General features: G+C 72.1%; 51 protein-coding genes, 2 tRNA genes and 2 pseudogenes. 26 read left to right on the top strand and 29 right to left on the bottom strand.

Annotation, left to right across the window (positions count from 1 at the left end; genetic code table 11):
- Nucleotides 1-87 precede the first annotated feature (87 nt).
- On the bottom strand, nt 88-540 hold the full coding sequence (locus ACZ53N_RS21650) for a response regulator (RefSeq protein ID WP_469142457.1): 453 nt from the start codon (nt 538-540) through the stop codon (nt 88-90).
- Between the two features lie 201 nt (nt 541-741).
- Here ACZ53N_RS21650 and ACZ53N_RS21645 point away from each other — a divergent pair.
- Nucleotides 742-813 (top strand) — tRNA-Arg (locus ACZ53N_RS21645).
- A 209-nt stretch (nt 814-1,022) separates the two neighbouring features.
- Here ACZ53N_RS21645 and ACZ53N_RS21640 read toward each other — a convergent pair.
- Nucleotides 1,023-1,283: pseudogene (locus ACZ53N_RS21640) on the bottom strand (tyrosine-type recombinase/integrase); the annotation flags it as partial.
- Between ACZ53N_RS21640 and ACZ53N_RS21635 the strand changes: the two are divergent.
- On the top strand, nt 1,276-1,641 hold the full coding sequence (locus ACZ53N_RS21635; RefSeq protein ID WP_469142484.1) for an NUDIX domain-containing protein: 366 nt from the start codon (nt 1,276-1,278) through the stop codon (nt 1,639-1,641). The pseudogene ACZ53N_RS21640 and the gene ACZ53N_RS21635 overlap by 8 nt on opposite strands.
- A gap of 2 nt (nt 1,642-1,643) precedes the next feature.
- Here ACZ53N_RS21635 and ACZ53N_RS21630 read toward each other — a convergent pair whose 3' ends face one another.
- Nucleotides 1,644-2,495, bottom strand: coding sequence for a nuclease-related domain-containing protein (locus ACZ53N_RS21630; RefSeq protein WP_469142456.1), 852 nt, complete (start codon nt 2,493-2,495; stop codon nt 1,644-1,646).
- Nucleotides 2,496-3,494: 999 nt separating this feature from the next.
- Here ACZ53N_RS21630 and ACZ53N_RS21625 point away from each other — a divergent pair.
- Entirely contained in the window at nt 3,495-3,629 is a 135-nt protein-coding gene (locus ACZ53N_RS21625; RefSeq protein WP_469142455.1) for a hypothetical protein, read from the top strand.
- Nucleotides 3,630-3,732: 103 nt separating this feature from the next.
- Nucleotides 3,733-3,791 (top strand) — tRNA-Ser (locus ACZ53N_RS21620).
- A gap of 158 nt (nt 3,792-3,949) precedes the next feature.
- Here ACZ53N_RS21620 and ACZ53N_RS21615 read toward each other — a convergent pair.
- The 3 genes from ACZ53N_RS21615 to ACZ53N_RS21605 all read right to left on the bottom strand — a co-directional run bounded on the left by ACZ53N_RS21615 (nt 3,950) and on the right by ACZ53N_RS21605 (nt 5,002).
- A complete protein-coding gene (locus ACZ53N_RS21615) occupies nt 3,950-4,186 on the bottom strand; it encodes a hypothetical protein (RefSeq protein WP_469142454.1) in 237 nt (78 codons plus the stop codon).
- A 199-nt stretch (nt 4,187-4,385) separates the two neighbouring features.
- Nucleotides 4,386-4,595: a hypothetical protein gene (locus ACZ53N_RS21610; RefSeq protein WP_469142453.1), complete on the bottom strand. Its 210-nt coding sequence runs from the start codon at nt 4,593-4,595 to the stop codon at nt 4,386-4,388.
- A 155-nt stretch (nt 4,596-4,750) separates the two neighbouring features.
- The gene (locus ACZ53N_RS21605; protein ID WP_469142452.1) at nt 4,751-5,002 is read right to left on the bottom strand and encodes a response regulator transcription factor; all 252 of its coding nucleotides are present in this window, start codon (nt 5,000-5,002) and stop codon (nt 4,751-4,753) included.
- Between the two features lie 241 nt (nt 5,003-5,243).
- Here ACZ53N_RS21605 and ACZ53N_RS21600 point away from each other — a divergent pair, with 241 nt between their 5' ends.
- On the top strand, nt 5,244-6,302 hold the full coding sequence (locus ACZ53N_RS21600; RefSeq protein WP_469142451.1) for a helix-turn-helix transcriptional regulator: 1,059 nt from the start codon (nt 5,244-5,246) through the stop codon (nt 6,300-6,302).
- Between the two features lie 88 nt (nt 6,303-6,390).
- The gene (locus tag ACZ53N_RS21595; RefSeq protein ID WP_469142450.1) at nt 6,391-6,966 is read left to right on the top strand and encodes a hypothetical protein; all 576 of its coding nucleotides are present in this window, start codon (nt 6,391-6,393) and stop codon (nt 6,964-6,966) included.
- On the opposite strand, the gene ACZ53N_RS21590 is transcribed toward ACZ53N_RS21595, so the two are convergent.
- Nucleotides 6,873-7,988 carry a ferritin-like domain-containing protein gene (locus ACZ53N_RS21590; protein WP_469142449.1) on the bottom strand — a complete coding sequence of 372 codons (1,116 nt, stop codon included), beginning with the start codon at nt 7,986-7,988 and terminating at the stop codon, nt 6,873-6,875. The genes ACZ53N_RS21595 and ACZ53N_RS21590 overlap by 94 nt on opposite strands.
- 203 nt (nt 7,989-8,191) lie before the next feature.
- Between ACZ53N_RS21590 and ACZ53N_RS21585 the strand changes: the two genes are divergently transcribed.
- The 4 genes from ACZ53N_RS21585 (at nt 8,192) to ACZ53N_RS21570 (ending at nt 11,697) form a co-directional block, all read left to right on the top strand.
- Nucleotides 8,192-9,121: an AurF N-oxygenase family protein gene (locus ACZ53N_RS21585; protein ID WP_469142448.1), complete on the top strand. Its 930-nt coding sequence runs from the start codon at nt 8,192-8,194 to the stop codon at nt 9,119-9,121.
- 55 nt (nt 9,122-9,176) lie between these two features.
- Complete coding sequence (locus ACZ53N_RS21580; RefSeq protein ID WP_469142447.1) at nt 9,177-9,980, top strand: TetR/AcrR family transcriptional regulator; 804 nt, start codon at nt 9,177-9,179, stop codon at nt 9,978-9,980.
- Between the two features lie 147 nt (nt 9,981-10,127).
- Nucleotides 10,128-10,445, top strand: a complete 318-nt coding sequence (locus tag ACZ53N_RS21575; RefSeq protein WP_469142446.1) for a hypothetical protein — start codon at nt 10,128-10,130, stop codon at nt 10,443-10,445.
- A gap of 124 nt (nt 10,446-10,569) precedes the next feature.
- The gene (locus tag ACZ53N_RS21570) at nt 10,570-11,697 is read left to right on the top strand and encodes a C40 family peptidase (protein ID WP_469142445.1); all 1,128 of its coding nucleotides are present in this window, start codon (nt 10,570-10,572) and stop codon (nt 11,695-11,697) included.
- On the opposite strand, the gene ACZ53N_RS21565 is transcribed toward ACZ53N_RS21570, so the two are convergent.
- From ACZ53N_RS21565 to ACZ53N_RS21545, 5 genes are all read right to left on the bottom strand, one after another.
- Nucleotides 11,694-12,992 (bottom strand): styrene monooxygenase/indole monooxygenase family protein, encoded by a 1,299-nt coding sequence (locus ACZ53N_RS21565; RefSeq protein WP_469142444.1) that lies wholly within the window; start codon nt 12,990-12,992, stop codon nt 11,694-11,696. The two genes, ACZ53N_RS21570 and ACZ53N_RS21565, sit on opposite strands and share 4 nt — an antisense overlap.
- Before the next feature lie 93 nt (nt 12,993-13,085).
- Nucleotides 13,086-13,724, bottom strand: coding sequence for a GTP-binding protein (locus tag ACZ53N_RS21560; RefSeq protein ID WP_469142443.1), 639 nt, complete (start codon nt 13,722-13,724; stop codon nt 13,086-13,088).
- Nucleotides 13,705-14,121: a DUF742 domain-containing protein gene (locus tag ACZ53N_RS21555; RefSeq protein ID WP_469142442.1), complete on the bottom strand. Its 417-nt coding sequence runs from the start codon at nt 14,119-14,121 to the stop codon at nt 13,705-13,707. The genes ACZ53N_RS21560 and ACZ53N_RS21555 overlap by 20 nt, the downstream gene beginning before the upstream one ends.
- Nucleotides 14,118-14,630 carry a roadblock/LC7 domain-containing protein gene (locus ACZ53N_RS21550; RefSeq protein WP_469142441.1) on the bottom strand — a complete coding sequence of 171 codons (513 nt, stop codon included), beginning with the start codon at nt 14,628-14,630 and terminating at the stop codon, nt 14,118-14,120. Before ACZ53N_RS21550 ends, ACZ53N_RS21555 begins: the two co-directional genes overlap by 4 nt.
- Complete coding sequence (locus tag ACZ53N_RS21545; protein ID WP_469142440.1) at nt 14,627-17,221, bottom strand: sensor histidine kinase; 2,595 nt, start codon at nt 17,219-17,221, stop codon at nt 14,627-14,629. Before ACZ53N_RS21545 ends, ACZ53N_RS21550 begins: the two co-directional genes overlap by 4 nt.
- 223 nt (nt 17,222-17,444) lie before the next feature.
- Here ACZ53N_RS21545 and ACZ53N_RS21540 point away from each other — a divergent pair, with 223 nt between their 5' ends.
- On the top strand, nt 17,445-18,218 hold the full coding sequence (locus ACZ53N_RS21540) for a protein phosphatase 2C domain-containing protein (RefSeq protein WP_469142439.1): 774 nt from the start codon (nt 17,445-17,447) through the stop codon (nt 18,216-18,218).
- Between the two features lie 139 nt (nt 18,219-18,357).
- Here ACZ53N_RS21540 and ACZ53N_RS21535 read toward each other — a convergent pair whose 3' ends face one another.
- Nucleotides 18,358-18,852 (bottom strand): MarR family winged helix-turn-helix transcriptional regulator, encoded by a 495-nt coding sequence (locus tag ACZ53N_RS21535; protein ID WP_469142438.1) that lies wholly within the window; start codon nt 18,850-18,852, stop codon nt 18,358-18,360.
- Between the two features lie 271 nt (nt 18,853-19,123).
- On the opposite strand from ACZ53N_RS21535, the gene ACZ53N_RS21530 reads away from it, so the two are divergent.
- The gene (locus ACZ53N_RS21530; protein WP_469142437.1) at nt 19,124-19,327 is read left to right on the top strand and encodes a hypothetical protein; all 204 of its coding nucleotides are present in this window, start codon (nt 19,124-19,126) and stop codon (nt 19,325-19,327) included.
- Nucleotides 19,328-19,440: 113 nt separating this feature from the next.
- Here the strand turns inward: ACZ53N_RS21530 and ACZ53N_RS21525 are convergent, their stop codons facing one another.
- A complete protein-coding gene (locus ACZ53N_RS21525; RefSeq protein WP_469142436.1) occupies nt 19,441-22,272 on the bottom strand; it encodes a M4 family metallopeptidase in 2,832 nt (943 codons plus the stop codon).
- Nucleotides 22,273-22,423: 151 nt separating this feature from the next.
- Between ACZ53N_RS21525 and ACZ53N_RS21520 the strand changes: the two genes are divergently transcribed.
- Nucleotides 22,424-23,437 (top strand): TrmB family transcriptional regulator, encoded by a 1,014-nt coding sequence (locus ACZ53N_RS21520; protein ID WP_469142435.1) that lies wholly within the window; start codon nt 22,424-22,426, stop codon nt 23,435-23,437.
- A 14-nt stretch (nt 23,438-23,451) separates the two neighbouring features.
- Here the strand turns inward: ACZ53N_RS21520 and ACZ53N_RS21515 are convergent, their stop codons facing one another.
- The 4 genes from ACZ53N_RS21515 to ACZ53N_RS21500 form a co-directional block, all read right to left on the bottom strand.
- Nucleotides 23,452-23,910, bottom strand: coding sequence for a (2Fe-2S)-binding protein (locus ACZ53N_RS21515; protein WP_469142434.1), 459 nt, complete (start codon nt 23,908-23,910; stop codon nt 23,452-23,454).
- A 61-nt stretch (nt 23,911-23,971) separates the two neighbouring features.
- On the bottom strand, nt 23,972-25,417 hold the full coding sequence (locus ACZ53N_RS21510; protein WP_469142433.1) for a xanthine dehydrogenase family protein molybdopterin-binding subunit: 1,446 nt from the start codon (nt 25,415-25,417) through the stop codon (nt 23,972-23,974).
- 84 nt (nt 25,418-25,501) lie between these two features.
- On the bottom strand, nt 25,502-26,200 hold the full coding sequence (locus ACZ53N_RS21505; RefSeq protein WP_469142432.1) for a molybdopterin cofactor-binding domain-containing protein: 699 nt from the start codon (nt 26,198-26,200) through the stop codon (nt 25,502-25,504).
- Nucleotides 26,201-26,300: 100 nt separating this feature from the next.
- The gene (locus ACZ53N_RS21500; protein WP_469142431.1) at nt 26,301-26,870 is read right to left on the bottom strand and encodes a PadR family transcriptional regulator; all 570 of its coding nucleotides are present in this window, start codon (nt 26,868-26,870) and stop codon (nt 26,301-26,303) included.
- 92 nt (nt 26,871-26,962) lie between these two features.
- Between ACZ53N_RS21500 and ACZ53N_RS21495 the strand changes: the two genes are divergently transcribed.
- Together ACZ53N_RS21495 and ACZ53N_RS21490 are read left to right on the top strand one after the other, a co-directional pair.
- Nucleotides 26,963-27,406, top strand: a complete 444-nt coding sequence (locus ACZ53N_RS21495) for a nuclear transport factor 2 family protein (protein ID WP_469142430.1) — start codon at nt 26,963-26,965, stop codon at nt 27,404-27,406.
- A gap of 79 nt (nt 27,407-27,485) precedes the next feature.
- Nucleotides 27,486-28,316 carry a pentapeptide repeat-containing protein gene (locus tag ACZ53N_RS21490; protein ID WP_469142429.1) on the top strand — a complete coding sequence of 277 codons (831 nt, stop codon included), beginning with the start codon at nt 27,486-27,488 and terminating at the stop codon, nt 28,314-28,316.
- Between the two features lie 13 nt (nt 28,317-28,329).
- On the opposite strand, the gene ACZ53N_RS21485 is transcribed toward ACZ53N_RS21490, so the two are convergent.
- From ACZ53N_RS21485 to ACZ53N_RS21475, 3 genes and pseudogenes are all read right to left on the bottom strand, one after another.
- Entirely contained in the window at nt 28,330-28,674 is a 345-nt protein-coding gene (locus tag ACZ53N_RS21485) for a deoxyxylulose-5-phosphate synthase (protein WP_469142428.1), read from the bottom strand.
- A gap of 97 nt (nt 28,675-28,771) precedes the next feature.
- Nucleotides 28,772-31,192: an endopeptidase La gene (gene lon, locus ACZ53N_RS21480; protein ID WP_469142427.1), complete on the bottom strand. Its 2,421-nt coding sequence runs from the start codon at nt 31,190-31,192 to the stop codon at nt 28,772-28,774.
- A gap of 128 nt (nt 31,193-31,320) precedes the next feature.
- Nucleotides 31,321-32,311: pseudogene (locus ACZ53N_RS21475) on the bottom strand (GlxA family transcriptional regulator).
- A gap of 121 nt (nt 32,312-32,432) precedes the next feature.
- Here ACZ53N_RS21475 and ACZ53N_RS21470 point away from each other — a divergent pair.
- Complete coding sequence (locus tag ACZ53N_RS21470) at nt 32,433-33,299, top strand: NAD(P)-dependent oxidoreductase (protein WP_469142426.1); 867 nt, start codon at nt 32,433-32,435, stop codon at nt 33,297-33,299.
- 245 nt (nt 33,300-33,544) lie between these two features.
- On the opposite strand, the gene ACZ53N_RS21465 is transcribed toward ACZ53N_RS21470, so the two are convergent.
- The gene (locus ACZ53N_RS21465) at nt 33,545-34,618 is read right to left on the bottom strand and encodes a rhomboid-like protein (RefSeq protein ID WP_469142425.1); all 1,074 of its coding nucleotides are present in this window, start codon (nt 34,616-34,618) and stop codon (nt 33,545-33,547) included.
- A gap of 211 nt (nt 34,619-34,829) precedes the next feature.
- Between ACZ53N_RS21465 and ACZ53N_RS21460 the strand changes: the two genes are divergently transcribed.
- From ACZ53N_RS21460 to ACZ53N_RS21440, 5 genes are all read left to right on the top strand, one after another.
- Nucleotides 34,830-35,588, top strand: a complete 759-nt coding sequence (locus tag ACZ53N_RS21460) for a spermidine synthase family protein (RefSeq protein ID WP_469142424.1) — start codon at nt 34,830-34,832, stop codon at nt 35,586-35,588.
- A 78-nt stretch (nt 35,589-35,666) separates the two neighbouring features.
- On the top strand, nt 35,667-36,404 hold the full coding sequence (locus ACZ53N_RS21455) for a response regulator transcription factor (RefSeq protein WP_469142423.1): 738 nt from the start codon (nt 35,667-35,669) through the stop codon (nt 36,402-36,404).
- Entirely contained in the window at nt 36,401-37,498 is a 1,098-nt protein-coding gene (locus tag ACZ53N_RS21450; protein WP_469142422.1) for a sensor histidine kinase, read from the top strand. Before ACZ53N_RS21455 ends, ACZ53N_RS21450 begins: the two co-directional genes overlap by 4 nt.
- A gap of 251 nt (nt 37,499-37,749) precedes the next feature.
- Entirely contained in the window at nt 37,750-41,559 is a 3,810-nt protein-coding gene (locus ACZ53N_RS21445; RefSeq protein WP_469142421.1) for a multifunctional oxoglutarate decarboxylase/oxoglutarate dehydrogenase thiamine pyrophosphate-binding subunit/dihydrolipoyllysine-residue succinyltransferase subunit, read from the top strand.
- A 170-nt stretch (nt 41,560-41,729) separates the two neighbouring features.
- Nucleotides 41,730-42,317: a Uma2 family endonuclease gene (locus tag ACZ53N_RS21440; protein ID WP_469142420.1), complete on the top strand. Its 588-nt coding sequence runs from the start codon at nt 41,730-41,732 to the stop codon at nt 42,315-42,317.
- A 55-nt stretch (nt 42,318-42,372) separates the two neighbouring features.
- Here ACZ53N_RS21440 and ACZ53N_RS21435 read toward each other — a convergent pair whose 3' ends face one another.
- The 3 genes from ACZ53N_RS21435 to ACZ53N_RS21425 form a co-directional block, all read right to left on the bottom strand.
- Nucleotides 42,373-42,708: a DUF6255 family natural product biosynthesis protein gene (locus ACZ53N_RS21435; RefSeq protein ID WP_469142419.1), complete on the bottom strand. Its 336-nt coding sequence runs from the start codon at nt 42,706-42,708 to the stop codon at nt 42,373-42,375.
- The gene (locus ACZ53N_RS21430) at nt 42,662-42,982 is read right to left on the bottom strand and encodes a hypothetical protein (RefSeq protein WP_469142418.1); all 321 of its coding nucleotides are present in this window, start codon (nt 42,980-42,982) and stop codon (nt 42,662-42,664) included. The genes ACZ53N_RS21435 and ACZ53N_RS21430 overlap by 47 nt, the downstream gene beginning before the upstream one ends.
- A gap of 122 nt (nt 42,983-43,104) precedes the next feature.
- Nucleotides 43,105-44,340, bottom strand: a complete 1,236-nt coding sequence (locus ACZ53N_RS21425) for a helix-turn-helix domain-containing protein (RefSeq protein ID WP_469142417.1) — start codon at nt 44,338-44,340, stop codon at nt 43,105-43,107.
- Between the two features lie 202 nt (nt 44,341-44,542).
- Here ACZ53N_RS21425 and ACZ53N_RS21420 point away from each other — a divergent pair, with 202 nt between their 5' ends.
- Entirely contained in the window at nt 44,543-44,725 is a 183-nt protein-coding gene (locus ACZ53N_RS21420) for a DUF6104 family protein (protein WP_365375319.1), read from the top strand.
- Between the two features lie 241 nt (nt 44,726-44,966).
- Here the strand turns inward: ACZ53N_RS21420 and ACZ53N_RS21415 are convergent, their stop codons facing one another.
- Nucleotides 44,967-45,788, bottom strand: coding sequence for a hypothetical protein (locus tag ACZ53N_RS21415; protein WP_469142416.1), 822 nt, complete (start codon nt 45,786-45,788; stop codon nt 44,967-44,969).
- 96 nt (nt 45,789-45,884) lie between these two features.
- Between ACZ53N_RS21415 and ACZ53N_RS21410 the strand changes: the two genes are divergently transcribed.
- Entirely contained in the window at nt 45,885-46,772 is an 888-nt protein-coding gene (locus tag ACZ53N_RS21410) for a DUF4097 family beta strand repeat-containing protein (protein ID WP_469142415.1), read from the top strand.
- A complete protein-coding gene (locus ACZ53N_RS21405; RefSeq protein WP_469142414.1) occupies nt 46,772-47,764 on the top strand; it encodes a PadR family transcriptional regulator in 993 nt (330 codons plus the stop codon). Before ACZ53N_RS21410 ends, ACZ53N_RS21405 begins: the two co-directional genes overlap by 1 nt.
- 42 nt (nt 47,765-47,806) lie before the next feature.
- Here the strand turns inward: ACZ53N_RS21405 and ACZ53N_RS21400 are convergent, their stop codons facing one another.
- From ACZ53N_RS21400 to ACZ53N_RS21390, 3 genes are all read right to left on the bottom strand, one after another.
- Entirely contained in the window at nt 47,807-50,455 is a 2,649-nt protein-coding gene (locus ACZ53N_RS21400) for a type 1 periplasmic-binding domain-containing protein (protein WP_469142413.1), read from the bottom strand.
- Nucleotides 50,456-50,604: 149 nt separating this feature from the next.
- Complete coding sequence (locus ACZ53N_RS21395; protein WP_469142412.1) at nt 50,605-52,017, bottom strand: cellulase family glycosylhydrolase; 1,413 nt, start codon at nt 52,015-52,017, stop codon at nt 50,605-50,607.
- Nucleotides 52,018-52,052: 35 nt separating this feature from the next.
- Nucleotides 52,053-53,015, bottom strand: coding sequence for a zinc-binding dehydrogenase (locus ACZ53N_RS21390; protein WP_469142411.1), 963 nt, complete (start codon nt 53,013-53,015; stop codon nt 52,053-52,055).
- Nucleotides 53,016-53,223: 208 nt separating this feature from the next.
- Here ACZ53N_RS21390 and ACZ53N_RS21385 point away from each other — a divergent pair, with 208 nt between their 5' ends.
- Entirely contained in the window at nt 53,224-54,570 is a 1,347-nt protein-coding gene (locus ACZ53N_RS21385) for a TolB family protein (RefSeq protein ID WP_469142410.1), read from the top strand.
- 32 nt (nt 54,571-54,602) lie between these two features.
- Nucleotides 54,603-55,943: a TolB family protein gene (locus ACZ53N_RS21380; protein ID WP_469142409.1), complete on the top strand. Its 1,341-nt coding sequence runs from the start codon at nt 54,603-54,605 to the stop codon at nt 55,941-55,943.
- The last annotated feature ends 134 nt before the right edge of the window (nt 55,944-56,077 follow it).

Genomic DNA, 56,077 nt, shown 5'->3' with positions numbered 1-56,077 from the left:
GGGTCAAGCCTAGGGGAGGTGGGGGGCCACTCCGCGAACAGGTTTCACCAGACGGGACGGAATGAGGGACCACCGCGGGCGCTGCGGCTACCCGGCGGGCCGCGCGACCGGCTCCACCTCCCCGGGGGTGCGGACCCCCGGCAGCCCGTCCTCGCCCTCGACTTGACCGCACCCCATGAGCCGCCGGACGAGCCGCACCATCTCCGTCGGCTCGAACGGCTTCGCCAAAAAGGCGTCCACTCCGGCGGCCCGGCCGCCGTCGACCTCCAGCTGTGTGCAGGCGCTGATGATCGCGATCGGTATGTCCCGCGTGCGGACATCGGCTCGTAGCCGAGCGGCGGCCTGCAGTCCGTCGAGCCGCGGCATGACGACGTCGAGCGTCACGACATCGGGACGCACGCGATGCACGATCTCCAGGCACTCGGCACCATCGGCCGCGGTCACGACCTCGAAGCCTTCGAGCTCGAGGTTGACCCTGATCAACTGCCGGATGACCTTGTTGTCGTCGACAACGAGGACCCGGCCGGACAAGCCAGGCACACCCCGAGGGTAGGCGCGCCCGCCGCGCCGCGTCCGGGTTTTCCCCACTTCCGCCCCGTGCGAGCGAGCCGCCCCCGACCGCGCCACCCCCCACCGCCCCACGCGCTGATCCCCCGCCCCGACCACCCCCGACCACCTGTTACTTCCCACCCGACAAGAGCTGGTAGGGTTCTACCCGTCGCCGCGAAACGCGGAAGACACGCCCCCGTAGCTCAGGGGATAGAGCAACGGCCTCCGGAGCCGTGTGCGCAGGTTCGAATCCTGCCGGGGGCACTTCACTTGAAGTGCCAAAAGACCCCGCCATCAGCAGAGATGCCGATGCCGGGGTCTTCGCGTATGCGCAGCCGGATGCAGCCGTGAGCCACCGCATGTCGGGGTCTGTGGACTATTCGTGGACAGAGGCCGGACCACTCCCCCGCAGGTCACCCCCAGGAACGACGAAGGCCCCCGGACGAATCCAGGGGCCTCGAACCTTGCCGGGCTCACTCGTACTCGCGCAAGAGTCCCTCGATACGGGCGTTGGCGATCTCGAACCGCCCTGCGATGCACTTCGCGTAGCGGGTCAGGAGAACCTCGACGCTGTTGCCCGCCCGCACGGCCACCTCGGTCGGGTCGGTGCCCGAGTTGAGCCAGGTCGAGAGCGCCGAGTGCCGGGCGGCGTACGGACAGTCCGCCAGTAACGAACTCTGCTCGGTCGGCGGGAGGGCCAACTGTCGAGCTTCCTCCCAGACGCGGCTGTACGTCCGCGCCGACAACGGAGCGTGGGAGCCTCCTGGCGGAATCCTGGAACTCGACGAGGCACCCGAGGAGGGCGTCCGTCGCGAGGCCTACGAGGAAGCCGGGATAAAGGTCGAGGTCGGGGAACTCACGGTTATCTACAAGAACATGGCCCGAGGCATCGTCGCCCTGGTCTTCCGGTGCCGCCCTGAGGGGGGTTACGAGCAGCTGTCTGACGAGTCCGTTGCCATGGAGTGGCTGACGCGCGCCGAGGTGTCCGACAGGATGGGCGAGGTCTTCGCTGTGCGGGTGCTTGATGCCCTACGTGATCACGGTCCGTACGTACGAGTGCACGACGGCCGTCGCCTCAGCGACAGGAACTGACTTCAGGCAGCCAGCCACACCTGACGATGGCGAGCGATCTCGTAGAGCTGGTCGACCTGCCGGGCATCCAAGACGCCAGTTACGGGTCCGAGTGCGGCGATCTCCCTATCGCGGTAGACCTTGACGTCAAGCAATGTGGGCGCCTGCTTCAGTTCGGTTATGCCGACGAAGACAAGGACTGGCACCACGGCGACCGCGTAACCGCTGTGGCTCTCCAGTACTCGCTGAACACGCTTGGCCTCGTAGCGACTCTTCCGGGTGTACGGGTGGGGCGTGCCGTAGTTGACCTTGACCGAGTCGTTGCCGACCCACACGGCCTTACCGGGGTGGGTCTTGGTGTTGATGCTGAATACCCCGCCCGGCCCGATCAGTAAGTGGTCGATGTCCACTTGCCTCGGAAGCGCCACGGAGTGCAGCACACGCCAGCCACTTCCCGACAAACGCTGTAACTCCTTGCCCACACGCCGCTCCCCGGCCAACCCTGTGCGCCACGAGTCCCATTTGTTGCTCCGCCGCAGCAGCAGGTCGATGGCACGTTCCACGGGGCCAGGTCCCTCGGTTTTGATCTTCTCCCGTATCGCTGTACCGGGGCGGTTCGACGCGAGGTCGTCATGGGCTGTCAGTGGCGGAAGTACCGGCAGCTTAGGGAGCCGCGGCAGCCGAGGGGCGGGAGGCGTGGGCAGCGGAAGGTACTTAGCAAGGATCTTCATGGCGGCGGAGCGGTATTCCTCGCGAAGAATCGTGACCTTTCCTGTGGCGGTGTCCAGCCAAGCCACCGCCACGCCACTCGGCAGGGTCACATAGAGCCGATCAGGCCCATGATGCTCCGAAATCGTGATCTTCAGTTCGCTCACGCCATCCCCCCGGATTCCGTGTCATCCCCGTAGGTATGGCAGCAGTCCAGGCGCATAGCCGCAAGACGACCTGCCCGGTCAAAGTTTCTCTACTTCATCAAGGCTCGCTCCGCTCGCTGCGCGGCCGTCCGCGCATGCGGGTCACACTCCTCGCCCACTGATGAGCCTGAGAGGCCCCGCGGTCGTTCCCGCCTCGATCCCCGTCCCGGGTACGTGGGCGTGGCCAGGCCCACGACGTGGGTCCGCACCAGTCCCCCTCCACCCACGCCGCAAGCATCCGGATCCTTTAGAGATCCATGCCGCTCAACGCGGCGGCGCCGGCCGACGCCGCCGCCCTGCCCCCTCCTCGTCTCCGCCGCCGGGGGCCGGTCGCCGTCGCCGCCCGCGCCCACAAGTGGGCCAAAAGCCGGGGCGGTGGGGGGTCCGGTCGGCTCCACGGCTTTACCCACCTCCCCGGTTCGGGTCCCGCGTCGAGCAAGACCAGGGGGCCACTCGGACACATTGCGGGCAGGGGTGAAGCCTGCCCGAGTAGCTGGCAAGCGTACGGCCCCCTGATCATGCCCGACCCCAAACCGGGCAGGCCACCGGCCAAAGCCGCTCCGCCGACCTCGCGCAGTCGCTACCTCACCGCAGAGGAGGGGCAATAACAAGCCATTGCGACAGTGACGCACAGTAGAGACAAGCGTGAGAAATGTTAGGCCGCGATGACATTTACCGGCCTAATATGTCGCCAGGATCATATTGGCGATTACACGCTGCAACAGTGTCGAGTGACTCGACATCCGAGAGTTATCGCAGGGCCCTCAGCCCAGCTCCATCGATGGCCGACTTGTTGCTACGTTCGCCCCACGAATTGGAAGGCCCACCCGACCGCACAGGCTTCCCGGCGAGAGCGGCAGGGTGGGCACACCGAACCTTGGAGGCTCAGCCATGAGTTTGTCCCTTGACCTAAGGGGTCTGTCAAACCCGAGGTGGCGACCGTGGGTAATCACCGTGATCGTGCTTGTAGTACTCACGTCGTCCACGCACGCCGAGGTTGTGGGCGCCTACGCCGACGCGGCTGCTCTCTTGGCGCTGCTGCTTGCCAGCCGGGGCGCCGCGGAGAAGAAGTGCAGCGACGGCAGCACTCACTGATGATCCCTAGCCGGACACTGACAGTCCCTGGATCAACGCCGTGGACTATTTGCGGACAGGCGACCACAGTCATACTCGCCGCAAAGCCTTGACCTGCGGCCACGCCTAGGATCAAAACGGCCTCCGGAGCCGTGTGCGCAGGTTCGAATCCTGCCGGGGGCACTCACCGGACATCAGTCGAATCGCTTCGCTGATCTCGGTAAGTGCCAAGTCGAAGGGCCGGACTCAGTTCACTGAGTCCGGCCCTTCTTCGTTGCCCTGCTCCGGTCGCACGGCTCAAGCGCCTGCCCCGCCCCGGCGGTTGCCGATGTGGCGGCGCGTCACGCGCCGCGGAGGAAGCCGTCCCCGTGGGCGGTGATGTGGGCCTCCAGCTCGGACAGGGCGCGTTGCGTCGCCTCGGGGGTGCCCGCGCCGCGCTTTTCCGCGTAGTAGGCGGCGCCGAGTTTCTTCAGCAGGTCTCCCCCGGCGCGCTGGGCCTGGACCTCCTCCAGTTTTTCCTTGCCCTGCGCCATGCTGCGCTGCGCCTGCTCCTTGGCCCGGTCGAGAAAACCTGCCATGTGCGCCTCCTGTGAAGTCGGGATGTGCGGTCGATTCGGACGACGTCGCGATTCGTGGCGAAACAACGAAGCGCGTGATCGGGAGACACGGAGTTGGGGCCGACAGAGGGACCGGCGTGGAACGCGCCCGAGCCCCGCCGTCGGCATGGGTGGTGCCGGACGCGGGGCTCGGGTGCGGGGCAGCCGGGGGGCGCGGGGGTCAGCCGCCCCAGCTGCTGTCGGTGGGCTTGTGGCCGCCGCCGGGGCGGGTGGCGACCGGGGGGAGGACGATCACGCGGGGGGTCTCGCCTGCCGTCGCCCGCGGGGTGGTGGGGGTGGTGTCCGCCTGCGCGGTGTCCGCCTGGGCGGGGGATGCCAGGGCGAAGAGGGCCGCGACGACGGGGGCGGCAACCAGGGCGATGCGCTTCATGAGGTCCTCTTGGAGTCGGGGCGAGCCGGCGTCGGCCGGTGGGATCAATATGCCGAGTCGTCCGGTCCGGCCTCCAGTAGTCACCCATGTCACCAAACTGCCGCGCACCAAAGGGAATGGGGGATAAGACCGGACAGAATTGGCTATAGCCGTTCTTAAGCGGCCTGCGCCCGCGACATCCCCGCCACCCCGGGCCGGTGGAACGAGACCGCCAACACCGCTAGCTGCGTGCGGTTGTTGACGCCCGTCTTGCCGCGGATCCGGCGCAGATAGGTGTCGACCGTGTGGGCGCTGACGCCCATGCGGCGGGCGATGGCCGCGTAGGTGTGGCCGTCGGCGAGGTGGCCGAGCACCTCCCGCTCGCGCTCGGAGAGTACGGCGAGGGCTTGGGGGATCGCCTGGTTCACGCTGACTTCACTGCCTTCCTGGGTGGGGACGACGCGTCACACAACAGCAACGGTATGTACCCCGAAACCGCGGACATTCGTCTTAAAATCCCCACGGTGGCCCGGGGTTCGAACAAACGCGGTGGGGGCTCGACCGGCTTCGACTGACCTTGACCGGCATGGACAAGCCTGGTGGACAACCGGCGCCATCACCACACACGGGACAGATCACCAAGCTGCCTGGCAGCAAGGCGAGCAGGGGATGAGTATGGACATATGCGACGACCGCGCCTCTGATGCCTCGTGCACCGCCCTGAGCGCGGACGAGATGGCCGCGTACGGCTGGGTGCTCGACCATCGGTGCACCGATCCCGCGCGGGCAGCCGCGGAACTGGGGCTGGCGCGGGAGCAGATCGACGCGGCCTTCGCGAAGCTGGCCGCCCTGCGGTTGGTGGTCCCGGACGCGGAAGCCGGACCCGAGGCCCCGGGTCGGGTGCGGGCGGTCGATCCGGACGCCGTCCTCGGCGGGCTGACGGAGTCGCTGCGGGAGTCGATCCAGCAGCGGCAGTCGCAGTTGCAGCGGGTCCAGGAGGACTTCGACCGGCTGCGGGAGAGATTTCTGCGCGGCCGCGGCGAGTCGTCCCCGGCCGGGCTGGAGGTCATCCCGAGCCTGGAGGAGGTCCGGGCCGCGCTCAACCGCGCCTCCGCCGAGTGCCGCACCGAGCTGATGACCAGCCAGCCGGGCGGCAACCGGGTGCCGGCGGCGATGGAGGAGGCCCTCGCCCGGGACACGGCCCTGCTCAACCGCGGGATCCGGATCCGTACGCTCTACCACCACACTGCCCGGTTCAACGGGCCCAGCCAGGCCTATGTGGCCGCTGCCTCGGCGCTCGGGGCCGAGTACCGCACCGCGCACGAGCTGTTCGGGCGGATCATCGTCTTCGACCGCGAGCTGGCGTTCATCCCCGACCACATGGGCACCTGGGGCGCGGTGGCCATCCGCGAGCCCTCGGTCGTCGCCTACCTCTGCGAGATCTTCGAGCAGGCCTGGACCCATGCCACCGTGTTCTCCGAGGCCGGTCAGGACGGGCTGGAGCGGGTGGCCAAGGAGCTCGACCACACCATCGTGCGGCTGCTGGCCGCCGGACTGAAGGACGAGTCGATCGCCCGGCGGCTGGGCATGTCCCTGCGCACGGCCCGGCGGCACATCGCGGACATCATGGAGACCCTCGGCGCCGAGAGCCGCTTCCAGGCGGGCATGCTCGCCGCCCGGGCCGGGATGACCGACGCCGACGCCCCAGCGGGAGCCACGGGACCGTGAATACGTGACTGGCCCTCCGCCCCGCGGCGGGTCAGGATTTCCGGGACAGCAGGCGCGGGCACACGCCGCGCCGTACGCCGGAGGGGCCATGCACAGCGAACCAGCCGACCCCGACGCCTGCGCCCCGCCGGCTCTCGCCGCCTTCGTCGCGGACATCGCCCTGTCCCTCGCCGTCCACCGCGGTCGCGGCGCCGCCGTCGTCTGGCCGGAGCACGAGCCCACCGGCCTGCTCGACACGCTGGCCGCCGCGGCGGAGGAGACCACGGGCACGACCCCAGCCGGCCCCGAGGCGGACGAGCTGGCCGGGCTTCTGCGCACCGCGCTGGGCGGCACCGACCCCGTGCGCGCCTGCTACGCCACCTCGTCCACGGCGACCCCCGGGGAGCTGCTCCTTCTCCCGCTCGCCCGGGGCTGCGACTGCCGCGTCACCTCCCCGGCCCGGCCGCCGCTCCGGCTGCGGCTGCGCAAGGGCGAAGTGCTCTACGTGCCGGAGTCCGCGGTCCTCGACGTCGTCTCCGGGCCGGCCGCCCCCTGTCCCCTTCTCGTCCTCGCCCTCCCGCGCCGGGCAGGTCAGGCCTGCGCCGCCCCCTCGCCCTCCGCGATCGTCCGCGCCACCTCCGCCGTGCGCGCGGCCTCCTCCGCCGCGAACCGCTCGGCGTCGTAGGCCTCGGCGATCTCCTCGTCCTGCGCCATGAGGAGGTCCAGGCTCGTGTCGCCCATCTCGAAGACGCCCATGTCGACGTAGGCGCGCTGGAGCCGCTCGCCCCACAGGCCGATGTCCTTCACACACGGAACGATGCGGCTGAAGAGCAGCTTCCGGAAGAGCCGGAGATATTCGGCCTGTTCGCTCAGTTCCCGGGCGTCCTTCTCCGGAATGCCGAAGTCGACCAGGACCTCGTCGCCGCGCAGCCGGTCACGCATCAGGTAGCAGCCCTCGATGACGAATTCCTCGCGCTCGCGCAGCTCGGCGTCGGTGAGCTCCTTGTAGTAGTCGCGCAGCGCCATCCGGCCGAACGCGACGTGCCGGGCCTCGTCCTGCATGACGTAGGTGAGGATCTGGCGGGGCAGCGGCTTGTCGGTGGTGTCGCGCAGCATGCCGAAGGCGGCGAGGGCGAGGCCCTCGATGAGGACCTGCATGCCGAGGTAGGGCATGTCCCAGCGGGAGTCCCGCAGGGTGTCGCCCAGCAGCGACTGGAGGTTGTCGTTGATCGGGTAGAGCATGCCGATCTTCTCGCGCAGGAACCGGCTGTAGATCTCGGCGTGCCGGGCCTCGTCCATGGTCTGGGTGGCGGAGTAGAACTTCGCGTCCAGGTCGGGCACGGACTCCACGATGCGCGCGGCGCACACCATCGCCCCCTGCTCGCCGTGCAGGAACTGGCTGAACTGCCAGGAGGCGAAGTGGCGGCGCATGTCGCGCCGGTCGGCCTCGCCCATCCTGTCCCAGTAGGGGGAGCCGTAGATGGTCATGTTCTCGTCGGGCACGCCGAGCGGGTCGTACGGGTCGACCTCGAGGTCCCAGTCGATGCGCTTGACGGAGTCCCACTGCTTGTCCTTGCCCTTCTGGTACAGGGCGAGAAGCCGGTCGCGGCCACGGTCGTAGTCCCAGCCGAACCGGGCGGCGCCGCTCGCCGGAACCTCCCAGGCGTCGGCACCGGGGTCGTGTGCGTAGAGCTTTCGCGTCGTCATCGACGCCTCCTGTCCCTCGCGCGCATGGCTGATTGGCAGGCTCACACGCCGCTCACCGCCGGGTCAATGAGGGGGTGTCAGCTCGTTGGGCCCGTCGTGCGACTTGTCGCACCGGAGGGATTGACGTCCTTGCTGACAAGCAGTCTCATAAGGACGGACCGAAGTGGTACCACGGGTAACTCATAGACGAGGTGTCCTCAGCCATGACCACGGTGACCGAAAAGGCCGCGCTCCGGGACGCGCTGGGGCTGCTCAAGGACCGCGAGCAGGTCGCCGAGCGACTCCTGGAGTCCTCCGCCAAGCACTCCTTCGATCCGGACGCCGAGCTGGACTGGACCGCACCGCTCGAAGAGGGCAAGTGGTTCTGGCCACCGGAGCTGGTCTCGCTCTACGACACCCCGCTGTGGCGGCGGATGGCGGAGGAACAGCGGATGGAGCTGGCCCGGCACGAGGCCGCGGCACTCGCGTCCCTCGGCATCTGGTTCGAGATCATCCTGATGCAGCTGCTGGTCCGGCACATCTACGACAGGCCCGTGACCAGCGCACACGTCCGCTACGCGCTGACGGAGATCGCGGACGAGTGCAGACACTCCAAGATGTTCGCCCGCATGATCGAGAGGACGGGGTCACCGGCCTACCCCGTCCGCCGGCTGCACCACAACCTCGGCCGCGTCCTCAAGACCATCTCCACCACGCCCGGTTCGTTCGCCGCCACGCTGCTCGGCGAGGAGATCCTCGACTACATGCAGCGCCTGACCTTCCCCGACGAGCGCGTGCAGACCCTCGTCCGCGGCGTCACCCGCATCCACGTCGTCGAGGAGGCGCGGCATGTGCGGTACGCGCGGGAGGAGCTGCGCCGCCAGATGGTCTCCTGCCCGCGCTGGGAGGCGGAGCTGACCCGGGTCAGCTGCGGAGAGGCGGCCCGCGTCTTCTCCATCGCCTTCGTCAATCCGGCCGTCTACACGAACGTCGGCCTCGACCGCCGCGAGGCCGTCGCCCAGGTGCGGGCGAGCGGCCACCGCCGCGAGGTCATGCAGGCCGGGGCGAAGCGGCTCACCGACTTCCTGGACGACGTCGGGGTCCTGCGGGGCGTCGGCCGGCGGCTGTGGCGGAGCTCCGGACTGCTCGCCTGAGCCCCGCTGTCGAAGGCCGCCGCGCGCACCCACCAGGACCGTTACGCTGCGCACCATGAACGGCAGCGGAACCGCCTCGGCAGCACCGACCCCGGCCGTACCGACTCCCGCGGCGCCCCCGTCCCCCGCCCCCGCTCCCGGGTCGGCCCCCGCTCCCGCCTACCGCAGGCTCAGCGTCGCGGAGCGCCGCGCGCAGCTCATCACGGCCGCGCTCACTCTGTTCGGGCACCGCGCCCCCGAGGACGTCTCGCTCGACGACGTCGCGGCGGCCGCGAAGGTGTCGAGGCCGCTGGTGTACCGCTACTTCCCCGGCGGCAAGCCCCAGCTCTACGAGGCCGCCCTGCGCAGCGCCGCCGACGACCTCGAACAGTGCTTCGCCGAGCCGCAGACGGGCCCCGTGACCGGTCGTCTGGCGGCTGCGCTCGACCGCTATCTGGCCTTCGTCGACGGGCACGCCGCGGGTTTCAGCGCGCTGCTCCAGGGCGGCAGCGTCGTCGAGACCTCCCGTACGGGCGCGATCGTGGACGAGGTGCGGCGCGCGGCCGCCGAGCAGGTGCTGGCGCATCTGGAGGTGGCGGAGCCGGGGCCGCGGCTGCGGATGATGGTCCGCACCTGGATATCGGCCGTCGAGGCCGCGTCGCTGATCTGGCTGGACGAGGACAAGCAACCCCCCGTGGAGGAGCTGCGCGACTGGCTGGTCGACCACTTCATGGCCCTGCTCACCGTGACCGCGGCGAGCGACCCGCAGGCCGCGACGGCCACCCGCGCCGCGCTCGCCCTGGAGCGGGCGGACGGCCCGGTGGGGCAGCTGGGACGCCGGGTGCTGGAGGTCGTCGCGGACGCGGAGCATCTGCTCTGACCGCGCCTGTCCCGCCGCCCGGAGTCGTTGTCGCACCCCACCGGACAGGCCCCGGGCTCGCGAACCGCGCCCCGTCCTCGCGTCGATGCCGGGGCCCGACGCGCGCCGGGTGCGGCTGACGCGCCCGCGACGGCGGAGACTGGAGGGGTGAGAAGCGAAGAGACGCCCTTCGTGGGCGGGCCGCTGGACGGCCGCGTTCTGCCGGTGCTCCTGGGGCCCACCGGTCATCCGCCGAAGAGGTACGAGATCCCCGTGCCGGACGCGGCGGGCGGGGAGCCGACCGTGCTCGTGTACCTCAGGGTCCAGGCGGGCACGACGCGGCGGCTCGGGCTGCACAAGGGCTGGAAGTACGAGTACGACCCCGAGGGCCGACGGAGCACCGGCCCCAAGTGGCCGTGGCGTTCGGGGCGCGGGGAGCGCCAGATGCCACGCCGGGCAGATGACGAACACCCAACCAAGGAGTGACCGGCTTAGGCGGATTCGCCCACCGGACTGCCATTAGTACTACTGACATGGCACGATCCTCCTGGGGCTGCCGACACGCCCCCTTACCGGAGGTGAAGCTGTGTCAGGACGGCCAGGACGCTTCGTGCAAGCGGTCTGCACGGCGGCGCTCGTCGCGAGCGCCACGCTCGTACTGCCCGCGCCGATGGCGGCCGCCGCGCCCGCCGACCCGCCCGACCAGTCGGTCAGCGCCCTGCTCAGCCAGCTTCAGACGCTCTATCAGAAGACCGAAGAGGCCACGGAGACGTACAACGCGACCGAGGAGAAGCTGAAGAAGCAACGCGCCAAGGTCAAAAAGCTCAACGACGACCTGGCCGACGCCCGCGTCGCGCTCGACGGCAGCCGTAACGACGCGGGGCGGCTCGCCCGGGAGCAGTACCGCGGCGTCGACAACCCCCTCTCCCCGTACATGCGGTTCCTGCTCAGCGGCAACGCCCGGCAGGCCCTCGACCAGGGGCACGAGCTGAAGCGGGCCGCGGGCCGCCGCGCCGCCACGATCGAACGCCTCACCGGCGGTGAGAAGCGGGCGGCCGTCCTCGCGACGCAGGCGCGCGACGCGCTCAATGTGCAGGAGGCCCTCGCCGCGAAGCAGAAGCAGCAGCGCGACACCGTGCAGAAGCGGCTGGCCGCCGTCGAGCGGCTGCTGGCCTCGATGACCGGCGAGCAGTTGGAGCGGCTGCGGAAGCTGGAGCAGCAGGGCATCACCGAGGCACAGCGCAAGCTCGTCGACTCGGGCAGGCTCGGCGGCTCGGTCAACCCGTCCGAGGTCGGCGGGAAGGCGGTGGAGTACGCCTTCCAGCAGGTCGGCAAGCCGTATGTGTGGGGTGCGTCGGGGCCGGACTCCTTCGACTGCTCGGGCCTGACCTCCCAGGCGTGGGCGCACGCGGGCGGCGCCATCCCCCGGACCAGCCAGGAGCAGTGGAAGTCGCTGCCGAAGGTGCCGCTGAACGAGCTGCGCCCCGGGGACCTGGTGCTCTACTTCGGCGGTGCGACGCACGTCGCGCTCTACATCGGCAACGGCCAGGTCATACAGGCACCCCGGCCCGGGGCGTATGTGAAGGTCTCCCCGATCGCGGCGAACCCGCTGCTCGGCGCGGTGCGCCCGGACGCGGGCAAGGCCCCGCTGCGCGACTACGCCCCGCCGAAGATGCCCGAGGGCGCCGGAGCCGGTTCGGACGCCGGTTACGGCTCGGCGGGCGCGCCGGGTCGCTAGCCCGCCCCCTCCGCCTCAGCCCCCACGGCTTCCTCAAGCTCCCCCTCCGCCTCGCCCGTGTCGCGCACAAACGCGTCGGCCTTCGCGGAGTCGAAGAAGAAGTGCTCGAAGTCCGCGGGGTCGTCGAAGCCGTTCGCGATGCGGTCGGCGACCGGCTGGAGGCGGCCCGCCGCGCCGATCAGGTTCAGCACGTGCGGGGGCGGGGGCGCCAGCATCGCGTTGGTCCATTTTGTCGCGGGCCGGGCGGTGGCCCAGAAGCGCTCGAACGTGGCCCGCATCCACACCGCGTCGAAGGGCGCCCCGCCGCGCGCGACGATCGCCTCGAGGTAGGAGGCCGCGCACTTGGCGGCCAGGTTCGCCCCCTGGCCGGTGACCGGGTCGTTGGCCACGACGACGTCACCGGCGCCGAGGACCACCCCGCCCGACGGCAGCCGTCCGACGGGGTGCCGGACGGTCGGGGCGTAACGGCCGACCAGGGTGGCGTTGGCGTCGGTCAGCTCGACCTTCGTGGCGCGCGCGTACTCCCAGGGGGTGAAGCGCTCCAGCAGTTCCAGGGTGCGCACCAGATGCTCGCCCGGGTCCCTGACGTCCTGGAAGACATCGATCGGGCCGCCCGGTATGCCCTCCCAGAAGAGGATGTCGGCGTGGCCGGAGGTGGTGAGCGTGGGCATCACGAACAACTCGCCCGCGCCGGGCACGAGGTTGCACCGCATCGCGTCGTACTCCGGGTGCTCGTGACGCGGGCCGAGGCCGTGGACGTAGGCGACGGCCAGCGACCGCTGGGGGGTGGCGTAGGGCGAGCGGGCGGCGTCCCGGCCGAACATCGACGCCAGCTCGCCCTTGCCCGCCGCGACCACCACCAGCTCGTAGCGGCGGGAGAGGAAGTCCAGGTCGGAGACGGCCGCGCCGTGGATGACGAGCCGGCCGCCGCGCTCGGCGAAGATGTCCATCCAGCCGGCCATCTTCACGCGCTGGTCGACGGACTGGGCGTAGCCGTCGAGGGTGCCGGCCCAGTCGACGGTCCGCCGGCAGCCGCCGGGCTCGCGGACGGGCCCGGCCACGGACACACCGAGGCCCTCGATGCGCGGGGCCCGGTTCTCCCAGAAGTTGAGCTTGAGGTCGCGCTCGTGGTCGAGCGCGGTGGCGAACATGACCTGGGTGGACATGACCCGGCCGGAGCGCGTCTCGTCGGCCGTGCGGTGGGACATCAGGGTCACGTCGTACCCCTTGGACTGGAGCCCGAGGGCCAGCTGGAGGCCGCACTGGCCGGCTCCGACGATGAGGATCCGTCGCATGCTCTGTCTCGCTCCCGCTCTGGCTCGGTACGAAAGTCCTTGCCCGGTGGTGCCTCCCTCGGGTCGGGGCCGGCCGGTCCCGCGGGCCCGCGGCTACGCGGGGGCGGCGTCGAGGGCCTGCCGGACCAGGGTCAGCAGCGCGTCGACGACGTTCTCCCGCCGCCGGGCGTCGATGTCGACGACCGCCACGTACGACGGCAGTGACAGCGCCTCCCGCACGTCCTGTGGCGCGTACCGGGCGGTGCCCTCGAAGTGGTTGACCGCGACGATGTACGGCAGCCCGCAGCTCTCGAAGTAGTCGAGCGCGGGGAAGCACTCCGTCAGCCGCCGGGTGTCGGCCATCACCACCGCGCCGATCGCCCCGCGCACCAGGTCGTCCCACATGAACCAGAAGCGCTTCTGGCCCGGTGTACCGAAGAGGAACAGCACCAGGTCGGCGTCGAGGGTGACGCGGCCGAAGTCCATGGCGACCGTGGTCGTGGCCTTCTCCGGGATGGCGACGAGGTCGTCGAGTCCCTCGCTGGCGACCGTCATCACCGCCTCGGTGCGCAACGGGGTGATCTCGGAGACGGACCCGACGAAGGTCGTCTTGCCGACGCCGAAGCCGCCCGCCACGACGATCTTCGTGGCGGCGGGGGCCCGCGACCGGTCGGTCTGCCAGCTCTGCGGCTCCCCTTCGCCACCGGGGGCCGCGGCCTTCGCGGCTATCGTGTCAGAGTCCGGAAAGTCCACTCAGCACCCTTTCGAGCAGCGCGCGGTCGGGGCGGCAGCCGCCGTACCCGATGCCGTACACGCGGATCCTTCCCTGGTCGGCCAGATCGTCGAGGAGTACGCGCACGACGCCCAGCGGCATCTTCAGCAGCGCGGACACCTCCGCGACCGACCGCAGTCGGCGGCAGAGCCCGATGACGGCACGCACCTCGGGCATGAGCAGGGCGGCCAGCCCACCGGTGACCGGCTCGGTCCACTCGCCGGGGTCGTCGAGCGCCGCCACGAACGTCTCCACGCGCAGGACGTGGCCGTAGCGGTGCCGCCCACCGGTGAGCGAGTACGGACGCACCCGCGCCGGTCTCCTGCCCACCGCGGCCCGCTCGGGGACGCGCAGGGGCAGGGGGTGGGTCAGGGTCACGTAACCGCCTCCACCGACCGGCGGAGCTCCCTGCGCAGTTCGGGGGTGAGTACGTGGCCGGCCCGGCCGACGAAGAGGGCCATGTGGTAGGCGACGACGCTCATGTCGCAGTCCGGGGAGGTGTGGACGCCGAGCAGTGAGCCGTCGCTGATGGTCATGACGAAGAGGCTGCCGCCGTCCATGGCGACCATCGTCTGTTTGACGAAGCCGCCGTCCATCAGGGCCGCCGCGCCCGTCGTCAGGCTGCCGAGGCCGGCCACGATGGTGGCGAGGTCGGCGGTGGACCCCCGGGGGCTCTCCGGCAGTTCGGCGCCGGCGGCGGGGGCCGGCGGGTCGGAGGAGAGCAGCATCAGACCGTCGGAGGAGACGACGGCGACGGACTCGACGCCGGGCACCTCCTCGACGAGGTCGGTCAGCAGCCAATGCAGATTGCGGGCCTCGTTGCTCAGCCCGTAGGCCGTGGGACCGGCGGGGGGAACGGGGGTCGCCCCCCGGGAAAATGCAGTCAACCGCGTGCCTCCTCGACAGTGCCACCCTCGTCCCGCGCCCCCGCTTGGTGTTGATCAGTATCCTGGTCCACCAGCTCGGCTTCCACATCGCGCCGCCCCTCGCGCGCGCCCTGTTGGAACCCGGCGAGCTTGCGCCGCAGTGCCTCCGCGTCCACGCCTTGGCGCACTCGCGGTGCGGGGGGCTTGCGCGGCACGGTCTTCGGTGTGCGCTTGGGCAGGCCCGTGCCGGTGAGGTCCGCCGCAGGTCCGGGCGCCGGGGTCACGGGCGGGGCGGGGGCGGCCGGTGAGGGGGGCGGCACAGGCGGCGGGGCCGCGTGGCGGGCGTGCCGGCCGGTGGCCGTGGGCTGACCGGGGATGGTCGGCTGACCGGGGATCACCGTGGGTTGTTGGCCGGGGATCGCGTTGAGCCGGATGGCCCGCTCGGCGGCCTCGATCAGCGGGTCGGTCCACCGAGGGCCGACCGCGTGCGGCGAACGCGGGGGAAGCTCATGGGAGTTGGCCTCGGCGATGGAACCGGGCAGGTGCACCGGCGGCGGCGCCGCGGCGCCCGGCACCGGCGGTGCGGCCGCGAAGTCGGTGACGACCGGCGGGCCGTCCGGCAGGAGCGTCCTGGGCAGCACCACGACCGCCGCGACACCGCCCGGCCGCTGGTCGCGCAGCTGGACGCGCACCCCGTGCCGGGCGGCGAGCCGCGCGACCACGTACAGCCCGAGGCCCAGGGCCGGGCGGTCGTGCTGATCGCCGCCGCCGGGCCGGGGCCCGCGCGGATCCGGGTCGGCCAGCAGGGTGTTGAGCTCTTCGAGGCGCTCGGGGGCCATGCCGATGCCCTCGTCCTGGACGGAGAGCATCAGCTCGCCGTTCTCCAGCAGCCAGCCGGAGACCTGCACCGGGACGTCGGGCGGTGAGAACGCCGTGCCGTTCTCCAGGAGTTCGGCGACCAGGTGGCTCACGTCGTCCGCGGCGAATCCGGCGAGCTGGGCGCCCGGTGGCAGGGAGTGAATACGGACCCGTTCGTACCGCTCGATCTCGCTGATGGACGCCCGCAGGACGTCGAGCAGCGGTACGGGCCCGTGGTGGCCGGAGCTGTGCTCGGCGCCGGCGAGGACGAGCAGGTTCTCGCTGTGGCGGCGCATCCGGGTGGCGAGGTGGTCGAGCTTGAAGAGGACTTCCAGGCGGTCGGGGTCCGCCTCGTTGGCCTCCATGGACTCGATGACGCTCAGCTGGCGCTCGACCAGGCCGAGGGTGCGCAGCGACAGGCTGACGAACGTGCCGTGCACCCGGCCGGAGAGTCCGGCGAGCCGCTCGGTCAGATCCTGGGCCTGGGCGCGCAGCGCGTCCCGTTCCTCGGCGAGGGAGCGGCGGGCGCCGATGAGGCGGGTGCGCTCGGCCTCCAGGGCCGTGATCCGCTCCCGGTCGTCGCCGACGGTCTCGCGGAGCGTGTCGAGGGACCGGGCGATGTCCGCGAATTCGTCGGCGCGGCGGCGGCCGGTGGCGACCGGCTCCTTGGCCGCCGGGTCGGCGGACACCCGCCGGGCGCCCTCCCGCAGCGCGGTGAGCGGCCGGGTCACGGAGCGGACGGAGCCGATGCCGAGGCAGAGGGCCAGCAGCAGGCACCCGGCGGCGACGCCACCGCGCAGCTCCAGGGCCCTGAGGTCGTCGTCGCGCACCTGCCGCGCGGCCGGGACCTGGTCGGCGGCGAGGGAGGTCTCGACGTCGCGCATCCGGTCGAGGCGGGTGGTCAGGGCCGTGCGGACGGCGTCCTTGGGCAGGGCCAGGTCCGCGGCGGTGAGCTGCGGGTGGGCGGCGAGCCGGGCGAGGTAGTCCTCGGCGGTGGTGATCTGCGGGCCGGTGACCGTGTCGCGGAAGGCTTCGCGGACGTCGGCGGGGGCGCGGTCGGTGAAGTCGGCGCGCGCGGCCCGCTCGCGGAGTTCGGCCCGCTGGGCGGCGGCGCCGAGCGCGGGCGGTTTGCCGCCCGTGGCGAGCGCGGCGAGCAGCAGGCCGCGCGTGGCGGCTGCCTCGTCGACGGCGCGGCCGAGCGGTGCCAGGGCCGTAGAGGGTGCCGCCGCCCCGCCCGTGCCGGGCAGCCGCTCGGCGAGGCTGCCCGGGACGGCGTGCAGGGCCCGGATGGCGTCGCTGTAGGCGGTGAAGGCGGCCTCGGCGTCACCGGGGCCGGACAGCGCCCGGCGGCGCACCTCGGGGAGCGCGTCGAGCCGGTCGCGCACGGCGGCGGGGACGGCGGCGCGGACGGCGGGGAGCTGCCGGTCCACGCGGTCGCGCAGCTCGTCGGTGAGGCCGGACCCGGTGGTGTCGGAGCGGCCGCCCGCCACGTAGAGCACCATGGCGTCGCGCTCGTCCGCGAGGGAGTGCGCGAGGGCCACCGCGTCGCCGCCCGCCTCCGCGAGGCCGACGAGCCGCCGGGAGTCGATGAGGTCGCGGGTGGCGTCGACGATCCCCAAGGCGCTCGCCCCGAGGACCGTGAGGGCCACGGCCGCGAGGGAGGCGACCAGCCGGTTACGTACGTGAGCGGTGCCGTCCGGCACCGCCGTGGTCTGCCGTTCGCGCTTCCCGCCCCGAAGCCGCTTCTTCCGCACCGGTGCTCACAATCTTCTCTCGCCGGTCCCACCCCTGGTACTCATTTGACCTTTTCAGCACCTCTGTAGGGCAGGTGCGCTTCGCCTGCCCGGCCACTCGAAGGAGTGAATGTCGGTGGGAAGTTGAACCTCCCGAAAGGCGGCACGCTTGAAGAACGGCCGGACCGGTGGGGAGGATGCGCGCCCACGGCCACCGATTTCGCCCGTCCGGCACACTGGCCGCATGCGCATCGAACTCGCCACCGAGCCGGGCGACCCCCGGCGCCCCAACGAGGACTTCGCGTCCGTGGCCCTGCCCGCCTCCGGCCGGGGCGGCGCGCTGGTGCTGCTGGACGGGGTGACGCCGCCGCCGGCCGGCGGGGACGGCTGCGCGCACGGCGTGCCGTGGTTCACGTCCCGTCTGGGCACGGCCCTGCTGGAACTGGCCGCCGTCCGCCGGGATCTGACGCTCGGTCGGTGTCTGTCGGAGGCGATCGCCCGTACCGCCGACGCCCATCGCGGGACCTGCGACCTGGCCCATCCCCGCACCCCGCAGGCGACCGTCGTCGCGGCCCGCTGGGACGACGAGAGGGTGGAGCATCTGGTGCTGTCGGACTCGGTCCTGCTCATCGAGGACCCGGCCGGGGAGGTGACGGCCGTGCTGGACGACCGCATCGACCGGCTGTGCGCCCTGGGGCCGGTGACGGACGACCTGCGCAACACCGAGGGCGGCTTCTTCACTGCCGCCGCCGACCCGGACGTCGTCGCCCGCGCGGTCACCGGAGTCACCGCGCGGGCGGACGTGCGGGCGCTGGCGGCGCTCAGCGACGGCGCGACGCGCTGGGTGGAGGTCTTCCGGGAGGGCGACTGGGCCGACTGCTTCGCCGTTCTGCGCAAGGAGGGCCCGCAGGGCCTGATCGACCGGGTGCGGCTGGCGGAGCGGGCCGACCCCGAGGGCGTGGCCTTCCGGCGCGGGAAGCGGCACGACGACGCGGCGGTGCTTTACGCGGAGTTGTAACCGGTCCCGCGCGTCGTCGGCTGACGGCCCGTCTTGCCGCCGGCGCCTGGCCGGCGGACCTTCGGCTGACGGCCCGCCTGCGGCGGCGGGCGCCCTGCGGGCGCGTCCTCAATCGCCGGACGGGCTGGATGTCGCGGCCCTACGACTCCGCGCTCACGTTGAGCTGATGGAGCAGCCGGGCCAGCTCCGCGATCTCGGTGCGGTCCCAGTCGGCGAGCTTGTGCACGTACTGGGCGCGCCGGGCGTTGCGCACGCGGGTGAAGCGGGCCCGGCCCTCGTCGGTGAGCTGGACGAGGGAGGCGCGGCCGTCGGCGGGGTCCGGGGTGCGGGTGACGAGGCCGAGGTCGGCGAGGGCGCGCAGCTGGCGGCTCATGGTGGCCTTGCCGACGCCGAAATAGGCGGCGAGGTCCGTGGCGCGCTGGGTACCGGCGTCCTCCAGGCGGACGAGCAGGCCGTAGGCCGCCGCCTCCAGGTCGGGGTGGACCGCGCGGGCCATCTCACCGGAGGAGGCGCGGGCGCGGCGCAGGAAGACGGCCAGCTCACGCTCCAGGGCGAGGTACGCCTGGTCCACACCACTGCCGCCGAGTGTGTTCGAGCCGGCGTCCTCGGGGGGTGGAGTACTGATCTGGTGCACGTCAGTGGCCCTCTCCAGCTTTTCAGCCGCTGAAATTTTCGTGGATCCGCGGTCATCGCCGCAGCTCCGACAGTATTTCGCAGGAATAGACCAACGGAAGCACTCCGGGGGCCTATCCGGAGCGTGGCCGCGGCCGTACTTTTGTTGATGAGTGACCTAATGACATGACCACACCAATGGCACTCCGGCCCCTCTTCTCGCTTCTTCTCGATGTGCCCGCCCCTTCTCTCGCCCCCTCCCTCCCCCCACTGAGCATTCACGGAGGCACGCCGTGCCCACCCCCATGCCCCGCATCCCGAGATCCGGCGGCCATCCCTCCGCCTCCTCGCCGGTCTCCGCCCTGCTCTACGCCCTCTCGCTGCTCTCCGCGCTCGTGCTCCTCGCCGCCTTCCCCGGCACCTCCCTCGCGTCCGCCGGCGACCACGACCGCTCCCCCTGCTCGTGCGCCCGGCTCCACGCGCTCGCGGACGGCTGACGCGGCGCACGGAAGAACGCGGCACGGCGCCTCGCGCCACGCCGCGTCCACGCACGCCGGGCCCCCGGCACATCGGCACCGGGGGCCCGGCTCAATCCGCTGTCGGATCCCCGTCAGCCGCAGGCGCCCGCCGGGCGGGTGCGGGTCACCAGGTCGGAGGTGCCGGTGGTGCCGTCGATCCACACCACCTGCTTGCCCGCCACGGCCGCCGCCGAGGACTGCTCACCGCGGTTGCAGGAGACGCGGCCCTTGCCCGAGCCGTCCGCCTGGAACTGCCACAGCTTGGGCATCGTCTCGTTGCGGTAGGTCGAGTCGGGCTGCTGCGCCGTGACGGTCACCGCCTCCTGGGAGACCGTGAGGTCGTAGGGGAAGAGCGCGTCGGCGCCCTTCTCCTTGCTGAGGTCCACGGCGCCCGTGCCGTCGAGGTTCGCGCGGCGCACCGCCATCTGCCCGGCGTCGTCGCCCACCTCGTCCGCGAGCCAGAAGACGTGGCTGCCGTTGACACCGGTCTGGCCGATGGACTCCGGGCTGCCGATCTGGGCCATCAGGGTCCGGGTGCCGCTCCCCAGGTCCAGCACCTCGGTACCGGCCTTGTACGCGTCACCCTCGGCGTACACCTTGGCGTAGGCGATCCGGCCGCCGGAGAGTGACGGAAGACCCGTCGCCAGCTCGGCCCGGCCGCCGTCCACCCAGGTCGGCTCCTTGTCGCCGGCGCGCAGATAGCCGACGTGGCGGCCCGCGAAGAACTCCATCTTCTCGAAGACGACCACGCCGCCCTCGACCCGCACTCCGGCGAGGTCGGACTGGCTGGAGTACAGCTTCTTGATCGGGCCGCCCGCGAGCGGCCGCGACAGGATGTCCACGCCGGTGGAGCCGTACGCCGTCCAGACCACCGACTTGCCGTCCGTCGCCGGGTTCACGTGGTAGCGCCCGTCGTTGGGGCTGATCAGTTTCGGGCTGCCCTTGCCGTCCGCGCGGCCCGCGTAGACCGAGTACGGCTCGGAGCCGTCGTCGTTGGACTTGGCCGCCGTCCACCAGCCGCCGCCCGCGCCCACGCCCGAGCCCGAGGTGTTGAGCTTGCCCAGCAGCCGGTCGGTGTCGACGCCGAGGGCCAGCTCCCAGTTCGGGACGACGCCGTGGGCGTTGAAGGAGCGCTTGACGACGTTCAGTTCCTTGGTGGAGACCTTGAGCGCCTTGGCGGCGGCGAGCACCGCGTTACGGCCCTCGGTGAAGCCGTCCAGCGGGGTCATGAACTCCGTCAGCGCCTTGTAGACGATCTTGTCGGCGAGGGTCCGGCCGATGTCCTCGCGGATGTCCCACAGGGCGCCCGAGAAGATGGTGGAGTTCAGGTGCACCCCGCCGCTGTCGGTGCCGAAGCCGACGCCGAGGAAGTTCTTCGAGGTCGTGGCGCCGTCGTTGAGGTCGCGGATGGCGCAGTCGCGCGGCGACTTCGTGCGGCACAGGTTCTCGCCGAGCAGCCCGGCGGCCGGGTCGTCCATGGCCATGCCGGAGGCGTCCACGTCGAGGGCGTTGCCGAAGTAGTCGGCGACCGCCTCGTTGAGGGCGCCGGACTGGCCCGCGTAGACGAGGTTGGCGGAGTTCTCGACGACGCCGTGCGTCATCTCGTGGCCGACGACGTCCAGGTCGGCGGAGAGGGTCTTGTATTCGTCGTCGCCCCCGCCGTACACCATCTTGGTGCCGTCCCAGAAGGCGTTGACGTACGCGTCGCCGAAGTAGGTGACGCCGACCAGCGAGTTGATCGTCATGCCGCGGCCGTCGAGGCTGTCGCGGCCGTGCACCTTCTTGTAATAGTCGTAGACCTTGCCCGCCGCCCAGTGCGCGTCGACCGCGCCGGCCTGGGTGGCCTCCTTGCCGAACGTCGGGGTCTCGGAGCCGAACTCCTTGATGCCCGAGGGCCAGCGGCCGGACACCTCACCGACGTCCTTGCCGCGCGCGTCCCAGGTGGAGAGGGTGTTCTTGCTGCCACCCGCCATCCGGAAGGGGTCACGCATGATGTATTGGTTGCGCGCCTTGTCCTGGGTCAGGCCGAGCTCGACGGCCGTGCCGTCGTAGCGGATGCCCGACCCCGTCACCCCCGGCTCGGCGGCGCCGTCGCCGGGACCGGCCTCGGCGCCGGCCGCCCGGCCCGAGGCGCCGCTGCCGCCCGCCGACTTGGGGGCACCGAACGTCTTGATGCCGCTGTAGTCCAGGACCGGGAAGCCGGCCTTGGCGTCGATGTAGACCTCGCGCAGCACCGGTTCGCCCGTGCCGGGATGCGTGCCGCGCACGGTGATGTGGTGGGTGAGCACACCGGGGCCCTTGGGCAGGACAACCAGCCCGCGCGCGGTGCCGGTCAGCGGTGCGGCCGCCGCGGCGCCCTTCTTCGGGGCGTCCTTCGTGGCCAGCTTCTTCCCGCCGAGCCGGGCGGCGGTCGCGGAGACCGCCCGCCGGACGGCCAGCTCCTCGCCGACCTCGGCCTCCGTGGCGACCTTCAGACCGGTGAAGTACTTGCCGGACGTGCCGGTGACGACCCGCTTGCCGTCCTTCTTCTCCATCCGCACGACGTACTGGCCGCCCAGGACGTCGACACCGCGGTGCTTCTGCTGCAGCCGTACGGTCTCCCCCGCGCCGCTGTTCAGCGTCTGTACGGGCTTGAGATCGCGGCGCGGGTCGGCGATGCGGTAGCGGCTCTCCTTGTCGGCGAGGTGTCCGCGCGCGGCGTCCGCGGCGCTGCCCGTCGACTTCACCGCCTCCCGGATACCGTCCACCAGTGCCGGGGTCGCGGTGTCCGTCCCCGGGATCACATCCGCCGGGCTCTGGCCGGGTGCCGCCGCGTGGGCGGGCACCGCGGTGGCGACGAGCGCGGCAGCACCGAGCAGCGCCGCCGCGCCCGATATTCCGCTTTTGATGCTCGATCTTCCTGAACGTGCTCTGGGCTTACGCAAGGATTTCCCTCCGTACGTGCCTGACCGCCGGGACATCTCCGGGCAGCGCCATGCAACTGGGTGGGGCGCGAACTCATCAATGGGGTGTGGGGGTTCAGTAGTGAACATGCACACTTGTGTGTGTTCCAGACCACGGGTAACAATCACTCACATGATCGAGGGGGCGGAACTGCACGCCCTTGGCCTGGGGGAGGCCGAGGAGCGGGTCTATGAGGCGCTGTTGAGCGACCGGGCGCCCGACATGGCGGCACTGGCGGACCAACTCGGCATGGAGTATGGGGAGTTGGAGGCGGCGCTGGTCCTCTTACGGGACCACGGCTTCACCCTGCCCGGTCCGCCGCCCGGCCCGGGGGGCGGGCGGCCGCTGCCCCAGCCGGTGGCGCCGGCCGCCGCCATCCGCACGCTGATCCACCGAAGGCAGGCGGAGCTGCATCTGAAGTCGGCCGAGCTGGAGCGATTACGCCTGTCGGCCGACCACATCGCGGGGCGGCTCAGCGCCGGTGGCACGGCCGTCGGAGGCGGCGTGGAAGCCGTCAGCGGCGCGGAGGCCATCGCCGAGCGCACCGCGTATCTGCTGGCCTCCGCCGAGCGCGAGGTCGTCGTCCTGGACCGCCCGCCCTGCCCGGGCGGCATGGCGACGGACCCACTGTTCGAGACCCTCGTCGAGGCGCTGCCCGCCCGCGGGGTCGGGGTCCGCATGGCCGTCCGGCGCGACGGCCTCGGCCCCGACCGGCTGCGCACCCTCACGGCCCTGGCCGGGCGCGGGGTGCGGGTACGGACCGCCACCGAGGTCCCCACCCGGCTGATCGCCGTCGACGGCCGGGTGACCCTGCTGCCGCCCGCCGACACCGCCGACCCGGCGGCCTCGGCCCTGGTCATCGGGGAGACCCTGCTGCGCGACGCACTGCTGCCCCTCTTCGAGACGGTCTGGGACCGCGCGGTCCCCCTGGGCACCACCGGCGGGGACGGCCGGGTCTCCGAGCACCGCAGGGAGCTCCTCGGGCTCCTCGCCGCGGGCTTGAAGGACGAAGCCATCGCCCGTCGGCTGGGCGTCCACGTCCACACCGCCCGGCGCCGTATCAGCGGGCTGCTGGAGGCGCTGGGCGCGGACACCCGCTTCCAGGCGGGCGCGCAGGCGACCTTGCGGGGGTGGCTGGAGCGCTGACCGCCGCGCGCGGGTCAGCGCATCTTCGCCGCCGCGCTGTGGATGGCCTCGCGGATGCGGAAGTAGGTGCCGCAGCGGCAGACGTTGGCGATCGCGTCGATGTCGGCGTCCGTCGGGTTCTTCGTCCGCTTCAGCAGGGCGACGGCGGCCATGATCTGGCCCGGCTGGCAGTAGCCGCACTGGGCGACGTCCTGCTCCAGCCAGGCCTCCTGGACGGGGTGCAGGGTGTCGCCGTCGGCGAGTCCCTCGATGGTGGTGACGTCACGGCCCGCGGCCTCGGCGACCGGGACGACGCACGGTCTGACGGCCTCGCCGTCCAGATGACTGGTGCAGGCCTTGCAGACGTCGATCCCGCAGCCGTACTTGGGCCCGCGGATGCCCAGCAGGTCGCGCAGCGCCCACAGCAGGGGCAGATCGTCGGGGGCGTCGACGGTGACGGACCGCCCGTTGACGGTGAAGGTGTGGGAGGGCATGGAGGCTCCTGGGTTCTGGCTTTCGGCCCGCGCCGGGCCCGGTGGTCGCTCGTCCCGTGAACTAGCGGGGGAACGGGGTGAAGTCGACGTCGAAGTTGACCGGAAAGCGCCGGGGGCCGGTGCCCGTGGCCCGGGCGTAGGCGTTGGCGATCGCGCCGACGGCGGCCGGCACGCCGAGCTCCCCCGCGCCGCCCGGTTCCCCGGTGGCGGGCATGATGAAGATCCGGACGTCCGGTGGGGAGTCCTGCTGGCGCGCGTAGTGGAACTGCGAGTAACTGCCCTCCAGCGGCAGCCCCTCGTCGATGTGCAGCCCCGCCCGCAGCGTGGTCGAGATGGCGTCCGTCAGTCCGCCGAGCAGTTGGGCCTCCAGCCCGCGCGGGTTGATCGGCCGCCCCACGTCGGCCGCGATCACGGCCTTGGTGACGCGCGGCTTCTTCGGGTCACGCGCGTCGATCTCGACCAGGCAGGCCGTACGGGACTTGTACTCCTCGTGGTAGCCGACCCCCTGCGCGTGCCCGGCCGGCATCGGCCGCCCCCACTCGCCCTCCCGCGCGACCTTGTCGAGCACGGCGCGCTGCGCCGGGTTCTTCAGGCACGCGCGGCGGAAGTCGACGGGGTCCTTCCCCAGCTTCGCGGCCAGTTCGTCGACGAGGATCTCCTCGGCCCCGCGGGTGTTCGCCGAGTACACCGACCGCCAGGAGGCGGTGGGCATCTTCAGCGGCACTTCGGTCAGGTGCTGGGTGGTGACGCCGAAGTGGTACGGGCACTTGACGGTCGTGTGGAAGAGGGTCTGCGCGAAGGCGGCGTTGCCGAGGCCGCCGGGCAGTTTCGTGGCGGTCGCGCTGAGGATCTCGCCGAGGCCATGCCGGAAGTCGGTCTCGACGGCGGCCACCCGGTGGTCGAAACTCAGCACCTTGCCGAGCGCGTAGGTGGCCCGTATCCGGTGGTGGGTGGCGGGCCGCATCCGGCCGTGCCGCATGTCGTCGACGCGGGACCACATCAGCCGCACCGGGCGCCCGCTGCGCCGGGACACCCGGGCGGCCTCCAGTGCCGCGTCGAAGAACAGCCGCCGCCCGAAGGAGCCGCCCGCCTGCACCACATGGACGGTGACCTTGTCGACGGGCAGCCCGAGTTCCTTCGCGATGGTCTGCTGGGCGACGATCGGCCCCTTGAGCCCGGACCAGATCGTCGCCCGGTCGGCCCTGACGTCCGCGACCGCGGAGTTGGTCTCCAGCGGCGCGTGACTGGCGAACGCGAAGTCGAACTCTGCGTCGATGTGCCGGGTCAGCGGCGGCAGGTCCACCAGGGGCGCGGCCGCGGCCTTCAGCCGGGCACGGATGTCGTCGTCGGAGAGGCCGTCGACGGTGCCCGGGCCCCAGGCGACGTCGAGCTTGTTCTTCGCGTCGAGTGCCTGGCCGAAAGTCTCGGCGACGACGGCCACACCGGTGGGGAGGGTGACGACGTCGAGGACCCCGGGCATGGCCCGGACGGCGGCCTCGTTCCGCACGGACCGCACGGTGCCACCCAGGGTCGGCGGTCTGCGCACCATGCAGGGCTTGGCGCCGGGGACGTCGAGGTCCAGGGTGTACCGCTACTTGCCGGTGACCATGGCCCGGGCGTCGATACGGGAGGTGGGGGTGCCGACGAGGGTGTGCGCGGACTCCGGTTTGGGTGCGGCGGTGACCGCGCCGAGGTCACGCGCGGCGGCCTCGACCGCGAGGGACCCGTACGGGGCGCTGCGCCCGTCCGGCGCCACGACGGCGCCGCCCTGGGTGCGCAGCCCGCTCTCCGCGGTCCCCCACCGCTTGGCGGCGGCCCGCACCAGGCGTGCCCGGGCCGCGGCGGCGGTGTGCCGGACCGGGCCGTACAGCGAGCGGATGGAGTTGGAACTCCCGGTGAACTGGCCGAAGAGCAACTCCGGCCGCGCGTCCTCCAGTCGGATGTCGATCCGGTCGACGGCGATGTCCATTTCCTCGGCCACCAGCATCGCCACGGCCGTCGTCAGCCCCTGCCCGACCTCTTCGCGCGGCAGCCGGAAGGAGACGCGGCCGTCCTCGCCGACGGTCAGCACCAGCATGTGGGCGGTGGGGGCACCGGCGAGGATCAGGATGTCCCCGAGGTCGACGAGGTCGGCGGGCGCGGGGAGGCTGGGCACGGGGGCACGGACCGCGGCGTCGGCGACGGCCGGGGCGGCGGCGGCCGCTCCCGCCGTGCCGAGGCCGGTGGCCACGGCGAGGGTGGGCGCCGCGACGAGGTAGGTGAGAAAGCCGCGCCTGCTGGGTTCCGCCATGAGAGCTCCGTCCCGCCCCGGCCCGCCGCCGGTGCCGGACCCTCCGAAGATCATTACTGGCGGGTAGGCCGAGGGCAAGAGGCGTCCCGGCCAGACCTCGCTACCGCTCGGCGGCCACCGTCCGCCGCTGCCGCAGGACGCCCGCGACCCGCAGACACCAGTCGCGGTTCTCCCGCTCGAAGGCGAGGCCGCGCAGGCAGGTCAGATACGGGCCGATCCGCTCGCCGCGGAGGAGGAATTCCGCCTCGTCCGCCGCGCCGCGCATCGTCCGCAGCAGCTCGCCGAACAGCTCGGCCTTGGCGGCGGCGACGGCTGCCCGCTCCTCCAGTTGTTCGATCACCGGCCCGCTGTCGACGTGGTCGGCTGCCCGGACCTTCACCAGCAGGTCGTCGCGGATGAACGAGGGCTTCGAAGCGGCGGCGGCGAACCGCTCCAGCTCGGCGGCGCCGGCGTCGGTGACACGGAACAGCCGCTTGTTGGGCCGGCCTTCCTGGACCACCTCCCGGCCCGTGATCAGCCCTTCCTGCTCCAGCTTCGTCAGCTCGGCGTAGAGCTGCTGGGGCAGGGCGTGCCAGAAGTTCGCGACGCCGACGTCGAACGCCTTGGCCAGCTGGTATCCGCTGTGCTCGCCGTCCAGCAGCGCCGCGAGCACGGCATGTCGCAAAGCCATCGACTCGCCCTCTTCCCCTTCGTGGTCCGGGACCGCAGGATAACTACTCAACAAAGCGACTAGTCAGATTCTTGAGTATCGGAGGAGCCGTCATGCCGATCGCCGAACGTTTCCGTACCGCCGTGGAGAAGCGGGACCTCGCCGGGATGGAGGGCCTGTTCACCGAGGACGTCCGCTTCTACAGCCCGGTGAAGTTCGCCCCCTTCGAGGGCCGGCCCATGGTGCTGGGCCTGCTCGGCGTCCTGCTGCGCACGTTCGAGGACTTCCGCTACGTCGGGCGGTTCGAGGGCACGGCCGAGACCAGCACGGACGGCGCCGACGCCGCGTCGGAGATCCTGCTCTTCCGGGCCACGGTGGACGGCAAGCAGATCCACGGCATCGACATGCTGCAGTTCGACGAGGAGGGCCGGATCAAGGAGTTCACCGTCATGGTCCGCCCGCAGTCCGCGGTGCAGACGCTGGGGCGGGCGGTGTTCGCGGGCCTGGTGGCGGACGGCCTGGTCCCGGCCCCGGCGTCCGCTTCGGCGGAAGGCTAGTCCTGGGGGAGAATGGGGGCCGTACCCAGAGCACAGCGGAGAGTCGCCGTGCTCGTGTCGCCAGTGGAGAACAGAGACCTTGCCGAAGCAGGACGCCCCCTCCCCCGCCCCGGACCGCGCCGACCTGCAGGCGGACTGCGGAAGCTGCTTCGGGCTGTGCTGCGTCGCGCTGCCCTTCGCGGCCTCCGCGGACTTCGCGGTGAACAAGGACGCGGGCAAGCCGTGCTCGAACCTCAAGAAGGACTTCACCTGCGGCATCCACACGCGGCTCCGCGAGCGGGGCTTCTCCGGCTGCACCGTCTTCGACTGCTTCGGCGCGGGGCAGAAGGTCTCCCAGGTCACCTTCCTCGGCCGGAACTGGCGGGAGGCCCCTGACTCGGCCCGGCAGATGTTCGATGTGTTCCCCGTCATGCGGCAGCTCCACGAGCTGCTGTGGTACTTGACGGAGGCCCTGTCGATGCCGGCCGCCCGCTCCCTGCACGGCGACCTCCGCCGCGCCCTGAACGACACCGACCGCCTCACACGCGGCAGCGCGGAGGAGCTCGCGACGGTGGACGTGGCGGAGGTCCGGCACGGCGTGAACACGCTGCTGCTGCGCACCAGCGAACTCGTACGGGCCGACGTCCCCGGCCGCAAGAAGAACCACCGGGGAGCCGACCTCATCGGCGCCAGGCTGGGCGGCGCGAACCTTCGGGGTGCCAATCTCCGGGGCGCCTACCTCATCGCCGCCGACCTCAAGAAGGCCGACCTGCGGTCGGCGGACCTGATCGGCGCGGACTTCCGCGACGCCGACCTGTCCGGCGCGGACCTGACCGGCAGCCTCTTCCTCACCCAGGCCCAGCTCAACGCGGCGAAGGGCTCCGCCGAGACGAAGCTGCCGCCGACGCTGAACCGTCCGGCGCACTGGTAGACACCCGGCCGGATCAGGGAAGCTCGGGTCGCAGAAGCGCTTGCGCGAACGGTTCTCCCGTCGCCCGCGCGTACGCCATCCGCTCCCGCACCTCGGCGAGCGTGCGCGGACGGTAGCCCGGTCCGCCGCCGCAGCAGTTCTTGTGGAAGCGGATGCCCGCGTGCAACAGCACCGCGAGCACCCGCCAGCCCTCGGCGTCCCGCCTCGGCGGCGGCGCGAAGGCCGAGCCGACGTGGACCAGCGGCCGGGCGCAGCGGGGGCAGGGCCGGACGCGGTCGCGGTCGCGCGGGGCAGGGTACTGCTGCTTGTACGAGGCCCGGCAGGGCAGGCAGACGTACGAGGTCTTCGCTGGCGGCATACGGCCACGGTAGGCGCCTCGAAGACCCCGCATCGACGGGTTTTCGCCGCGTGGCCCGGCTCCCGTGAGCGGGAGCCGGGCCATACCCTCACTACCCCTACGCCGCGGCCACGACCTCCGGCGCCGGCTTCGACGCGGCCGTCCCCGTCGCCGGCTCGAGGGCCAGTTCCAGGACCTGGCGGACGTCCGAGACCGGGTGGACGTCGAGCTTCGCGAGCACCTCCGCCGGGACGTCGTCCAGGTCGGCTTCGTTCCGCTTCGGGATGATCACCGTGGTCACCCCGGCCCGGTGCGCGGCCAGCAGCTTCTGCTTGACGCCGCCGATGGGCAGGACGCGGCCCGTCAGCGAGACCTCGCCCGTCATGGCGACATCCGGGCGGACCCGGCGGCCGGAGAGCAGGGAGGCCAGGGCCGTCGTCATCGTGATGCCCGCGCTCGGGCCGTCCTTGGGGACCGCGCCCGCGGGGACGTGGAGGTGGACGCCGCGCTCCTTGAAGTCACCGACGGGGAGTTCCAGTTCGGCGCCGTGGGAGCGGAGGAAGGACAGGGCGATCTGGGCGGACTCCTTCATCACGTCGCCCAGCTGGCCGGTCAGGGTCAGTCCCGCCGCGCCCGTCTCGGGATCGGCCAGGGACGCCTCCACGAACAGCACGTCGCCGCCCGCGCCGGTCACCGCGAGGCCCGTCGCCACGCCGGGTACGGACGTGCGCCGTTCGGCCGGGTCCTGGGCGGACTCGGGCGTGTGGTGCGGCCGGCCGATCAGGGCGCGCAGGTCGTCCGCGCCCAGGGTCAGCGGCAGTTCCCGCTCGCCCAGTTCGTGCTGGGCCGCGATCTTGCGCAGCAGCCGGGCGACCGAGCGCTCCAGGGTGCGCACGCCCGCCTCACGGGTGTACTCGCCCGCGAGCTTGCGCAGGGCGTCGTCCGCCAGCACGACCTCGCCGGGCTCCAGGCCCGCGCGCTCCAGCTGCCTGGGCAGCAGGTGGTCCCGGGCGATGGTGACCTTCTCGTCCTCGGTGTAGCCGTCGAGGCGGACCAGTTCCATGCGGTCGAGCAGCGCCTCGGGGATCGCCTCCAGGACGTTCGCCGTCGCCAGGAACACCACGTCCGACAGGTCCAGCTCGACCTCCAGGTAGTGGTCCCGGAAGGTGTGGTTCTGTGCCGGGTCCAGGACCTCCAGGAGGGCCGCCGCCGGGTCGCCGCGGTAGTCGGAGCCGACCTTGTCGATCTCGTCGAGCAGCACGACCGGGTTCATCGAACCGGCCTCCTTGACCGCCCGCACGATCCGGCCGGGCAGCGCGCCCACGTAGGTGCGGCGGTGGCCGCGGATCTCCGCCTCGTCGCGTACGCCGCCGAGCGCGACGCGCACGAACTTGCGGCCCATGGCCCGGGCGACCGATTCTCCGAGTGAGGTCTTTCCGACCCCCGGCGGGCCTACGAGCGCCAGCACCGCGCCCCCGCGCCGCCCGCCGACCACGCCCAGCCCCCGGTCGGCGCGCCGCTTGCGCACCGCCAGGTATTCGGTGATCCGCTCCTTCACGTCCGCGAGGCCCGCGTGGTCGGCGTCGAGCACGGCCTTGGCGCCGGCGATGTCGTAGGCGTCCTCCGTGCGCTCGTTCCACGGCAGTTCGAGCACCGTGTCGAGCCAGGTGCGGATCCAGCTGCCCTCGGGGCTCTGGTCGGAGGAGCGCTCCAGCTTGTCGACCTCCTTGAGGGCCGCCTCGCGGACCTTGTCCGGCAGGTCGGCGGCCTCGACGCGGTCGCGGTAGTCGTCGGACTCGTTCTCCGGGTCGCCGTTGAGCTCGGCCAGCTCCTTGCGGACGGCTTCCAGCTGGCGGCGGAGCAGGAACTCGCGCTGCTGCTTGTCGACGCCTTCCTGGACGTCCTTGGCGATGGACTCGGCGACGTCCTGCTCGGCGAGGTGGTCGCCGAGCCACTTCACGGCGAGCTTGAGCCGGGCCACCGGGTCGGCGGTCTCCAGCAGCTCGACGCGCTGGGCGACGGTGAGGAAGGGGGAGTAGCCGGAGTTGTCGGCGAGCTGGGCGACGTCGTCGATCTGCTGGACGCGGTCCACTACCTGCCAGGCGCCGCGCTTGCGGAGCCAGCTCGTGGCCAGCGCCTTGTACTCCTTCATCAGCTCGGTGACCGCGCCGGGCAGCGGGTCGGGGGTGATCTCCTCGATCTGGGTGCCCTCGATCCACAGCGCGGCCCCGGGCCCGGTCGTACCGGCCCCGACGCGGACGCGGCGGACACCGCGGATGAGCGCGCCGGGGTCGCCGTCGGAGAGCCGGCCGACCTGCTCGACGGTGCCGAGCGTGCCGACGCCCGCGTACGTCCCCTCGACGCGGGGCACAAGCAGCACCCTCGGCTTGTTGTCGCCGGTGGCGGCGGCCTGGGCGGCCTCCACCGCGGCCCGTACCTCGGTATCGGTCAGATCGAGCGGCACCACCATGCCGGGCAGCACCACCTCGTCGTCGAGCGGCAGCACGGGCAGGGTGAGCGGTGTGGACGTCGAAGCCATGATCTCCCCTTCGGCAGGCAAGTTGAGTTATACCGACTCAATGCTTCTGATGCCGTTGGTGTTCCCCGGGCGTGGCCGGATTCTGTTCGCTCTCAGCGATCACGCGAAGGGCAGGGCGCGGCAGCGGCTCACGCCGCCGTCGGGAAGGCCCGTCGGTAGTCCGTCGGCGTGATGCCGAAGTGCAGGGTGAAGTGGCGGCGCAGATTGGCCCCGGTGCCCAGCCCGCTGAGCTCGCTGATCTTCTCGACCGACAGTCCGGTCGACTCCAGCAGCGACTGGGCCCGGGCGAGCCGCTGGGTGAGCAGCCACTGGAGCGGGGTGGTGCCGGTGGCGGCCTGGAGGCGGCGGAAGAAGGTCCGGGGGCTCATCCCGGCACGCCGGGCCAGGTCGTCGACGGTCAGCGGCCGGTCCAGGTGCCCGGTGGCCCACGTGGAGTACGGGCGCGAGCCCCTCGTCGTCGGCGGCGGGGACGGACGCCTCGACGTACTGCGCCTGGCCGCCGGGCCGGTGCGCGGGGACGACCAGGCGGCGGGCCAACTGGTTGGCGACGTGCGCGCCGAGGTCGCGGCGGACCAGGTGCAGGCACAGGTCGAGCCCGGCGGTGACCCCGGCGCTGGTGAGGACGTCGCCGTCGTCCACGTAGAGGACCGAGTCGTCGACGTCGACCTTGGGGTACCGCCGCCCCAGTTCCTCGGTGTGCATCCAGTGGGCGGTGGCGCGGCGGCCGTCGAGGATCCCGGCGGCGGCGAGCGCGAAGGCGCCGGCGCACAGGGACACCATGCGGGCACCGCCGTCGGCGGCCCGGCGCAGCGCGGTGAGGAGTTCCGGGGGGAGCTCCCGGCCGCCGTCGACGCAGGCTTCCGGCACCGAGGGGACGATCACGGTGTCCGCGCCGGCCAGCGCGTCCAGCCCGTAGGGGGTGCGCAGCGCGAAGCCGCCCGCGCCGGACGCGGCCTGCGCCGAGTTCCCTCCGGCCGAGCAGAGCCGCAGGTCGTACCAGGGGTCGGCCAGGTCGTGGTGCGGGATGCCGAAGACCGTACAGACGACCCCCAGCTCGTACAGGTCCCAGAAGGGGACGTCGTCGTCGATCACTGCCACGGCCACGGAACCAGCGCTCATGCCCGGCAGCCTATGGCAGGAATTTTTCGACAGCCGTCAGTTCTGCCACTGTCCGGGCGCATCGGACGGTGCGAGCGTGGTCCCACTTGATCGACTTCTGCGATACGCGGGGAGAAACACCATGAGTGTGACCGTTCTCGGCCTGGGTTCGATGGGCACGGCGCTGGCCGACGCCTTCCTGAAGGCCGGTCACCCGACCACCGTCTGGAACCGCTCGGCCGCCCGGGCCGACGCGCTCGTCGGGCGAGGGGCCGTCCGCGCGGAGTCGGTGCGCGACGCGGTCACCGCGAGCGGGCTCGTCGTGATCTGCGTGACGACCTACGACGACGTCCACGCCGTCCTCGACCCCGTCGTGGGCGAGCTCGCCGGCCGCACCCTCGTCAACCTCACCTCCGGCACGCCCGAGCAGGCCCGGGCCGGTGCCGCGTGGGCGGCGGAGCACGGCGCCGACTACCTCGACGGGGCCGTCATGACGACCCCGCCGGGCATCGGGAGCGCGGAGTTCATGCTGCTCTACAGCGGCTCGCCGACCGCGTTCGCCGCGCACCGGACGACGCTGGCGAGCCTGGGCGACCCCCTGGACCTCGGCGCGGACCCGGGCCTCGCCTCGCTCTACGACACGGCCCTGCTCGGCCTGATGTGGTCGACGCTCAGCGGCTGGCTGCACGGCGCCGCGCTGACCGGCTCCGAGGGGGTGCCCGCGGGGGACTTCACGCCGGTGGCGATCCGCTGGCTGACGGCCGTCTCCGGGTTCATGGCCACGTACGCGCCCCAGATCGACGCCGGTCACTACCCGGGCGACGACGCCACCCTCGACATCCACCTCGCGTCGATGGACCACCTCGTCCACGCGAGTGAGGCGGGCGGCCTGGACGTCGGGCTGCCGCTGCTGCTCAAGGCGTCCGTCACCCGGGCCGTCGCCGCGGGCCACGGCGGCGACAGCTACGCGCGCCTGATCGAGGTCGTCCGCGACGGGGGCCGGGCATGAGCGCGCCCGAGACCACCGCGGCCTGGGCCTCTCTCGTCGTCGCGGCGGCCGAGGAGTGCACCGCCGCCCTGGAGACGGAGGCGGCGAAGGACTGGTCCGTGCCCGCCGGGGGCCTCGACTGGTCCTGTCACACGACGCTCGACCACCTGGCGCTCGGCCTCGTCGGCTACGCGGGGCTGCTCACCGCCAAGCCGACCGACCGCTACATCACGCTCTTCGCCTCGCTGGACCCCGGGGCGCCGGTCTCAGCCCGCCTGGAGGGCATCCGCATCGCGGCGTCGCTGCTCGCCGGCACCGTCCGGGGTGCGGGGGCGGGGGACCGCGCCTGGCACCCGTGGGGCCACTCCGACGGGCCCGGCTTCGCCGCCATGGGCGTGGTGGAGACCGTCGTGCACACCCATGACGTCGCGCGGGGCCTCGGGCTCGACTGGAGCCCGCCCGACGGGCTCTGCGCGCCCGCCGTCGAGCGGCTCTTCCCCGGCGCCCCGGAAGGCCATGCCCCCGGCCGCACCCTCCTGTGGTGCACCGGTCGGGGCGTACTGCCGGGGCAGCCACGGCGGGAGCAGTGGCAGTGGGACGGCACGGTCCGCTGAGACGGTGGCGGCCCGACCGGCGACGGCGCTCTTGCGCCCGGCCGCGTCGCGGACCAACGGCACACAGGCCAGACCGGTCAGCAGCGCGATGGGGTGGCCCCAACTGGCGAGGGGGTCGACGAGTTCGATCAGGTCCTGGGCGCACATCGCGCCCGCCACACCGAGCAGGGGCCACTTCCCACGGGGCGGCAGCAGCCCGGACAGCGCGCCGATGCACGCCATCAGCCCGAAACTGATGCCGTAGTCGAGGCGGTGCATGGACTCCGCGGGCAGCCGGCCCACGGCGACGGCGCCCGCCACCGGAAGCTCGGTCGCGAGCGTGGCCAGCACATGGCCGAGCAGGAAGACCCCGGCGGCCCGCGCCCCGCCGACCCGCCGCTCCAGCGCGGTGACGACGAGCAGGAAGGCCACGCCGTAGAGCGAATGGATCCCGCCCGCGATCCACAGGGCGCTGGTCACGAGGACGAACAGCGGCTGCTCGGCGAGGTGCGCCGCGTCGGTGCTGGACTCGCGGAGCAGCCGGTCGACCGTCGCCTGGTCGCCGAAGTCCGTGTAGAGGGCGGTGGCGAGCAGGATCAGCCCGTAGCCGAACGTGAACGGCGTGCCGGTGGGGGTGGGCAGGAGACGCCCGGGACGGCGGAGGCGGGACGGCTGCCGGGGTGACGCGCCGCCGCTCGCGGTCCGCGCACCGGTGGCCGAATCATCGGCGGGATCCACCACGGTCACTCGGCCAAGCCCCTTTCCACCGGGCTCTCCTGGGTATGCGCGGCGGCCGTGCGGCGGACCCCTCGGAAAAGGCCGCGCATCGGTCGCCCTATGAACACTAAGGTGCGCCGTGACCCGCCGGATCACGTCCGGCAGTGACCCCTGTCACCCCTGTCAACTGCATACCCGCGCCCTGCGTCCGCCGAGCATCACCGCCCTCCCGGAGGCCCGCATGACCGTCCCGTACGTCCGGTTTGACCACGACACCGAGGCCGCGCCCGTCACCGTCGAGCGCCGCGAGGGACCGTACGGCGAGGTGGTGCTCAGACGGCGCGGAGGCGGAGACGGGGTGACCGGCGCGGTCTACGAGATCATCGCCAACGGCTGCTTCCTGATGGACACCTCCGACGGCCGTTCCGAACGGCTGCTGGTCGACGCCGCGCTCGCCGCCCTGCCCCCCGAGCGCCCGGACCCGGCGGTCCTGATCGGCGGGCTCGGCGTGGGCTTCTCGCTCGCGCACGCGGCCGCCGAGCCGCGCTGGGGGCGCGTCACGGTCGTCGAGCGGGAGGGCGCGGTCATCGACTGGCACCGCACCGGCCCGCTCGCCGCGATCTCCGCCGACGCCCTCGCCGACCCGCGCACGGAGCTCCTCCACACCGACCTCGTCGCCCACCTCCGCACCTCCGGGGATGGGGGCACCTCCCACGCCCTCAAGGCTGTGGGGGACTATGACGCGCTGTGTCTCGACATCGACAACGGCCCCGGCTGGACCGTCACGGAGGACAACGACGGTCTCTACTCCCCCACCGGTCTCGCGGCCTGCCGGGCGCGGCTGACACCCGGCGGGGTGCTCGCCGTCTGGTCCGCCCAGCCCTCCGCGGAGTTCGAGGAGGCCCTCCGGAATGCCGGGTTCGACGGGGTAAGAACCGAAGAGATCACCGTTGCCCGGGGCGTCCCCGACGTGGTTCACCTCGCGGTCAAGGCCGCGTAGCCGTCCGCCGTCACCTGCCCGTACCCTGCTTGCCACAGTGGCACGACGAGGCACGGGAAGACGCTAGGGGCGGGGCGCATGGAGCACACACACATCGGCCCGAGCGGCACCACAGCCTCCGCCGGGGCTCAGCGACGGGTCCTGGTCGTCGAGGACGACCGGACGATCGTCGACGCGATCGCGGCCCGGCTGCGGGCCGAGGGATTTCACGTACGGACCGCCGGCGACGGGCCGGCGGCGGTCGACGCCGCCGAGGCCTGGCAGCCGGATCTGCTGGTGCTGGACGTGATGCTGCCGGGCTTCGACGGCCTGGAGGTCTGCCGCCGGGTGCAGGCACAGCGGCCGGTACCGGTGCTGATGCTCACGGCCCGTGACGACGAGACCGACATGCTGGTCGGGCTGGGCGTGGGCGCCGACGACTACATGACCAAGCCGTTCTCGATGCGCGAGCTGGCGGCGCGGGTGCACGTGCTGCTGCGGCGGGTGGAGCGGGCCGCGCTCGCCGCGCACACCCCGCGCAGCGGCATCCTGCGCCTGGGCGAGCTGGAGATCGACCACGCGCAGCGAAGAGTGCGCGTACGCGGCACGGACGTGCATCTGACGCCCACGGAGTTCGACCTGCTGGTCTGCCTGGCCAACACCCCGCGCGCCGTCCTCTCCCGCGAGCAGTTGCTCGCCGAGGTGTGGGACTGGGCCGACGCCTCCGGCACCCGGACCGTGGACAGTCACATCAAGGCGCTGCGCCGGAAGATCGGGGCGGAGCGGATCCGCACCGTCCACGGCGTCGGGTACGCGCTGGAGACCCCGGCGGCATGACCGGCCCGCGAGTCGGCGACGGCCGTCGGCCGGGCCTGTGGAGCCGCGTCTGGGCGGCGCTGCGCCCGCTGGACCCCTACCGGTCGGTGAAGGCGGCGCTGGGCGCGCTCGTCATCGGCTCGGTGGTCATCACGACCTTCCTGGTCTTCGTCGCGATCCACTCGGCCACCGAGCTGCGGGTCATCACGATCTTCTCGATCATCGCCTCGCTGCTGATAACCCAGTTCGTGGCGCACGGGCTGACCGCGCCGCTGGACGAGATGACCGAGGTCACCCGGTCGATGGCGCACGGTGACTACAGCCGACGGGTCGGCGGCGGGCGGCGGGACGAGTTCGGCGACCTGGCCAAGGCCTTCAACCGGATGGCGGCCGACCTGGAGGCGGTCGACACCCACCGCAAGGAGCTGGTCGCCAACGTCTCGCACGAGCTGCGCACCCCGATCGCGGGGCTGCGGGCGGTGCTGGAGAACGTGGTGGACGGGGTCTCGGCCGCCGATCCGGAGACGATGCGCACCGCGCTGCGCCAGACGGAGCGGCTGGGGCGGCTGGTGGAGCAGTTGCTGGACCTGTCCCGGCTGGACAACGGCGTGGTGCCGCTGCACGCCCGGCGCTTCGAGGTCTGGCCGTATCTGGCGGGGGTGCTGAAGGAGGCCAGCATGGCGGCCGGCTCCGGTGCCTCGCCGCGCGCCCGCAAGGACGTGCATCTGCACCTGGACGTCCAGCCGCCGGAGCTGACCGCGCACGCGGACGCCGAGCGGCTGCACCAGGTGGTGGCCAATCTGGTCGACAACGCCGTCAAGCACAGCCCCCGGCACGGCCGGGTCACGGTCCGCGCCCGCCGGGGCGAGGGGCCGCAGTCGCTGGACCTGGAGGTCGTGGACGAGGGCCCGGGCATCCCCGAGTCCGAGCGGCACCGCGTCTTCGAGCGCTTCAACCGGGGCAGCTCCGGCCAGCAGGGTCCGGACAGCGACGGGGGCACGGGTCTGGGCCTGGCCATCGCCCGCTGGGCGGTCGATCTGCACGGCGGCAGCATCGGCGTGGCCGAATCACCACGCGGTTGCCGCATCCGGGTCACTCTTCCGGGCGGACCTTGAGAAGCGACTTGACGTAGGGTCGGTGGTGGAAGCACACATTCAGCGGGATGTGAGCGGGAATCGGCGAACCCGGAAGCCAGCGGGAGAAGCGGAACCCCGTCTGCTTCCCGCCACGTCATGCCTCGAAACCCGTCGATGAATGTGACTTAGGCGACGACTGGCCGGGGTGGCCTGCATAGAGTGCCCCGACAGGCGTAGCCTTTATTCCCGCTGTCCATCACCTTGTGAAGCGGAAGAGGGCGGTTGCCGCCGTGTCGCCACAGTCCCCCAACACCTCGAGCGTCTCGACCGACCAAGACGGGCAGGGCAAGAGCCCTGCCGACGTCTTCGGTTCCAATGAGTGGCTCGTCGACGAGATCTACCAGCAGTACCTCCAGGACCCGAACTCGGTCGACCGAGCCTGGTGGGACTTCTTCGCCGACTACAAGCCCGGGAAGGACACGGGGTCGGCAGCCGCCGCCCCGCCCGCCCCCCCGGGTGCCGCGCCCGCCACGCCGGCTGCCCAGCAGCCCGCCGCCGCAGCCCCGGCCGCGCCTGCCGCGCCTGCTCCGCAGGCCGCCAAGCCCGCCCAGGCCGCTCCGGCGCCGGCTGCCGCGGCGAAGCCCGCCGCGCAGGCCCCCGCCAAGGCGGCGCCCGCGAAGGCTCCCGCCAAGGCCCCTGCCGCGTCCGAGGCCCCCGCGGCCGAGGCTCCGCAGGGCCCCGAGTACGTGACGCTGCGCGGCCCGTCCGCCGCGGTCGCCAAGAACATGAACGCCTCGCTGGAGCTGCCGACGGCCACGTCCGTCCGCGCCGTGCCGGTGAAGCTGCTGTTCGACAACCGCATCGTCATCAACAACCACCTCAAGCGGGCCCGGGGCGGGAAGGTCTCCTTCACCCACCTCATCGGCTTCGCGATGGTGCAGGCCCTCAAGGCCATGCCGTCGATGAACTACTCCTTCGCGGAGAAGGACGGCAAGCCGACGCTGGTCAAGCCCGAGCACGTCAACCTCGGCCTGGCCATCGACCTGGTCAAGCCGAACGGTGACCGCCAGCTCGTCGTCGCGGCCATCAAGAAGGCCGAGACGCTGAACTTCTTCGAGTTCTGGCAGGCCTACGAGGACATCGTCCGCCGCGCCCGCGTCGGCAAGCTGACAATGGACGACTTCACCGGGGTCACCGCCTCGCTGACGAACCCCGGCGGCATCGGCACCGTGCACTCCGTGCCGCGTCTGATGCCCGGCCAGGGCCTCATCGTCGGCGTCGGCGCGATGGACTACCCGGCCGAGTTCCAGGGCACCTCCCAGGACGCCCTGAACAAGCTGGGCATCTCCAAGGTCATGACCCTGACCTCGACGTACGACCACCGCGTGATCCAGGGCGCCGCCTCCGGCGAGTTCCTGCGCGTCATGAGCCAGCTGCTGCTCGGCGAGGGTGACTTCTACGACGAGATCTTCGAGGCGCTGCGGATCCCCTACGAGCCGATCCGCTGGCTGCGCGACATCGACGTCTCCCACGACGACGACGTCACCAAGGCCGCCCGGGTCTTCGAGCTGATCCACTCCTACCGGGTCCGCGGCCACGTCATGGCCGACACCGACCCGCTGGAGTACCGCCAGCGCAAGCACCCCGACCTCGACATCACCGAGCACGGCCTCACCCTGTGGGACCTGGAGCGCGAGTTCGCGGTCGGCGGCTTCGCCGGCAAGGCGATGATGAAGCTGCGCGACATCCTCGGTGTGCTGCGCGACTCGTACTGCCGCACCACCGGCATCGAGTTCATGCACATCCAGGACCCCAAGCAGCGCAAGTGGATCCAGGACCGGGTCGAGCGCGGCCACTCCAAGCCCGAGCGCGAGGAGCAGCTGCGCATCCTGCGCCGGCTGAACGCGGCGGAGGCCTTCGAGACCTTCCTGCAGACGAAGTACGTCGGCCAGAAGCGCTTCTCGCTGGAGGGCGGCGAGTCCGTCATCCCGCTGCTCGACGCCGTGCTGGACTCGGCCGCCGAGTCGCGCCTGGACGAGGTCGTCATCGGCATGGCCCACCGCGGCCGGCTGAACGTGCTGGCCAACATCGTCGGCAAGTCGTACGCGCAGATCTTCCGCGAGTTCGAGGGCAACCTCGACCCGAAGTCGATGCACGGCTCCGGCGACGTGAAGTACCACCTGGGCGCCGAGGGCACCTTCACGGGTCTCGACGGCGAGCAGATCCAGGTCTCGCTGGCCGCCAACCCGTCCCACCTGGAGACCGTCGACCCGGTCGTCGAGGGCATCGCCCGCGCCAAGCAGGACATCATCAACAAGGGCGGCACGGACTTCACGGTCCTGCCCGTCCAGCTGCACGGCGACGCGGCCTTCGCGGGCCAGGGCGTCGTGGCCGAGACGCTCAACATGTCGCAGCTGCGCGGCTACCGCACCGGCGGCACCGTGCACATCGTGATCAACAACCAGGTCGGCTTCACCGCCGCCCCGGAGTCCTCGCGCTCGTCGATGTACTGCACCGACGTCGCCCGGATGATCGAGGCGCCGATCTTCCATGTGAACGGTGACGACCCGGAGGCCGTGGTCCGCGTCGCGCGGCTCGCCTTCGAGTTCCGTCAGGCGTTCAACAAGGACGTCGTCATCGATCTGATCTGCTACCGCCGCCGGGGTCACAACGAGGCCGACAACCCCTCGTTCACCCAGCCGCTGATGTACGACCTGATCGACAAGAAGCGCTCGGTGCGCAAGCTCTACACCGAGTCCCTCATCGGTCGCGGCGACATCACCCTGGAAGAGGCCGAGCAGGCCCTGCAGGACTACCAGGGTCAGCTGGAGAAGGTCTTCACCGAGGTCCGCGAGGCGACGTCCGCGCCGACCGCGGCCGAGGTCCCGGCCGCGCAGGCCGAGTTCCCGGTCCCGGTGAACACCGCGATCTCCCAGGAGATCGTCAAGCGGATCGCCGAGTCGCAGGTCAACCTGCCCGAGCACGTGACCGTGCACCCGCGACTGCTGCCGCAGCTGCAGCGCCGCGCGGCCAGCGTCGAGGACGGCACGATCGACTGGGCCATGGGCGAGACCCTCGCCTTCGGCTCGCTGCTGATGGAGGGCACCCCGGTCCGGCTCGCCGGCCAGGACTCCCGCCGCGGCACGTTCGGCCAGCGCCACGCGGTGCTCGTCGACCGGGAGACCGGCGAGGACTACACCCCGCTGATGTACCTCTCCGAGGACCAGGCCCGGTACAACGTCTACGACTCGCTGCTCAGCGAGTACGCGGCGATGGGCTTCGAGTACGGCTACTCGCTGGCCCGCCCGGAGTCCCTGGTGCTGTGGGAGGCCCAGTTCGGTGACTTCGTCAACGGCGCCCAGAGCATCGTCGACGAGTTCATCTCCTCCTCCGAGCAGAAGTGGGGCCAGACCTCCGGCGTCACGCTGCTGCTGCCGCACGGCTACGAGGGCCAGGGCCCGGACCACTCCTCGGCCCGTGTCGAGCGCTTCCTCCAGCTCTGCGCGCAGAACAACATGACGGTCGCGATGCCGACCCTGCCGTCGAACTACTTCCACCTGCTGCGCTGGCAGGTCCACAACCCGCACCACAAGCCGCTCATCGTCTTCACCCCGAAGTCGATGCTGCGTCTGAAGGCCGCGGCGTCGTCGGCGGAGGAGTTCACCACCGGCAGCTTCCGCCCGGTCATCGGTGACGACACGGTCGCCACCGCGGACGTCCGCAAGGTCGTCTTCTGCTCCGGCAAGGTCTACTACGACCTCGTCGCCGAGCGGACCAAGCGCGGTGCGAACGACACGGCGATCATCCGCATCGAGCGGCTGTACCCGCTGGCGGGTGCCGAGCTCCAGGCGGAGATCGCCAAGTACGCGGGCGCGGAGAAGTTCGTGTGGGCCCAGGAGGAGCCGGCGAACCAGGGTGCCTGGCCGTTCATCGCGCTCAACCTGATCGACCACCTGGACCTGGCCGTCGGCGCCGACATCCCGGCCCGGGAGCGGCTGCGGCGGGTCTCCCGCTCGCACTCCTCCTCCCCGGCGGTCGGCTCGGCCAAGCGTCACCAGGCGGAGCAGGCGGCCCTGGTCGCCGAGGTCTTCGACATCTGACCTCGACCGCCCCTCGGGTGACGAACACCGGGCCCCCACCGCCGACCGACGGCGGTGGGGGCCCGGTCCTTTTTGTCGCGAGGCCAGGCCGGGCGCGTGTCCTGGCACCCGTGCGTATCGTTGTACTGCGCGGCTGCTGAACACCAGTGGCAGCGGGGAGGAGCGTCACGGTGACCATCGCAATGACCGACAGGACCGAGATGGCCGAGAACGACGAGCCGGGCTCGGACGAGATGTTCGAGCTTCTCTACGAGATCGTCCCCGAGGGGTACAAGGGCGAGGTCGTCGGGGGGGCTGTCTGCATGGCACCGCAGCGAGGGACACACTGGGAAATCATCGGGGAGGTGTTCCTGCAGCTGAAGCAGCATTTCGGGCGCCGAAGCAGGATCATGTCCGATGTTCGCCTCGACCTCCCGGGTGACCGCAACGCCTTCGCTCCCGACCTCTTCAAGCTGTCGGACGACGCCGAGCAGGACGCGAAGGGCCGATGGCGTCATCAGGACGTCGAGTTCGTCCTTGAGGTGATCTCACAGGGGACCGCCGACAACGACTACGGCAAGAAGAAGGCCGCCTACGCCGCCGGTGACGTCCCTGTGTACGTCATCGCGGATCCGTACACCGGCCAGTGCCATGTGCACACGGAGCCGAAGGACGGTGAATACCGCGCCAACCGGACTCTCGACTTCGGCGACCCGGTCGACCTGACGGACACTGTTCTGGGCTTGTCCCTGACAACTCAGTCATTCCCCCGGAACTGACGTGGTCCGGGCCCCCACCGCTACGGCGGTGGGGGCCCGGTTCCGTTCCGGCGGCTCAGGCGGCCGCGGCGCCGAGTGCCGTCGGTCTCGGCACCCTCGGCGTCCACCGGCTGAGGTGGTAGGTCGTTCGCGAGATCAGCAGGGCCGCCGAGCGGTCGGCCCGGGTGCGGGCCTTGTCGGAGGGGGTGCGGATCTGCGGGAGGCCGGGCGGCAGCAGGGCGCCGTAGTCGGTGAAGCGGCGGGTGCCGCAGCGGTCGCAGCGCTGCTCGCCGTGGCCTTGCCGATTCCGGCGGTGGACCAGCCACCGGTGTGCGGGCAGTTGTCCACGAGACGACCGGTGCTCCTCATGCGTTCTCCCTGGTGGTGGCGTGGGTGACGAGCCAGTGCGCACGGGCGTCGGCGGCGGCCTGGGACCGTTCGCCGTCCGGTGCCTTGCGCCAGGCGTCCTCCAGCGCGGCGCAGTCCGCACACCCGCTCAGGTACGGACGCAGCCCGGCGGCGTTGCGCTCGTCGCGGGTCGCGAGCCGTAGGGCGGTGACGGGGACCTCCCACGCCGTGCCGCCGCCGGGCGGCCGGACCCGTACGCGGGTGTCCGTTCCCCCGATGACCTGGGCGATTCTGTTGTCGCGGGTGTCCATCACGTAGGCACCGTTCCGGTACGTCATCCCGTCAGCCCTTCCTGTCCGTTGGCTCACGAGGAAGGTATGGCCGGGCGGGAGCGCGAGCCAGGCACGGAACGTGGTAGTTCGCCTGACGGGCGGGCGGTAACTACCACGTTCCGTGGTAGTTACTGCTTGACGCCCAGGTGGTCGGCCATCTCGCGCATATCCTGGGTAAGGGTGCGCTTGCGGGTGGTGAGAAGGTCGCTCATGACGTACCGGGCCATGGGCTGGTGTTTCAGCCACTCACCGGAGGTGTGCCGTAGTTGTTTGAGCTCGGCCATGGCGTCCTGGTGTGAACCGAGAGTGACGTGGGCTTTGGCGACGTCGAGCCGGTGGCGGCCCCAGCCGTTGGCGCCCGGCTCACCGAAGGAGCGGATGGCCTTCCGGCTCAAGAGGCCCTCATCCGCGCGGTCGAGGACGCCCCGCGCGTCACCGGCGACCGACATGTCCTCCACCACCTTCAGTTCCGCCGTCACAGGTCCGAAGTTTCCCCAGCTCTTACCGAAGTCGTAGAACTGTCTACCAAGCGCGCTCGCCGCTGTGCCCGCCATCCTGCGCGCCTCCGCCACCACGTCAGGGCGGTTGTTGCGGACCGTCGACGACGCCACCCGTAGCCACAGCTCGCCCCAGACGGCCAGGTGGCCCGGGCTGGCCGAGGAGATGCGCGGCTCCATCTCCTCCGCCGTCACCACCGCAAGATGCTCGCTCTCGTCGAAGCGGTCCTGGCGGAGCAACAGCCAGCACATGCCGACCACTCCGGTGGCAGTGGTGAGCCTCTGGTCCGTCTCCCGGGCGAGCCGGATGCCCTCGGAGAGTGCGTAGTAGGCCATGTCGTACTGCCGGACCTGAGTGAGGTACTTGCCTGCCAGCAGCAGCGCGTGCGCCCGCACGATCATCGCGGGCCGTCGTTCCTCACCCTCCGCGAGCGAAACGGTCGCTTCCGTCGACCGCAGGAGCTTCGGCAGTCTCTTGGCCACGGAGCCGTACCGGTCGGCCTGGTAGAGGGCGTCACTGTCAGCGATCTCCCTTCGCAGGAGGGAGAGATCACTGGCCTCGCCCGGATCGGTCAGCGGTGCGACAAGGCCGATAGGCGGCATCAGTGCCTTGCGCAGTTCCACCAGGTACCGACGGTTCGCCTCGTCCCCCACCACCGGCTGTGGAGCCTCCGTCACGAACAGGGCCGACGTCGTCACCCCCAGCCCGCGCGCCAGCGCGTGCAACGTCTCGACGCGCGCGTCACCGCCCTGTTCCAGCTTGCGCACGACGCCCGCCGAGAGGCCCGACTCCTGCGCCAGCCCCTCCTGGCTCAGACCCGCGGCGCGGCGGAACTTGCGGATGTTGTCTGCCAACCCTGATGACATGACCCTCACCATCCCTCCCCAACGAGGCTACGCCGACAGGGCACTTGGCGAATCGTTTCTGCATGGAGGTGGGCCGACCGAAGCCCCCGCAGCCCGGTGAGTGCGGACAGCAAGGCCCTGGTGGCGACGGCACGCTCCACCGGGCCGCCTATCCTGGGCGGGACCGTCCGCCCACCCCTGACCATCACTGACGGAGATCACGTTGTACTTCACGGACCGCGGCATCGAGGAGCTGGAGAACCGGCGGGGCGAGGAGGAGGTCTCCCTCGGCTGGGTGGCCGAGCGCCTGCGCGAGTTCGTCGACCTCAACCCGGACTTCGAGGTGCCGGTGGAGCGCCTGGCGACCTGGCTGGCCCGCCTGGACGACGAGGACGACGACGTCTAGCCTGGCCGGCCCTTGACTCCACCGTCCGCACCACCGCTGCGCGGCGGTGTCCTCAAGCGCCGGACGGGCTGGTTTTGGCTGGGCTTGGTCGCCATAGCCCAGCCACATCAAGCCCGCTGGGGGCACCTCCCAGCGGTAGCTGGGGGAGATTGAGGACGCGCCCGCAGGGCGCCTCGCCGCCGCAGGCGGCACAACCGGCCCGCAGCCGAAGGACCCGCCGGACAGGCGAGCCGCGGATCGCCTACATCCGTCCCCGCCACCGGTCGTACGCGAGCGTGAGCACCCCGTCCGCCGCCAGGGCCCACCCCGCCGCCGCCCAGCCCCGGCGCCCGGTGCGGCGCGCGCACAGCGCCACCGATACACCCGCCGCTATCTCCACCACGCCCCGGGCCCGGGCCTTGGGGCCGCGCGACCACGCGCCCAGCGCACCCCGCTCGGACTCGTCGAGCCCGGTCCGCAGGGCCTCCCGCCAGCCCGGCCATTCGACGGTCTCGGTGGCGGGCAGCGCCTCGGCCGCCTCGCACAGCAGGGGAGCGTCCGTGCCCGGCGCGAGGCCCGCCCCGAGGTGCAGGCCCGCGCGGGCGAGGACCGCCACCAGGCCCAGCGCCCGGGTGGGGGCGTCGACGTCCGCGTCCGGCGCGGTGAGCCGGTCGAGCGCCGCCCCGTCGAGCACGGGGTCGAGGCCGAGCCGGGCGCGCAGGGCCGTCATGGCCTCCTCGGCGCCGGGCGACTGCGTGCCGTCCGCGTGCCAGGTGTGCGAGACCGTGCGGCGGAAGGCCGCCGCCACCACGAAGCCCGCTTCGGCGCCGTCCCACCACAGGCCGACGACCGGCCATGACTCCCCGCCGGTCAGCACGTGCACCCAGTCGGTCGTCAGCATGGACAACTCCTCGCCCTCGTCCCGCCAGGAGGCCGCGCCGGGGACGAGCACGCTCCATCCCTCGCCCGCCGGGGCGAGGAGCACGGGCATGCCGAGGAACTGGGCGGAGGAGCGGACACGGTCGGGTTCGGCCCGGCAGAGCAGCAGGACTCCTGCCGCCGGACGGTGATCGGTAGCTGACATGCGTCAACGCTATGCCACCCGGGTGACACTTGACTTACCGAGACCGCGATATATCGTGTTTGCCAATAGACGCGATATGTTGCGAGGAGGCCCGGGATGCCGGATGGGTCAGACCGAACGGACCAGTCGCACTGGTCACTCTCCGCCCCACGCACACTCACCTTCGACGATCCGGTCACGGCCCTGAACGTGCGGCTCGTGGGCGGCACGGTCAACGTCGTCGGCGCCGCCACCGGCCCCGCCCGGCTGGAGCTGTCCGAGATCGACGGCCGACCGCTCGTCGTCGGCCTCCACGAGGGCACGCTCACCGTCGGCTACAAGGACCTGCCGTGGCAGAACTTCCTCTCGTTGTTCGACTGCCGGGAGTGGAACCGCACGGCCACCGTCACCCTGACCGTCCCCGCCGCCACCCGGGTCGAGGTCGGTGTCGTCACCGCGAGCGCCGTCGTCTCCGGGATCTCCGGCCGGACGGACGTCCGCGGCGTGGGCGGCGACACCACGCTCGTCGGACTGACCGGAAACGTACGGGCCGACACCGTCACCGGGCGGCTGGAGGCCCAGTCGCTCGGTGGCGACCTGCGCTTCCACTCCGTCTCCGGCGATCTCACGCTCGTCGACGGGTCCGGCGGCACCGTCAAGGCCGAGTCGGTCAGCGGTGACGTGGTCGTCGACCTCTCCCCCACCGCGACCTGCCCGGACCTCGACATCACCAGCGTCTCCGGCGAGGTCGCCGTCCGGCTGCCGCACCCCGTGGACGCGGAGGTGGACGCGGGCACCGCGAGCGGCAAGGTCTCCTGCGCCTTCGAGGACCTGCGGATCAGCGGCCAGTGGGGCGCCCGGAAGATCACCGGCCGGCTCGGCAGCGGGCACGGCAAGCTCAAGGTCACCACCGTCTCGGGCGCGGTCACGCTGCTGCGCAGGCCCGCCGAGCCGGACCCGGGCGGCGGCCCCGCCGACGCCGCCGCGCACGGAAAGGTCCTCTGATGCCCCCCGTCTTCGCCCACGGCCGACTGCGCCTGTACCTCCTCAAGCTGCTCGACGAGGCGCCCCGCCACGGCTACGAGGTCATCCGGCAGTTGGAGGAGCGCTTCCAGGGCCTGTACGCGCCGTCCGCCGGCACGGTCTACCCCCGGCTGGCCAAGCTGGAGGCCGAGGGCCTGGTCACCCACACCACCGAGGGCGGCCGCAAGGTCTACTCCCTCACCGACGCCGGCCGCGCCGAACTCGCCGACCGCCGGGGCGAGCTCGCCGAGCTGGAGCTGGAGATCCGCGAGTCCGTCTCCGCGCTCGCCGCCGACATCCGCGAGGACGTCCGCGGCGCCGCCGGTGATCTGCGGCGCGAGATGCGCGAGGCCGCGCTCCGGGCCCGTACGGACGCCCCCGGGGCGGCCGACGGCCACACCACCGACTACTTCGCGGGGGCGAAGGAGGAGTTCCGGCGCGCCAAGGAGGAGTGGCGGGAGCAGGCCCGCCGGGCGAAGGAGGAGGCCCGCCGCGCCCGCCAGGACGCCCAACAGGCCCGCCACCAGGCCCAGCAGGCCCAGGACCGCACCCGCGAGGAGGTGCGGCGCGTCAAGGAGCGCGTGGAGGAGCAGGTCCGCGAGCACCTGCGGCACGGCGACTGGCCGACGGGCCTGGTCGAGGGCGTCAATGCCCTCACCAAGGAGCTCGGTGCCCTCGCCGGCCAGGGCCGTGACCACCGCCGGCCGGACGACGCGCCCGACGTCACGGTGGAACGGGAGGACGAGGCCGGCCTGCGGAAGCCGCCCGCGTGGGCCTCGGCCGACGACGCCCTCTCCAAGGACCCCGCCCGCGACCTCGACCGGCTGCTCAACCGCTTCCGTGACGACGTCCGCGACGCGGCCCGCGACCACGGCGTGACCCCCGGGCAACTCGCCGAGGCCCGCCGGCACCTGGCAGCGGCGGCCGCCCGCATCGACGCGCTGCTGAAGCCGGAGCCCCGGCCCGGGGAATGAGCCGCGCGCCGGCCCGTACGCTTACGGGCCGGCGCCGGTGTCCTACTCGTCCCGCACGCAGGGGAACGCGCCGTCCGGCCCCCAGGACGTCCGCTCGTCCTGGCTGGCCCGGAAGCCGCACTCCAGCGCCACTTCGGGGCCCGACTCGGTGTCGTGCAGCATCAACAGCCGCTTGTTCACCGGGACTTTGCCGTTGCGGTCGAAGGCCAGCACCCCCGTGGCGCCGCGCTTGCCGTCCGGGCCGCCGACGCCCCGCACCAGGGACTGCTGCACCGTGCCCAGCCCGAACGGCGCCGAACCCGCGTCCTGACGGGCCGAGTTGACGGCGGAGCCCAGCAGCCGCAGCGCGTCCCAGGCGAGCGGGGCATGGCCGTCGTTGCCCCACAGGTCGTCCGCGCCGTAGGCCTTGCGGTACTGATCGCGGAAGCGGTCTCCCATGACATTGGGCGAATGGCTCCTGGGCAGCGCGTGCGCCGCGTAGTACAGCCGCACCCGTGGGTGCAGGGCGCTGGGGTGCTGCGCGTCGACGACCGCGTTGGTGATGTCGTTGCCGCCGACCACCGTCAGCCGTCCGTCGCACCGCGTGCCACCGGCGAACTCCTCCAGGAACGCGCTGAATTCGGTCGGCCGTGCCGCCCAGTACACCACCGTGCGCGGATCCTCCTGGATGCGCTCGCAGACCCTGATCGCCACCTCGGCCAGCGTGCTCGCCGACTCGACCCGGTCGCCCGAGGCGGGCGGAACGGGCTCCCGGCCGGGCTCCGCGGTGTACCGGATCGTCCGCGCACCCGCGAACTCCGCCATGAACAGCTCGCTCAGATTGGCGCTGTAGCTGTCCGTGGGGTCCGCGACCACGACCGCCGCGCGGGCCGGAGCGCACGTCCCGGCCGAGGTCTCCACGATATTGCCGTGGCGGGCGAGGTCCGCGGCGATCCGGGCCTCGCGCCGGTTGTCGGGCGCCACCTGCCGGTACATGCCGTGCTGCTGCATCTCCAGCGCGGTCGCCGTGGTGCCGATCACGGGCAGTCCCGCGTCGCCGAGGATGTCCCGGGCGGCCATGGTGTCGGCGCGGCTCTGCCCGAGGCCGACCACGCCCATGATCTCCTGATCGCCCTTCCGCTCGGCCATCTCCCGCACGAGCTCCCCGGCCACCTTGGGGGCGTTCGTAAAGCGCGGGCCCGCGTCGAGGACCCGCACCCGGAGCCACACCTTGCTGTGCACGTCCTTGGCCGCCTCGCTGTTGAGCTCTTCCTGTGCGAGGGCGATGCCGCGCAGTTCGGGGATGGCGCCGCTGTACAGGCCGTCGTTCCAGTTGTCGACGGCCACCGCGACGCCGAGGTAGGCGACCGTCCGTACGACCGTGTCGGCTCGCTTGGCGGCCTTCTCGGCCTGTTTGTTCTGCCCGTCGATGGACGCGCGTGCCCGCGCGTACAGCTCCTTGGGGCTCTCCCCGGGGATCCGGCCCGGCGCGGCCGACTCCGGCATGCTCACCGAGGCGCCGAGACACCGGTCGCTGGCCGGGTCGACCACGTGCACCACCACCAGGTAGGCCAGCAGGGACAGTGCCGCGACCCCGGCCACCGCCATGACGAACGCCTCCGCCCGCGGCGCCAGATCGGAGTGGACCCGGCCGGGCTGGATCTCCGGATAGCCGCGCAGCCGGCCCTCGGCCTCCTGGTCGGGCTCCCCGGCCAGCGGTTCCACGCCCACGGCGACCGCCCGCCCGCGCCCCCGGCCGGGGCTTCGCGCCCAGGAGTCGATCGTGGTTGTCGCCATGGCGAGGCTCTGCGGGGTGTCCGGACCGGCGGAGCCCACCGCCAGCAGGACGACAGCGGTACTGCCGGTCTGCTCGACCGCCTGCGGGAAGCCGCGCACCACGCTCTCGGTGACCGAGCCGGGTGCGCCCTCGCGCGGGAAGACGAGAACGAAGCGGCTGCGCCGGCGCCTGGTCCAGGGGGAGAGCCTGGGGCCGCGCGCCGCCGCCTCCAGATCGTCGAGCAGCGCGCACAGCAGTGCGTCCTCGCGCTCCGCGACGACCGCTTCGTGGTGGCGGAAGAAGTCGCCGCGGCCCGAGGGGACCCGGGCCCAGCGGCGGAACCAGCCACCCTTGCGCATCATGCGGCGCCCCGCGCGGAAGCCGTACAGCCAGCGCGGCAGCACCCCGAACAGCGGGTGGCGGGCCCAGTGCCAGATCCAGGCCGCGATGTTTTCCGGCGTCTGGTCGCGGCCGCCGATCGCGTGCAGCGCCTTGAGGATGTGGGAGTCCTTGCGACGCTCCGCGTAGCACTGGTCGCGCAGGTCCCGGGCCCGCACCGGCGCTTGGTCCTCCAGGGAGGAGGCGGCCGCGAAGGCGCGCATGAGCCGGTAGCGCGGCAGCCGCAGCCGGCCGAAACCGCCGGGCCGGTTGTCGCGCAGGCCGTCCTCGATCTGCTCGAAGACATCCCGGGTCCGCTGCCGGTCGCCGCGCGGCCGGGACTCCTGGATCCGGGCGTACGGGACGAGCGCCCGGCCGCGGACCCGCAGCCGCAGGCACTCGCCCTCCGCGATCTGTTCGGCTTCGTCGCCCCGGCCCTGCTGGACGAGGACGATCCTGGCGGAGGGGCCGCGGCGCCCCGGTGGCACGAGTACGAGTTCTTCGAGCGCGGTGACGAAGTCCCCTACGGAAGGGACAGGTGGAATCGATGAGGACATGGCTTCACCCCCGAACGGCCCGTCGCCGGGCCGCCACAGCCTTGAGCACCGATGTACGACTACGCTTGTATGACTACGTCGATTGGCGGGGCGCTCGCCCCGAGCCCTCCATCATCCTCAGCGCCCGCGCGCAGCGCCACCGCACCGGCTCACTCCGCTTCGCGTCCTGCCGTGACCACCACGGAGACCGGCGCACCGTCGCGCGGCGCGCCGTGCACGCGGACCGTGCCGCGCTCCCCCGGCGGGATGTCCCGGGTCCTGGTCCGGGCCGGGCCGGTCACGGCGATGTGCCAGCCGCGCGGGGCGGGCGGCAGGGACAGTTCGGTGGTGCCCGGCCGGTGCGGCACGTACGTCAGGCGGTAGGCGGGGGCGTTCGGTTCGTAGGACTCGGTGGTGACGGTGCCGGCGATGGAGGGGGCGTACGGGCGTGCGGTGCGCTCCTTGTTCGTCCGGAAGCGGCCTTCGGCGTCCAGGGCGCAGTACCCGCCGCCGTAGCACCAGGTGTAGCCGGCCCAGCCGGAGGTGTAGCGGGCGAGGGAGGCGAGGGCGTCGTCGTAGAAACGGCCCATGTTCGGCAGGGAGTTGTTGAGCGGGCCCCATTCGCCGACGACGACGGGGACGCGCCGCTCGCGGGGGTAGCGGGTCACGGCCGCCTCGTAGTTCTCGATCCACTTCGCGGCCGGGTCGTAGTCCCGCCCGGCCTCCATGGCGGCGTTGTAGAAGTGCGGGGCGTAGACGACCTTGGGGTCGGCCACGCGGCCGAGGCCGGTCGGTACGCCCTCGCCGACGATGGGGGTCGGCTCGACGAACAGCCAGTGCCGGCGGTCGACCTGCCGGATGGCGGCGGCGATCCGGTTGTACATGGGGGTGATCTGCTCGGCCTCGATCCGGCGGGCGGCGGCCGCCAGGTCCTCGCCGGGGCGGAGCCTGCCCATCGGCTCGTTGATGAGGTCGTAGCCGAGCACGGCCGGGTGGTGGGCGAGGCGCCCGGCGAGCACCCGCCACATCCGGGCCTGGGCGCGGCGCAGGTCCGCGTCCTCGTAGAGGTGCTCGAAGGCGGCTTGCACGGCGGGTTCGAAGTACTCGGCGAACCAGTCGTCGGGGTGGGGCTTGTAGGGCAGGCCGTCGGTGCGGGTGGCCCACTCGGGGATGCCGCGGTGGCTGCCGAAGGCGGGGCCGAAGACGTCCTGGTGGGCGTCGATCACGACCCGGACCCGATGGGTGTGCGCCCAGTCCAGGACCCGCTCGATCTTGGCGAGATAGCGCTCGCTGTAGTGGTCGCGGCGGGGTTCGAGGTCGTCCCAGAAGACCAGCAGCCGCGCGGTGTTGAAGCCCCGCGCGGCCAGGTCGCGGAAGTGCCGCTCGGTGATGTCGGACAGGGCCGAGGCGCCGCGGTGGTTCTTGTCCTCGACGTTCCAGCCGCGCAGGGTGAGCACCCGACCGCGCTCGTCGGTCAGCTTCGGGACAGCGGCCTGGCGGGCCACGGCGGGCACGGGGGCCGTCGTGGTGAGAATCGCGGTGAGAGCGGCGAGAGCGGCGAGTCGAACCCCGAGCCTGCGCATGACCCTCCGGAGGATTCCGGACGGCCCGGGCAGCCCTAGACCGTCAGCACGATCTTTCCGAACACGTCTCCGTCGGACATCTTCTCGAACCCTTCCCGTGCCCGGTCAAGGGGCAGGACGGAGTCGATGACGGGCCGCAGACCCGTCGCGGCGCAGAAGGACAGCAGGTCGGCCAGCTCGTCCTTGGTGCCCATCGTCGAGCCGACGACCTTCAGCTCCAGGAAGAAGATCCGGTTGAGCTCGGCGGCCTTGGGGTTCGGTCCGCTGGTCGCGCCGGAGATGACGAGCGTCCCGCCGGGCCTCAGGGACTTGACCGAGTGCGACCAGGTGGCGGCGCCGACGGTCTCGATGACGGCGTCCACCCGCCGCGGCAGCCGCGCCCCCGGCTCGAAGGCGTCCTCGGCGCCCAGCTCCACGGCCCGCTCGCGCTTGGCCGCGTCGCGGCTGGTGGCGAAGACCCGCAGCCCGGCCGCCGCCCCCAACGCGATGGCGGCGGTGGCGACACCGCCCCCGGCGCCCTGCACCAGCACGCTCTGGCCGGGGCGCACCCCGGCGTTGGTGAACAGCATCCGGTACGCGGTCAGCCAGGCGGTGGGCAGACAGGCGGCCTCCTCGAAGGACAGCTCCTTCGGCTTGGGCAGCACGTTCCACGTGGGCACGGCGACCCGCTCGGCGAAGGTGCCCTGATAGCGCTCGGTGAGGATGGAGCGCTGCTCGTCCGGCCCCACGCCGTGGCCGCTCTGGCCGATGACGGAGTGGACGACGACCTCGTTGCCGTCCTCGTCGGTCCCGGCGGCGTCGCAGCCGAGGATCATCGGCAGCGTCTCCTCGCCGAGCCCCACGCCGCGCAGCGACCACAGGTCGTGGTGGTTGAGCGAGGCGGCCTTGACGTTGACGGTCGTCCAGCCCGGCCGCGGCCCGGGCTCGGGGCGCTCCCCCAACTCCAGGCCGCTGAGCGGCTGGTCACGGTCGATGCGGGCGGCATAGGCGGCGAACATGATCCGAACCTAGCCCGGGGGTGCCCCGGGCGGAACCACGCGGCGGTGTGACACGCGCCGCGTCCGTCCCGCACCGTCCACGGCTCCCTCACGCAACGACCGTATCCGCGGCCGAGTGCGGCCGTTCCGCGTTGACCCCGGGGCGGGTGGGGGGATTGGCTTCGCAGGTCCGTACATATGCCGTACGGGCTTTCGCGAGGGGGGAATCATGCGTCATCTCAGACGTACCGCCGTACTGGCGGCGATATTAGGCACCTGCACCACGGCTCTGCCCGTGGCGCAGGCCGCGGCCGCCGGGGAGGGGCGGCGGGCGCCGGGTGTCGAACGGGTGAGCCTGACCGCGGCCGGCGGCCAGGCGGACGGCGAGTCGAACAGGCCCGTGATCAGCGGCGACGGGCGCTCGGTCGCCTTCGAGTCCTCGGCGACCAACCTGGCGCCCGGCGGCAAGGCCGAGTCCCAGGTCTATGTGCGGAACCGGTGGACCGGCAGGCTCCAGCAGGTCAGCGTGGCCACGGACGGCACCCCGGCCGACGGCGCGTCGATCGCCCCGTCGATCAGCGCCGCCGGGCGGTACGTCGCCTTCCAGTCGTTCGCGAAGAACCTGGTCCCCGGCGGGAATCCGGAGCCGGGGTCCGATGTCTACGTCCGGGACCTGTGGACCGGACGCACCGAGCTGGTGATCAGCGACAAGCCGTCGCCGCGCGGGTCGTCCGGCGCGCCGGCCATCAGCGCCGACGGCCGCTACGTCGCCTTCACCTCGACCCGTGACGACCTGGTCCCCGGTGACACCAATCGGCGCTCGGACGTCTACGTCCGGGACCGCTGGAAGGGCACCACCAAGCGGGTCAGTGTCAGGGCCGACGGCACCCAGGTGGGCCTCGCCTCCGTCCAGCCGGTGATCAGTGCCGACGGCAGCAAGGTCGGCTTCCGCAGCAGGGGCCTGACGGACGTCCCCGAGCCGCCGACCGAGCCGCCGGGGACCGGCATCCGGCCGCCGTCGTCCACCGAGTTCTACGTCCACGACCTGCGCACCGGGCGGATCGAACTGGCGGCCCACGACCGCGACGGCCGGCCCGTGCCGGTCGGCGGCGGCTACAGCCTCAGCCCCGACGGGCGGTACGCGCTCTTCACCAGCCGCTCGGCCACGGTCGTGGAGGGTGACACCAACCACCGCGCCGATGCCTTCGCCAAGGATCTGCGCACCGGCGTCACCCGGCGCGTCAGCCTGGCCCACGACGGCGCGCAGGCCGACGGCCACATCTACGACCCGGTCATGAGCGCCGACGGCCGACGGGTGTTCTTCGTCTCCGGCGCCGGCAACCTGGTCCCCGGCGACACCAACGACGGGCCCAGCGACGTCTTCGTCCGCGATCTGCGCACCGGTGCCGTCGAGCGGCTCAACGTGGCGTCCGACGGCTCCCAGGACAACGGCGGCGCGGGCGGCGTCGCCATCGACCTCCTGGGCCGGACCGCCGTCTTCGACAGCTCGGGCGACAACCTCGTCCCCGGCGACACCAACAAGGTGACCGACGTCTTCCTGCGGCGCGTGCGGTGACGCCGCGCGTAGCGCCCCGGAAGGAGCCGCTCATGTCCTCTCTCGGACGCGCCACCGTGATGGCGGCGATCCTGGGAACCTGCGTCACGGCCCTGCCGGACGCCTCGGCGGCGGCCGCGGGCGAGGCGCACCGGCCGCACACCGAGCGGGTGAGCGTCGCCGCCGACGGCACCCAGGCGGACGAGGAGTCGCTGACCGGCGGCGTCAGCGCCGACGGCCGCTTCGCCGTCTTCGAGTCCCGGGCGAGCACATTGGTGCCGGGCACGACGCCGGGCAGCCGCCATCTGTACGTCAAGGGCCTGCGCAAGGGCGGCATCGAGCTGGTGGACGTCGCGAGCGACGGCACTCCGGCCACCGCCCCGTCCCACAACGCCTCGATCAGCGGGAACGGTCGGTACGTCGTCTTCTCGTCGGAGGCCGCGAACCTCGCCCCGGGGCAGAACCCCCCGGGCGGGCTCGATGTCTTCGTCCGTGACCGCAGGACCGGCCGCACCGAGGTTCTGGTCAGGAACGACGCGCAGGTGCGCGCCACCAACCACGACCCGTCCATCAGCGCCGACGGCCGCTACGTCGCCTTCGCCTCCAGCCGCGACGACCTCGTCCCCGGCGACACCAACGGGGTGACGGACATCTTCGTCAAGGACCGCCGGAAGGGCACCGTCAAACGGGTCAGCGTCGCCACCGACGGCACCCAGGCGAACGCCTTCTCCGCCCAGCCGGTGATCAGCGCGGACGGCAGCCGCGTCGGCTTCAAGAGCGCCGCCCACAACCTGTACCCCGCGCCGGACTCCCCCGAGCTGCGCCGACCGCATCCTCGGGCCCGCGCGTTCTACACACACGACCTGCGGACCGGGCGCACCCAGCTGGCCGCCCACGCGGCGGACGGCGGAGCGGTGGCGGTCCTCGGCGGCATCGGGCTCAGCCCCGACGGGCGATACGCGCTGTACTCGTCGCTCTCCCCGTCCATCGTGCCGGACGACACCAACAGGGCCACGGACGTGTTCGTCAAGGACCTGCGTACGGGCACCACGCGGCGGGTCTCCCTCGCCCCCGGCGGAGTACAGGCCGACGGCGGCTCCAACGACGGCGCGGTCATGAGCGCCGACAACCGGAGGGTGTACTTCACCTCTGCGGCGAGCAATCTGGTCCCCGGTGACACGGGTGGCCTGGAGGACCTGTTCGTCCGCGACCTGCTCACCGGCACCGTCGAACGGCTCAACGTGGCCCCCGACGGCGCCGAGGACACCGGGGGCGCGAGCGGCGTCTCGGTCGACCGCGCCGGCCGGACGGTGGTCTTCGGCAGCCTCGGCGACAATCTCGTGGCGGGCGACACGAATCGTCTGCACGACGTGTTCGTACGCCGGCTGAAGTGACCCGTCTGCGGGTCGTCCGTGCCGCCTGCGGCGGCGGTCGCCCTGCGGGCGCGTCCTCAAGCGCCGGACGGGCTGATTGCAGCCCGTCCGGCGCTTGAGGACACAGCACAGCAGCCCGTCCGGCGCTTGAGGAC

The organism is Streptomyces sp. NPDC033229 (assembly GCF_055576875.1).
Note: the sequence above shows the minus strand (reverse complement) of the source record. Positions and strands in the feature narration are given on the sequence as shown.

Bases quoted from the DNA above. Each gene is read 5' to 3' on its own strand.
- ACZ53N_RS21615 (WP_469142454.1), bottom strand. From the start codon at position 4,186: ATGGCAGGTTTTCTCGACCGGGCCAAGGAGCAGGCGCAGCGCAGCATG.
- ACZ53N_RS21610 (WP_469142453.1), bottom strand. From the start codon at position 4,595: ATGAAGCGCATCGCCCTGGTTGCCGCCCCCGTCGTCGCGGCCCTCTTC.
- ACZ53N_RS21600 (WP_469142451.1), top strand. From the start codon at position 5,244: ATGAGTATGGACATATGCGACGACCGCGCCTCTGATGCCTCGTGCACC.
- ACZ53N_RS21595 (WP_469142450.1), top strand. From the start codon at position 6,391: ATGCACAGCGAACCAGCCGACCCCGACGCCTGCGCCCCGCCGGCTCTC.
- ACZ53N_RS21590 (WP_469142449.1), bottom strand. From the start codon at position 7,988: ATGACGACGCGAAAGCTCTACGCACACGACCCCGGTGCCGACGCCTGG.
- ACZ53N_RS21585 (WP_469142448.1), top strand. From the start codon at position 8,192: ATGACCACGGTGACCGAAAAGGCCGCGCTCCGGGACGCGCTGGGGCTG.
- ACZ53N_RS21580 (WP_469142447.1), top strand. From the start codon at position 9,177: ATGAACGGCAGCGGAACCGCCTCGGCAGCACCGACCCCGGCCGTACCG.
- ACZ53N_RS21565 (WP_469142444.1), bottom strand. From the start codon at position 12,992: ATGCGACGGATCCTCATCGTCGGAGCCGGCCAGTGCGGCCTCCAGCTG.
- ACZ53N_RS21540 (WP_469142439.1), top strand. From the start codon at position 17,445: ATGCGCATCGAACTCGCCACCGAGCCGGGCGACCCCCGGCGCCCCAAC.
- ACZ53N_RS21520 (WP_469142435.1), top strand. From the start codon at position 22,424: ATGATCGAGGGGGCGGAACTGCACGCCCTTGGCCTGGGGGAGGCCGAG.
- ACZ53N_RS21515 (WP_469142434.1), bottom strand. From the start codon at position 23,910: ATGCCCTCCCACACCTTCACCGTCAACGGGCGGTCCGTCACCGTCGAC.
- ACZ53N_RS21505 (WP_469142432.1), bottom strand. From the start codon at position 26,200: ATGGCGGAACCCAGCAGGCGCGGCTTTCTCACCTACCTCGTCGCGGCG.
- ACZ53N_RS21500 (WP_469142431.1), bottom strand. From the start codon at position 26,870: ATGGCTTTGCGACATGCCGTGCTCGCGGCGCTGCTGGACGGCGAGCAC.
- ACZ53N_RS21495 (WP_469142430.1), top strand. From the start codon at position 26,963: ATGCCGATCGCCGAACGTTTCCGTACCGCCGTGGAGAAGCGGGACCTC.
- ACZ53N_RS21485 (WP_469142428.1), bottom strand. From the start codon at position 28,674: ATGCCGCCAGCGAAGACCTCGTACGTCTGCCTGCCCTGCCGGGCCTCG.
- lon (WP_469142427.1), bottom strand. From the start codon at position 31,192: ATGGCTTCGACGTCCACACCGCTCACCCTGCCCGTGCTGCCGCTCGAC.
- ACZ53N_RS21470 (WP_469142426.1), top strand. From the start codon at position 32,433: ATGAGTGTGACCGTTCTCGGCCTGGGTTCGATGGGCACGGCGCTGGCC.
- ACZ53N_RS21460 (WP_469142424.1), top strand. From the start codon at position 34,830: ATGACCGTCCCGTACGTCCGGTTTGACCACGACACCGAGGCCGCGCCC.
- ACZ53N_RS21455 (WP_469142423.1), top strand. From the start codon at position 35,667: ATGGAGCACACACACATCGGCCCGAGCGGCACCACAGCCTCCGCCGGG.
- ACZ53N_RS21450 (WP_469142422.1), top strand. From the start codon at position 36,401: ATGACCGGCCCGCGAGTCGGCGACGGCCGTCGGCCGGGCCTGTGGAGC.
- ACZ53N_RS21430 (WP_469142418.1), bottom strand. From the start codon at position 42,982: ATGACGTACCGGAACGGTGCCTACGTGATGGACACCCGCGACAACAGA.
- ACZ53N_RS21425 (WP_469142417.1), bottom strand. From the start codon at position 44,340: ATGTCATCAGGGTTGGCAGACAACATCCGCAAGTTCCGCCGCGCCGCG.
- ACZ53N_RS21415 (WP_469142416.1), bottom strand. From the start codon at position 45,788: ATGTCAGCTACCGATCACCGTCCGGCGGCAGGAGTCCTGCTGCTCTGC.
- ACZ53N_RS21410 (WP_469142415.1), top strand. From the start codon at position 45,885: ATGCCGGATGGGTCAGACCGAACGGACCAGTCGCACTGGTCACTCTCC.
- ACZ53N_RS21405 (WP_469142414.1), top strand. From the start codon at position 46,772: ATGCCCCCCGTCTTCGCCCACGGCCGACTGCGCCTGTACCTCCTCAAG.
- ACZ53N_RS21400 (WP_469142413.1), bottom strand. From the start codon at position 50,455: ATGTCCTCATCGATTCCACCTGTCCCTTCCGTAGGGGACTTCGTCACC.
- ACZ53N_RS21395 (WP_469142412.1), bottom strand. From the start codon at position 52,017: ATGCGCAGGCTCGGGGTTCGACTCGCCGCTCTCGCCGCTCTCACCGCG.
- ACZ53N_RS21390 (WP_469142411.1), bottom strand. From the start codon at position 53,015: ATGTTCGCCGCCTATGCCGCCCGCATCGACCGTGACCAGCCGCTCAGC.
- ACZ53N_RS21385 (WP_469142410.1), top strand. From the start codon at position 53,224: ATGCGTCATCTCAGACGTACCGCCGTACTGGCGGCGATATTAGGCACC.
- ACZ53N_RS21380 (WP_469142409.1), top strand. From the start codon at position 54,603: ATGTCCTCTCTCGGACGCGCCACCGTGATGGCGGCGATCCTGGGAACC.